Source organism: Veillonella intestinalis (assembly GCF_943192895.1).
Taxonomy (GTDB): Bacteria; Bacillota; Negativicutes; order Veillonellales; family Veillonellaceae; genus Veillonella_A; species Veillonella_A intestinalis.
In genome coordinates this window covers 1-57,671 of record NZ_CALPCB010000011.1, presented here as the reverse complement: position 1 = coordinate 57,671, position 57,671 = coordinate 1, and the positions used below count along the sequence as shown (strand labels likewise).

Genomic DNA, 57,671 nt, shown 5'->3' with positions numbered 1-57,671 from the left:
ATTGCGTACCTTTTTAAAAGAGACTATGCTGCGTGAAAAGCCAGATGTTTTAGTTTGTGTTGACTATCCTGGCTTTAATATGAAATTAGCTAAGGTGGCTCATGATTTAGGCATTCCTGTTATTTATTATATTGCACCAACTATTTGGGCTTGGCATCGTAGCCGCGGTAAAGATATTGCCAAGACAGTGACTAAAGTAGCTTCTATTTTTCCTTTTGAAGCTAAGGCTTATCAAGAGTTTGGAGTAGATGTTGAGTTTGTAGGACATCCTTTAATTGATATAGTTAAACCCACTATGTCCTATGAAGAAGGGGTTGCGTATTTTAATATGCCCGCTCAAACAAAGTGTGTACTTCTTATGCCTGGAAGTCGTAAACAAGAAGTTTTGGGCTTATTAGACCGTATGTTAGCTGGTGCTGAACTAGTAATGGCTAAACATCCAAATTTGGCATTTTATTTACCACGGGCTCATACGATTGACAAAGAAGAATTAGAAAGCATTACTAAAAAATATAAAGTGCCTGTTACGATTACCGAAGATCATACCTATGATTTGATGCAATGCTGTGATGTTTGTTTAGCGGCTTCAGGCACGGCCACGTTAGAAACGGCACTCATGGAGCTGCCTACAATCTTATTGTATCGCTTATCTCCAATAACGTATGGCTTGGGAAAATTATTAGTTAATTTGTCTCATGTAGGTTTACCTAATATTGTAGCAGGCCGTGAAGTCATTCCTGAATTGTTACAAGGGGCGGTAACCCCAGCTAATATTGCTAAGGAATTAGAATCTTTATTAGAGGATACAACTAGACGTGATACGATGATTGCTGATTTGCGTTCAGTTCGTGAAGCTCTAGGTGGGGCTGGGGCGGTACAGCGCGTGGCTAAATTGATTGCTACGGTAGCACAGGCTAACGTGGCTACGGAGGATATGAATGGGAAGTTATAAACGATTATTAGTCTATGTAAGACCCTATATAGGCCGTTTAATATTTGGCTTGATTTGCATGATAATAGCTGCTGCCGCCTATTTAGTCGTACCTTGGTTAATAAAAAATGTAGTAGATGAAGTATTGCAGGCCAAAGATTTAGAAATGCTAAATTTAGTAGTTATTGCGATTTTAGCAGTCTTTTTAATTCGTGGCTTTGCTACTTATGGGCAAACCTATACTATGTCATATATAGGCCAACGGGTCATTATAGATATTCGTGAAGCTCTATTTAAGCACTTACAGCGTTTGGATCAGGCGTATTTTGATCGCCGTAAAACAGGCGTAGTGATGAGTAATTTAACAAATGACGTAGGCGCTTTACAGACTGCGATTGTAGATAATCTAGTATCTTTTATTACTGAAGGAGTTACATTAATCGGATCTTTAGTATCCATGATTTTAATTGACTGGAAATTGACTTTAGTAACCTTGATTATTGTACCGGTAGTCCTTGGTTTAATTAATATTTTTGGGAAGAAGCTTCGTTCTGCAGGGCATGATGTACAAGGTCGTATTGCTGATATTACGTCTTTATTACAAGAAGTTATTTCAGGAATTCGCGTAGTTCGCTCCTTTGCCCGTGAAAATCACGAAGTGGCTCGTTTTGAAAAGGAAAATCAACGGAACTTTTTAGCCGCTATGCGTGCTACTAAATTATCTAGTTTGCTTAGTCCTTTAGTAGAATTTTCAGCAGCCATTGCTGTGACGGTCATTCTTTGGTATGGTGGCTATTCTGTTGTAACCGGTGCTATTTCAGCAGGCTCTTTGATTGCCTTCTTAATTTATGCTATTAATTTATCTAATCCTGTGAAACGATTGAGTCAAGTATATGGCAATATCCAAAAAGCTATGGCAGCTGGGGATCGTGTATTTGATATATTAGATACAGAGCCTGAAGTAAAAGAAAAGCCAAATGCAACTGTATTACCTGAAGTAGCAGGGCATGTAGAATTCGACCAAGTATCCTTTTCTTATGATGGTGAGAAATTAGCCTTACAAAATATGAATTTAGATGTACCAGCTGGCCGTATTGTCGCTATTGTAGGTCCTTCTGGGGCGGGTAAAACGACGATTGCTAATTTATTGCCTCGTTTTTATGATGTTTCTTCAGGCGCGATTCGTATTGATGGTATAGATGTGCGTGATGTTACCTTTGCATCCTTACGTGAGCAAGTTGGTTTAGTGCCGCAAGAAACTATGCTCTTCAATGCAACGATTCGTGACAATATTCTGTATGGTCGTTTAGATGGTACTGAAGCAGAAGTATATGAAGCAGCTAAAGCGGCGAATGCTTTGGAGTTCATTGAAAAATTACCAGATGGGTTTGATACTTTTGTTGGTGAAAGAGGTAGCTCCTTATCGGGGGGGCAACGTCAGCGTATTGCAATTGCAAGGGCGATTCTAAAAGATCCGAAAATTCTCATTTTAGATGAAGCGACGTCAGCGTTAGATACGGAAAGTGAAAAATTAGTACAAGAAGCATTAGAGCGTCTTATGAAAGGACGAACTGCCTTCGTTATTGCTCATCGTTTGAGCACCATCAAAAATGCCGATCAAATTGTAGTATTACGACAAGGGCAAATTGAAGAAGTGGGGACGCATGAGGAATTATTAGCGCAAGACGGGCTATATAAACATTTGTATTCGGTGCAATTTGCAAGTAAAGGACAATAAGGATGTATTGGGTATACAACATATTATTAATTATATATTGGATTGGGCTAATCCCAGTCATCCTATACCGCTTGGCCTTTGAAGAAGGGTTCTATGAGCGTATTCGGCAAAGTGCAGGTTTTATGCCAGATTCTTTGATGCGCAAAATTGAAGGTCGTCGTGCGATTTGGGTCCATGCTGCCTCCGTTGGTGAAATTGTAGCTACGAGTCCGATTGTAAAGGATATTAAGAAAAAATTTCCTGAAGCGGTAGTGGTAGTATCTGTAGTTACAGCAACTGGACATGCTATGGCACATCGTATTATTCCAGAAGCGGAAGGGATTATTTTCTTTCCCTTAGATTTACCATTTTTAACTCAGCGCATTTTAGATATGATTAAGCCTATTACTATTTTGTTGGTAGAAACGGAAATTTGGCCGAATTTCTTGCGTATTGCGGAAAAAGAAAAAATTCCAGTAATGATGGTAAATGGTCGTATTAGTGATCGCAGTATGAAACGGTATATGATGATTCGCTCTTTTACAAAAGAGATGTTAGCCTCCATTCAGTATTTCTGCATGCAGTCTAAGTTAGATGCTGAATATATTCAGGTCTTAGGGGCTGATAAGGATCGAATTACCATTACGGGAAATACTAAGTATGACCAAACGTATGCACAAGTTACGGAAGCGGAAAAGCGAGAATTGCAAGATGAGTTTGGCTTTGGGCGTAATCATCCAATTATCGTAGCTGGTAGTACCCATCGTGGTGAAGAAGAAGCGGTATTGACGGCTTTCAATGAAATTTTAAAAGCCTATCCAGAAGCTCGTTTGTTAATAGCCCCTCGTGAAATTATGCGAGGTAATGATGTGAAAGCGTTGGCTGAGAAAAATGGCTTACGAGCTATTTGCCGCAGTACCATGACAGGCCCTGTGCATGTAAAAACCCCAGTAGTAGTGTTAGATACTATCGGTGAATTAGGCCGTCTGTATAGTTTAGGTGATATTATTTTTGTAGGCGGTTCGTTAGTTAAAACTGGTGGTCATAATATATTGGAGCCAGCAGCCCATGGTAAGCCAATATTAGTAGGTCCTCACATGTTTAATTTTAAAGAAATTTATGCACTATTAAGTTCGCGTCATGCGTGCTTAATGGTAAAAGATACTAGAGAATTAGTAGATACTATGTTGCTCTTATGCCGTGATAAAGAGTTACGGGATACAATGGGGCAGAATTGTTTAGATATTATCCATGAAAATCGTGGCGCTACACAGCGTAATACAGAAGAGTTGCGCAAACTCTTTGAATCACACCAGATTATTCCATAGATGACAGTTAAGTTATGAATGCTATCTATGGTAAAGGAGGTAAAGCTCATGAATGGGGAACGATTGTTTAAACAGATAGTCAGTGGTAAAGCGAAAGGACCGCTTGCTGGCGTAGCACGCGCTGGTTTAGGCGTATTAAGTGCTGCTTATGAGCAAGGTGTAAAACAGCGAAACAAGAAGTTTGATAAGCAAGAAGGTGTAGTTCGTGCTACAGTACCAGTGATTAGCGTTGGCAATATAACGGCTGGTGGTACTGGCAAGACACCGATGGTTCGCTATATTTGCCAATATTTGGAAACAGCGAATTATGCACCGGCAATTTTAAGCCGTGGTTATCGAGCTAAAGATAATGAAGACACTATCATAGTGTCTCGTCGTGGCCGCTTAGAAGTAACGCCCGCTGTTAGTGGTGATGAAGCGTGGCTTCTTGGTAAAGGCTTAGGTCATACGAGCGTAGTTATTGGTCGTAAACGGGTTAAGTCAGCACAGTTAGCGACAGCCACTTTAGGTAGTGATATACTAGTACTTGATGATGGCTTTCAACATCGTCAGCTTAGTCGTGATTTAGACATTGTTCTGATTGATGCAGCCAATCCATTTGGGTATGGTCATGTATTGCCACGCGGGCTATTACGAGAGCCATTGAGTGGTTTGCGTCGGGCGGATGTGATTGTCTTAACTAAGACAGATCAAGTTCCTAAGGATATATTATTTGGTATTAAACAGCAGTTATTAAAATGGGCTCCACAAGCACCTATTATGACAACGGTTCATCAGCCTTTGGGCATTCAAAGCTTAGCTTCTTGGACACGAAATGAAGCACCTCAAGTGACGTCTTTTGGCACTGAACCACTTAACTTCTTGACTGTTAGTGGGATTGGTCAACCTGATTCATTCCGCCATACTGTTACCTCTTTAGGCTATGCGGTGTGTCATAGTTTAGATTTTGGCGATCATCATGAGTATACGACAGACGATATTGTGCGCATGTGGAGTGAAGCTTTTGCTAAAGGGGCTAATGCCATTGTGACAACGGAAAAGGACGCCGTGAAATTAAGTCAATTACAAGCCGTACATGATTTAAAAATTCCTGTATATGTAATTCCTATTGGCATTACTTTTGTCGAAGGGGAAGAAGAATTTAAATCATATATTAGTAAGGTTGGAAAGAAGGTTACACTATGAAAATCGCTTGCGTCATCCCTGCGCGGTATGCATCAACTCGTTTACCTGGCAAACCGTTAGCTGATATTGCTGGTAAACCTATGATTCAGCGTGTATATGAACAGGTTTCTAAAGCAACTGTACCTGATGAAGTTATTGTAGCGACGGATGATCAGCGGGTTGCTGAGGTAGTAACGGAGTTTGGTGGTACGGTTGTTATGACTAAAGCCGATCATTTGACCGGGACTGATCGTTTAGCCGAAGTAGCACAATTGCGACCTGATATTGATGTGATTATTAATGTACAAGGTGATGAACCTTTAATCGAAGCTTCTTTGATTGATGAGTTAAGTGCCTTGTTTACTGAAAATAGTCAGTTGCAAATGGCCACAGTAGGGGCGCCTTTACAAGAAGCGGAATATGATGAACCATCAGCGGTTAAAGTGATATGTAATTTAAAAGGGGAAGCTATGTATTTCTCACGTTCCCTAATTCCATATCCACGTAATGCTTTTGTCAATCCACCGTTGAAACATATTGGTATTTATGCGTATACGCGTGATTTCTTATTAGAATTTGCTCAATTAGCACCAACACCAGCAGAATTAACGGAATCATTAGAGCAGTTACGAGCATTAGAAAATGGGGTAGCTATACGTGTTATTAAAACAGAGGCGCGCTTTGTCGGCGTAGATACACCTGAAGATTTAGCGGCTGTTAATGAGATTTTTAAAAGTCAGGAAACCAGATAATTATTTGAACCATACATGATAATTAATAAAGGAGATACCCATGAAAGAAGTAAAAGTAGGTAATTTAACATTAGGTGGCGGTAACGGTTTATTTTTACTAGCTGGGCCTTGTGTAATTGAAGATCCTGAGCGTACATTAGCTATTGGTCGTCGAGCAAAAGAAATTTGTGAACGCGTTGGTATTCCATATATTTTTAAAGCTTCTTTTGATAAAGCTAATCGCTCTAGCTTTGGCTCTTTTCGTGGTCCAGGACTTAAAGAAGGGCTTAGCATTTTGAGCCATATTAAAAAGGAATTACAAGTACCTATTGTTAGTGACATTCATTCCGTAGAGCAGATTGAACCAGCTGCTGAAGTATTGGATATTTTACAGATTCCTGCATTCTTATGCCGCCAAACTGATTTAGTCTATGGGGCAGCTAAGACTGGTAAATGCATTAATGTAAAAAAAGGTCAATTTTTAGCGCCTAAAGATATGAGTAATGTAGTTAAGAAAGTAGAAGAAGCAGGCAATCAAAATCTAATGCTTACAGAACGGGGCGCTACTTTTGGATATAATAACTTAGTCGTTGATATGCGTTCCTTCCCTATTATGCGTAGCTTTGATTATCCTGTCGTATTTGATGCGACTCATAGTGTACAATTACCAGGTGGCGCTGGTACAAGTTCCTCAGGACAACGTGAATTTGTGCCTAATTTGGCTCGTGCTGCTGTAGCTGCTGGCGTGGATGGTTTATTCATGGAAGTTCATGATAATCCAGAAGAAGCCTTATCAGATGGGCCTAACATGGTTCGTTTAGATGATTTAGAAGCTATGTTGCGTGATTTGGTTGCTATTGATAAGATTGTAAAAGGTTAATTGACGAATAGAGGGGATGGATCATCCATGAATGTTTTAGAACAAGCAGCACAGGTGCTTCATGAAGAAGCGCAGGCTATTGAAAAACTAATTACAACCTTAGACAGTAATTTTACAGAAGCTGTTACTATGATTTTAAATGCCAAAGGTCGTGTTGTATGCACGGGTATGGGAAAATCAGGTCATATTGCTCGTAAAGTAGCGGCAACGCTCGCGTCAACAGGTACACCAGCTTTATTTTTGCATCCCGGTGAAGGTGTGCATGGTGATTTAGGTATGGTCACATCGGAAGATATTGTGTTGGCTTTTTCTAATAGTGGTGAAACCAGTGAAGTCATTAGTTTATTGCCGTCCTTGCGGCGCATTGGGGCGCGCCTTATCAGCGTGGTAGGTAAACACAATTCTACCTTGGCTAAAAATTCAGATGTTGTTTTATTAGTAGAAGTAGAGCGTGAAGCTTGTCCATTAGGCTTGGCGCCAACTACGAGTACAACAGTAGCGTTAGCACTTGGTGATGCCTTAGCTGTTTGCTTATTAGAACGACATAAATTTACTCCTGAAAACTTTGCTATTTTCCATCCCGGTGGGTCTTTGGGGCGTAAATTATTACTTACAGTAGAAAACATTATGCATAGTGGTGAAGATAATCCAGTAGTATACAAGGGCGCTACTGTTCGTGATGCTCTATTTGTTATGACTGAAAAAGGCTTAGGGGCTACGAATGTTGTTGATGAAGATGGTCGTTTATTGGGATTAGTTACTGATGGTGATATTCGTCGTGGTTTAGATGCGGGCAGTAACTTTTTAGAATGGCCTGTAGAAGATATGATGACGGCTATGCCTCGAACGATTACTAAAGATAAATTAGCGGCTGAAGCCTTACATTTAATGGAAAAGAATCAACCTCGTCCAATTACGGTGTTGCCAGTAGTGGACGAAAAGAAATATTGTTTAGGGATTGTCCATATTACTGACTTATTGCGTCGAGGTATTGTATAATGAACATAAAATGTTTAATCCTAGATGTAGATGGTGTTATGACCGAAGGTGGCATTATTTATACGGCCAATGGTGATGAGCTTAAATGTTTTAATTCACAAGATGGTTTAGGGTTAGCCCTAGCTCGTCGAGGTGGGTTAAAGTTAGCTGTTATTACTGGCCACCATTCTGAAATGGTAGACCGTCGCACTAAGGAATTAAAATTTGATTTTGTCCGCATGGGCTGTCATAATAAGACAGAAGCCATTAAAGAATTAGCTCATGAATTAGCGATTAGTACAGAAGAAATGGCCTATATGGGGGATGACCTCAATGACTTAGGTGCTTTGTCTGTAGTGGGTTTGCCTATGGCACCGGCCAATGGTGTGGCAGAAGTAAAGTCCGTGGCAAAGTTTATTGCTAATAAAGGTGGCGGCCATGGGGCTGTTCGTGAAGCTATCGAGTATATTTTTAAAAAAGCAGGTCGTTGGGATCAATTAGTTGATGATTATCGTAATGAAATATATAGTCAAGGTCAGTAGCGAAAGGAGGTACGTACGGTATGTCAAATGAGTGGCAATATAAGTTATTAAAAGGCATAAGCGCTTTAACTTGTAAGCTGTCGTATCGCACGATACTTCGTATAGGGGAGACGTTAGGGCCTTTATATTCGCTAGCTGCTAAAAAGCAGAAAAAGCGGGGAATTTACAATGTTATGAAAGGTCTCAATGTGTCAGAAGAAGAGGCTGCTAAAGTCTTAGACGAATTGTTTAAGAATTTAGGCCGTTCTGCGCTTGAAATCTTATACATGCCTAATTTAACGAAAGAGTTTATTGCTGAGCATGTTGAAATGCACGGTTTGGAATATTTAGATAAAGCGTTAGCCGAACAGCATGGGGTTGTTATTTTGACTGCTCATGTGGGCAACTGGGAATGGATGGGGGCGGCCCTTGCTGCTTGTGGCTATCCATCCACCACTATTGTAAAAAAACAACCAAATGCACAAGTAACCCGTTTACTTAATGAATATCGAGAAATGGTAGGATTAGAAGTATTTGCTCGTGGTGGTTCTGAAATGATTCGTGCCGTAAAAGCTATGAAGCAGAAAAAGTTACTAGGATTCTTAGCTGACCAAGATGGGTATATTCAAGGGCTACCAGTGGAGTTTTTAGGCCAAGAGTCATCGGCTGTTACGGGGCCGGCTACTTTTGCGCAGAAGTTTAAGGCCCCGGTTGTGCCTGTATTTACGCATCGTAAGGCGAGTGGTATTGGTCATGTAGTAGAAATTTTACCACCTTTGTACTATGAAGATACGGGCAATGAAGCTGAAGATTTACATCGTCTAACAGAAGCTACTGTGCGTGTGACAGAAGATTTTATTAGACAGCATCCTACAGAATGGCTTTGGTTCCAACATCGTTGGAATACTAAATTGCATGAAATTGTAGACATTGAGGAAAAATTGAAGGTGAGGGACGCAGTACATGCTAAAGAATAAGAAAACAATCTTAGGTATAGCCATTGTGGCGTTGCTCATCGGTATTTTTACTTGGATTTTCTTAATTAGTAGCGGTGAAACCGAGGCGGATCCTACACAGCCAAAAGGTAATTTAGTTACCTTTGAAGGGTCTACCATTACGGAAGAACAAGCAGGTAAATTAGCTTGGTCTGTGACAGCGGAACAAATCAAAGTAAATCCAAAAACTAAGGAAGTATATTTAACCAATATGAAGGGTACCTTTTATGATGGTGATAAGACATTAGTGGTTACAGCACCACGTGGTTATATGACTGGTGACCATAGCAAGTTTCAATTAGCTGGTGGCGTAAAAGGCACTAATGGTGCAGACGTTGAATTGACAACAGAAGCAATTGCTTTTGATAATAAGACTAAAAAGTTAACTTCAGATACGCCATTTACCTTTAATAATGGAGAAGCGACTGTAACTGGTGATAAATTAGAAGCTGATACAGTACTTAATCAAGTGACTGCTAAAGGTAATGCTAAATTGATTAGAAAGTGATGGGAGGACTCATAAAATGAAATTGTCAAAAGTAATGGCTATTACAGCGTTAGTAGCCGGAATAGCTGTACCAGTATGGGCTGCTACGTCCAATATGACAATTACCGCTGATGTGTTACAATACGATGGTAATAGTGGATTAGCACAAGCTAAAGGGAATGTAGTTATTATTAATGAAGATAAAACTATGACCGGTAAAGAAGGTTGGTATAATACGAAGACACAGGAAGCTCGTTTAACTGGTGGTATTAGTATGATTGGTACTAATACGTCTATGTCAGCGCAGGAATTACATAGCACTAATAATGAACAATTAGAGGCTAAAGGGAATGTGCGTTTACAAAAAGATAACAAACAAGTCTTTGGTGAAGTAGTTACGTATAATACGAAAACCGAATATGGTACTTCCCGTGGCAATGGTAAATTAGTTATGGATGATGCTGTTTTAACAGGGGACTATATTGAAGGTTGGTTAGGTCAAATCCGTGCTACCGCCCAAGGTAATGTTACGTTGCACAGTGCTAAACATAATTTAGATGCTAGCGCTGATAATGCGGTATATACTCAAACACCTGGTCAAGAAGATGGGGTTGCCTATCTTACGGGCAATGCACATGCCGTACAAAATGGCAATGTGCTTAATGCACCAGAGTTAAAATTGGAAATGAAAGATAATTCAGTACAAACTGTAGGTGGCCGTAGTACCTTAGTCATTACGCCACAACAGTAAGGAGTTGCCTTAATGTTTATTGAAACGAAGGATTTAGTAAAAACCTATAAAGGCCGTAACGTAGTTGATGGTGTTAGCGTCCGTGTAGATGAAGGCGAAGTAGTTGGTTTATTAGGCCCTAATGGGGCAGGTAAGACTACGACGTTCTACATGATTGTAGGGATTGAAAAACCAAATAAAGGAAGTATTACTATAGGCAACAAAGATATTTCGCATATGCCTATGTATAAACGAGCTGATCAAGGGATTGGTTATTTACCACAGGAAGCCTCAGTGTTTCGATCTTTATCAGTAGAAGATAATATTCGCGCCATGTTAGAAACAACGGAAAAAAGCAAACAAGAGATTGACGCTACGGTGGAGTCTTTGTTGCAAGAGTTCCATATTGAACATGTGCGTCATCGTCAAGGTATGCAATTATCTGGCGGGGAACGTCGTCGTGTAGAAATTGCTCGCTGTATTGCCTTGGCACCACGTTTTATCTTATTAGATGAACCATTTGCTGGGGTTGACCCTATTGCGGTAGCGGACATTCAATCGATTATTCGTCATTTGAAGGAACGCGGGATTGGCGTATTGATTACGGACCATAATGTGCGTGAAACGCTAGGTATTGTAGATCGAGCATATATTTTGAGTAATGGCAAAATCTTATTAGAAGGGTCTGCCGATGAAGTGGCAAATAGCCCAGTGGCTCGTAAGCATTACTTAGGGGATAGTTTTAATTTATAGGGGTCAGGTGATACGAGAATGCGTATATTAGATAAATATATATTGAAAAGCTTTGTTGGCCCCTTTCTATTTGGTATTTTTGCATTTACCAGTATTTTTGTAGGAACGGGTACCTTATTCCGTATTGCTCAATATATTACGGAATATGGAGCCTCTTTATGGGCGGTAAGCCGTGCCTTTATTTTAGCTTTGCCAAGTATAGTAGTGCTTACATTTCCTATGGCTGTATTGTTGGCCTCACTATTAGCTTTTGGACGTTTAAGTGGCACTAGTGAGATTATCGTTATGCGAGCTGGTGGGCTTAGTTTCTTACGCTTAGCTATGCCCGTTTATATTGCGGCATTTTTCATTTCAATAGGAGCCATTGCTTTTAATGAATATGTAGTGCCAGCAGCAAACCATGCGTATCAGAATATTATTCGCAATGAAATTAAAAAACAAGCAGAACCGCCAGCACAAGAGCATATTGTTCTTAAAACCATGGAAGGTGATGAAATTAGCACCCTCATGTATGCGAAGAAATATGACTCCAAAACGAAGTTAATTACTGGTGTAACAGCTCAGCTTTTTACTAATGGTAATGTAACACAAATTGAACATGCTGAAACAGCGACTTGGAATGGTACTTATTGGGTTATGCATAATGGGGTTATTTATGATTTAGCAGCTGATGGTAATGGAATTGAACGGACTTTGCGTTTTAAAGACCAAATTTTGCCAATTGCTAAAGATCCTGATCAGATTTCACAGGAACAACGAGATCCTGAAGAAATGACGATTAAAGAATTGCGCGCTCAAATTAAAGCGCTTAAAGCGAGCCATGTAAAATCTACTAAATGGGAAATGGAAATGTATCAACGTTTTACAATCCCTATTGCTAGCTTTGTATTTGCTTTAGTTGGTGCCCCATTAGGGCTACAAAAACAGCGATCTAGTTCATCGATTGGCTTTGGTCTTAGTGTTTTAATTATTTTTGTATATTATGGGGTAATGACCTTTACTGGTGCTTTGGGCAAAGGCGGCGCCTTACCACCAGTAGTGGCGGCCATGATTCCTGATACTTTGGGTATCATTGCTGGTTTATGGCTAAACTGGAAAGTATCTAAATAACATAATATAAACTATTTCGACCTTGATGAAAACTGTCAAGGTCGTTTTTGCATAATAAATGAAACTTTTTTCATAGTAATTCACTTTTTCTTTTTTTGAAAATAGAGTACAATAGAAACTGAACACAGTGTATTCAGTACCTTATATAAAGAAATTAAAAGATTTGATAGGATGAAGAAAGGAGTGCGCCTTGTATGTTAGTCGGTTTGAACATAATTTTAATTATCGCTATCATGGGCGGGGCCATTGCTTTCATCGGCGATAAAATTGGCTCAAAAATTGGGAAAAAGAAAATGTCTATTTGGGGATTGCGACCAAAGCATACGTCAATTATTATGACGATTATTACAGGCGTTTTCATTTCAGCTATTACCCTTGGTATCTTGACAGCTGCTTCGGAGAATGTACGAACTGCTTTATTTGGGATGGAGCAATTGCAAGCAGAGATGGATCAGTTAAATAGTGATGTGGCAGCCAAGAACAAAGAATTAGAGGCAGGTAAAAAAGAGTTAAGTGAAAAGACGATTGCCCTAAATACGATGCGCAAAGATGTACAAGCAACGCAGGAAGAACTAGAAGAAGCGCGGGTAGCTCGCAATGCTATGAGTGAAGAATTAATTTCTGTGCAGGAAGCCTATCGTCAAGCTGATGCTCGATTGGCACAGTCAGCTAATGATGTAAAAGCATTGGAAACAACAAAACAAGAATTAGAATCTCATATTGAAGATTTAAAAATAACAACTAAACGTCTTGAAGAAGGGATTACTCATGTGCGCGAAGGCACTGTATTATTTCGTGTAGGCGAAGTATTGAGTGGTGCTTTAATTCGTCCAGGCCTTAATGAAGAAGAAAGTGGCAAAGCGATTACTAATGTTTTAAACGATACGAATGGTTTAATTTTGCGACGGTTAGGGATTGATGAGAATAGAGCTGTTATTTATGTTAGTCGTTCTAATTTAGAAGAGGTAGCTAAGCAAGTGGCAAATGCTTCTGAACCGATGACAATCCGCATAACAGCAGCGGCTAATATTATTTATGGTGAAGCTGCTTTAGCAGAGATTCATGCATATCCATATCGTAAAGTGTATAATAAAGGCGATGTTATACTGTCAACTATCGTACAAGGTGGCGGCGATGCGCAATTTGCTGTATTATCTTTCTTAAAGGATGTAAATAGTCAAGCAAAATCGCAGGGGATTTTACCAGATCCGCTTAGTGGTGATGTGGGTTCTATGCCAGGTGATGAACTATTCGATACGATTCGTGAATTGAACCGTATGTCTGGCTCAGTTCGTATTGAAGCGGTAGTTCGTGAGGATACTTATACGACAGGACCAGTTCAAATTGAATTGCACATTAGTCAAGAGTAAGATAGTAAATATGCATAAAAGGCATAAAAAATATTAAAATTTGTAACTAAGCCTTATTGACTTTATGGTATAATAAGTATATCGAATTTGTTCGCTCATATAAAAATTTGGCATGTACGAGCTTTACTTAATGAGTGAAGTGCTTTCGATGCTTACTTTGCCGGAACAGATATAATGCTGCCGATAGCTTAGCTACCGACAGCATTTTTTGCGGACATTTCTAGGTGTAGAGGAGGCGTACTGAGATGAATAGTAATCTGGTGGGACTTGCCACAAGTGAAGACTTACTATTGGCAGTAGATCCTGGCCGAGAAAAAAGTGGCGTTGCTATAATGACTTGCGGGCATGCTGAGTTAATTGAAAAAGCGATTTATCCAACTGATCAATTAAAGACCCATTTATTTGATCTTAGTGTACAGTATAAAGGGCAAATTAAAGAGTTCGTATGTGGTAATGGCACTAATCATAAGCATGTGTTTAATATACTTGAAGTGCTGGGGGCTGACTTAGATATAATTACTAATTTGGTCGATGAAGCACATACTACTGAATTGGCTAGAAAACGCTACTTTGAAGTTCATCCGCCAAAGGGGTTGAAACGTTTGATACCCAAGGGCATGTTATATCCACCAGTACCAGTTGATGATTTCACAGCTTGGATTATTGGTGAACAATATATTCTTAATAAGCCTAAGAGCTTATAGTTTATAGCAATGAAATAATGGAATTTTGAAAATGGAGAAAGGGGATAGGCAATGGCTGCTTATAAAAAAGCACAAAAACTAACTTGGAAGGATATTTTAATACGTTATATATGGATTGTAATCGGTGCCGCTATATATACCTTTGGTCTCGATGTATTATTAGTACCAAAGAGCATTATTGACGGCGGGGTAGTCGGCTTAGCCTTGATGGCAGCTGAATTAACGGGCATCTCTTTTAGTATTTACTTAGTATTGATTAATCTACCGTTTTTATATGTAGGTTATAAATTAATAGGTCGTAGTTTTACCATAGCTACACTATTTGGGGTTGTATGTATTTCTATTATGTCTTTGTTTATGCATAATGTGACACCGCCCGATATCGATCCCTTCTTAGCCTCTATTTTTGGTGGTGTTATCTTAGGTATCGGGGTAGGGCTTATTATTCGTAATGGTGGCTCCCTAGATGGGGTTGAGATTGTAGCTATCATTTTAGATAAGAAAAGTTCTTTCTCGGTTGGCGAGATTGTAATGATTTGTAATTTGTTTATTTTAGGCGCAGCAGGCTTCGTATATAGCTGGAATAGTGCCATGTATTCCTTGATTGCTTATTTTGTAGCGTATAAAATGATGGATATGACGATTACAGGCCTTGAAGAATCTAAGGGCATTATGATTATTACAGATAGCCCTGATGAAATTCGTGAAGTTCTTATGCATCGCTTAGGCCGTGGGGTTACCGTATTATTTGGTGAAGGGGGCTATTCAAAAGAGCCTAAAAAAGTGCTATACTCAGTAGTGACGCGTCTTGAAATTACCAAGATGAAAGATATTGTCTATGAACAAGATGAAAATGCATTTATTACCATCACTGATGTGCATGATGTATTTGGTGGTCAGTTTGGTAAAAAGACAATTCACTAAGCATCTTTGTAATGGTTCTTTGAAGAAAGGAGTCTAGCTTAGTGTTTGCATAGTTCTTAGGAGCCTTATGCAGATTGCTAGAAAGTTGTATGGCAGAAGAAAAGACAATTGGCAAACAAATTATACATGAAGTAGGAGAATGGTTATATGCCATTATTATTGCGTTAGCCATCGCCATTGTAGTTCATTTATTTGTAGGTCAAATTACACGTGTATCTGGTGAATCCATGGAAAATACATTTCACAATGGTGATTTTTTAGTAGTTTCAAAATGGGATCATGTACGTGGTAATATGCCTAATTATGGTGATGTTGTTATTATTGACAGCCGAGTTAATCGAGAACGTACTTGGCAAGATGATGTAACCGATGTGGTATCTAATTATTTGTCAGTATTTAGTAAATCCGCAGAACGACATGATGCGTGGGTAAAACGTGTTATTGGTTTGCCAGGTGATACTTTAGAATTTAAAAATGGTCATGTATGGCGCAATGGGCAAGAATTAGAGGAGCCTTATACGAAAGAAGTAACTATGAATTACACACAAACTGCACCGGTAGTAATTCCTGATGGCTATGTTTTTGTAATGGGGGATAATCGAAATCACTCTAGTGATAGTCGTTTTATTGGTCCTGTACCAGCAAAGAATGTAATTGGCCATGTTGTGTATGACATTAGTTTTTAATGCTTTATAAGGATTAATAGTAGAATTTGATTTTACTAAATCGATTGAAGCGTATTAGTAGAGTATTAGTTAATAGCAGTTGAGTTTGGTTGAACTAAACTCAACTGTTTTTCTTTGTTTATTTTAAGGTTTGTTTATTTGCCAAAGTTTTAAAAATTTAGTAAAATGAAGTCGCAATCATGGAAACGGAGGCAGTGTATGTTATTGTCAGTAGTCGTGCCCGTATATAATGAAGAGGCAAATATTAAAAAATTTTATAGTTCAGTTAAAGCCGTATTAAATACATTACCGTATGAACAGGAAATTATTTTTGTTGATGATGGCTCTGCTGATGATTCGGCGACAATGCTTAAACACATTGCTGAGGAGGATGAAGCAGTAAAAGTGCTATTATTGGCGCGTAATTTTGGACACCAATTAGCGTTAACTTGTGGCCTTGACTATTCAAAAGGGGATGCGGTCATCACCATGGATGGGGATATGCAACATCCACCAGAGCTAATTCCTGAATTAGTTCGTTTGTGGGAAGAAGGTCATGATGTAGTCCGTACGATTCGTGATTCGACAGAAGATGCGAGCTGGGCAAAGGCATTTACTTCAAAATACTATTATAAATTAATGAATAAAATGGCTAATGTGCCTATTGTTGAGGGGGGCTCAGATTTCCGTTTGATGAATCGCAAAGCCTTAAATACTTTATTGCGATTCAGAGAACATGGCCGATTTTTACGTGGTATTGTTGGTGATATTGGCTATAATCAAGCAGAAATTCATTTTGTAGCACCACCTCGTTTTGCCGGTAAATCTAAATTTAGTGTTCGTAAAATGTTGCACTTTGCTTTAGATGGTATTGCGGCTTTTTCTAAAGTGCCATTACGAGCTGCTTTTTATGTAGGCTTACTTTCAGGCTTATTAAGCTTGATTATGATTTTACATATTTTGTTTGTTCATTTTTTCACAGACTCTGCTGTCAGTGGTTGGGCTACTTTAGGCGTGGCTATTTTTTTCCTCGGCGGGGTGCAATTAATTGGTATCGGCATTATTGGTGAATACGTGGGGCGTGTTTTTGAAGAAGTAAAGCATCGTCCTTTATATTGGGTGCGTGATAGTTTTAATTGTGAAAATAGGGATAAAGCCCTTATAAGCGAGGAGTCGTCCGACATGCAAGGGCATAGGCGGTCATAGGCAGCACCGTAATATACTGTATTTGAGTAGGATATAGCCAGCAAACTAAATTTTATGATATAATAAAGAGTAAACAGTTTGACTTTGCTTAGTCAGAACTGATGAAATAAGGTCTGTACTCAGAGATTAGTTTGAGGATGAAATTATGAAATCAATACAAAGAAAAGTTGCCTTAGCCGCAGCTATGGTATTAGTTGTAAGCACTCATTGGAATGTGAATGCAGCTAGTTATACGTATGGCACTAAAGGTGGCGATATTCCAGCGATTCAGAAGAAATTGATTGCAGCTGGTTATAATGCTCGTCTTAATGGCGAATATGATGCGAACACCAAGTGGGCGGTTCGTTTATATCAACAAGATAATGGGTTACCTGTTAATGGCGTGTTAGACGCAACTACTTATAAAAAGTTAATGGGTAAAGCGTTAAATGAAAAGACTGTTGCTCGTTTAGGGCGTATGTCAGATGAAAAAATTGCTGCTGAAATGGCTGCTGGCCGTAAAAGTACAAGTGCAGTAAAGTCAGAAGATAATTCAAAATCAGAGACAAGTAAAGTAAGTAAAAAAGAAAACTCAAAAGCTGATAAGAAAAAAGATAAAGAAGCTAAAAAAGAGGCTAACAAAAATAAGCAGAGCAAGACCAATACTAGCTCTGGTTTGTTAGATCCCATAGAGTCAGACTTTATTTTTACTAAGACCGCTAATGTGTCTAAGTCTGTGCGAACTATTTTGAAAGAAGCTGAGAGCTATAGTGGCGTGCCATATCTTTTTGGTGGCACTACGCCAAAAGGATTTGATTGTTCTGGCTATGTTCGCTATGTATTTGCTAAATCGGGTATCACCTTACCTCGTAGTGCGGATGAGCAATATACAGTAGGGCAGAAAATTGGTAAACATAATTTACAGCCTGGTGATTTAGTGTTTTTCCAAACCTATGAACAAGGGGTATCTCATTCTGGAATTTATATTGGTGAGGGCAAATTTATCAGTGCGACCTCTAGTCGCGGGGTAACCGTAGCTAATATTAATGGTGGCTATTGGGGCGAACGCTATATTGGAGCGAAGCGTGTAATTTAAGGTGAATTTTAAAGAGGAGGCTGGAGCCTCCTCTTTTAGCCTATATGGCGCAAGGAGTATTACATGGGTGAAATTGTTTTACAAAATGTACAATTTAACTATGAACAAGAGAATACGTTGACGGATATTTCGGTAGCTGTGCCAGAAGGTCAATTTACAATTGTTGTAGGGCCTAATGGGGCTGGAAAAACTACATTTTTGCGTTTGGTAGCAGGTTTACTACAACCTGCCAGTGGTTCTATACGCATTGATGGGCATACTGTTGGTGAAGCACAGCGGTTGGGGCTACTTCATTTAGTGCCACAGATTTATAATAAAAATGCAGCCCAATTTCCTGCTACTTGTGGCGAAATTGTAGAGTTAGGCTTACGCATTCAAGGAATTAAGCGCAAAGAGCGGCAAGCCTTAGCCCATAAAGCATTAGCGCAGGTGGGAATGGCGGAATTTACCCATCGCCGTATTGGTGACTTGAGTGGTGGCCAACAACAGCGAGTAATGATTGCCCAAGCTTTGGCTAGAGGTCCTAAGTATTTATTGCTTGATGAACCTACCAGTGGCATTGATTATCAGGTCAGTGAACATATTATGTCTTTATTACGTAAACTTTGTGATGAAGGGATGACTATTTTAATGGTCACGCATGATATTATAGATGCCTGTGAAGTAGCTGATCAAGTAATTTGTATTAATCGTCATGTATGTTATGAAGGCGATAGCCAGGGCTTTTTAACAAGTCATAAGGGAACCTCCTTGGCTTGGCATGTAGGAGGTTAAGATGGATATTTTTTCTTATGAATTTATGCAACGAGCTTTTATGGCTGGTATGATTGTAGCCCTTATGTGTCCTTTAATTGGGACATTTATTGTTATTAAACGGCAGTCCCTCCTTAGTGAAGGTTTGGGGCATGTGGCGTTTGCTGGTGTAACGGGGGCGTCTTTGTTACAAATATATCCGCCTTTAGGGGCAGCAGCTCTTACTGTTTTAACAGCTATAGGAATTGAATTGGTACGACGTCGTCAAAATCAGTATACCGATATGATTTTAGCTTTATTCTTCTATACTGGTTTAGCATTAGCTGTTATTTTTGCTACCATGACTAAAATGCCAAGCACTGGTTTATTGAATTTTCTTTTTGGCAGTATTTTAACAGTTACAACTACTGATATTATAACTATCGCCATTGTAGCAGTGTTAGTGGCAATTGTTATATATGCCATATATTCACGTTTACTATTTACTGCCTTTGATGAACAAATTGCAGTTACTGCTGGCATTTCAGTAGGGCGAATTAATATGCTCTTTGCCATTTTGACAGCCTTAGTTGTTGTTATGGGGATGACTATTGTAGGGATACTTCTTATTGGGGCCCTTATGATTGTACCGGTGGCGACAGCTCATTTATGGCGTCAAGGTTTTGTAAGGACCTTATTGCTCAGTGAAATGTATTCACTAGGCAGTGTCTTCTTAGGGCTATTGGCAGCTTTTGAATTTGACTTAGCCCCTGGTGGAACTATTGTGTTAGTGGCGATTTTAGGATATGCGCTTACATTTCTCATTTTCATTAAAAAATAGACAAATATAGGGCTAAAGAAGTATAATAAGGAGTAATCGTATTTATTTAGGAGGCTGAACTCATGAAGGGTAATGAGCTGCGTCAGGCTTATTTAAAATTTTTTGAAAGTAAACAACATTTAATGTTAGATAGTTTTTCCTTAATTCCGGAAAACGATCCCTCTTTGCTACTTATTGGCGCTGGTATGGCACCATTGAAACCTTTTTTCACTGGTAAATTAGTGCCACCACGTACACGGGTAACTACTTGTCAGAAATGTATCCGCACAGGGGATATTGAGAACGTAGGTCGTACGGCACGTCATCATACCTTCTTTGAAATGTTAGGTAATTTCTCCTTTGGTGATTACTTCAAAAAAGAAGCCATTCATTGGGCTTGGGAATTTTTAACAGAAGTGATTAAACTAGACAAAAATCGCTTGTATGTTACAGTGTATCCTGATGATCAAGAAGCGTATGATGTTTGGCATAATGAAATCGGTTTGCCAGATGATCATATTAGTCGTTTAGAAGATAATTTCTGGGAAATTGGGGAAGGCCCTTGTGGACCAGATAGTGAAATTTTCTACGATCTTGGCGAATCTCGTGGCTGTGGTGAACCAGATTGTGCACCTGGTTGCGATTGTGATCGCTATCTTGAAATTTGGAACCTTGTATTCACTCAGTTCAATCGTACAGCTGAAGGTGAATATGTTCCTTTAGAAAAGAAAAATATTGATACTGGTGCTGGCTTAGAACGTTTAGCATCGGTATTGCAAAATAAAGAAAGTAATTTTGAAACGGATTTAATTTTCCCTATCATTGAAAAAGCGGCGGACATGGCTAAAGTGACCTATCATACAGATGCTAATACTGATGTATCCTTGAAGGTAATTGGTGACCATGTACGAGCTATTTCGGTGCTCATTAGTGATGGTGTATTGCCTTCTAATGAAGGTCGTGGCTATGTATTACGTCGTATTTTACGCCGTGCTGTGCGTCATGGTCGACTACTTGGCATTGAAGGTCGTTTCTTAACTGATTTAGTTGATGTAGTTATTGATATTTTAGGTTCTGGTGTACCAGGCTTAACTGAAAAACATGACTTCATCAAACGAGTTGTGGCTAATGAAGAAGACCGCTTTAATCAGACTTTAGCACAGGGCCTTGAATTATTGAGTGCATTAATTGATGATTTAAAAGCTAACAATGCTAAAGAAGTACCAGGTACTGAAGTATTTAAGTTATATGATACATATGGCTTCCCTTGGGAATTAACAGAAGAGATTGCTATGGAAGCAGGCCTTATTATCGACATGGTAGGTTTTGAAAAAGCCATGGACGAACAGCGTGCGCGTGCTCGTGCCGCTCGTGAAGATGTAGATGCTAAAGTAGCAACGCCAGACATCACTTTCCTTCGTGACGAAGTTTTGACTGATGATGAAACGGCTACATCCTCTGAAATTCTTATGTTAGGGGAAGGGGCTAATCGCCTTGATAGTGCTTCTGATGGTATGGAAATTACTTTAATTGTACGCACTACGCCATTTCATGCTGAAGGGGGCGGTCAATTAGGTGATTCTGGTTTCATCGTAGGGCCAATGGGTAAAATGGAAGTTCATACAACTCGCAAATTACCAGAAGGTACAACTTACCATGTAGGTACGATTGTAGAAGGTAATTTACAAGTTGGTGATACTGTAAGTTTTGAAGTGGATACGAATCGTCGTTTAGCAATGGCGCGTAACCATACAGCTACTCATTTGTTGCATGCAGCTCTTAAGCAAGTATTAGGTAGTCATGTAAACCAAGCAGGTTCTCTAGTAATGCCAGATCGTTTGCGCTTTGATTTTACTCATTTCTCGCCGGTAACCGCTGAAGAATTGGATCAAATTACTGATTTAGTAAATGGTGAAATTTTAAAAGCTAGCAATTTAACGATTCAAGAAATGTCCATGGATGAAGCTAAGCAGCTTGGCGCTATGGCTCTCTTTGGTGAAAAATATGGTGAACGTGTACGCGTAGTATCTGTTCCAGAATTTAGCGTAGAACTTTGTGGCGGTTCGCATGTTGTGAATACGGCTGTTATCGGTACATTCCGCATTCTTTCAGAAGGTGGCATTGGTTCTGGGGTACGCCGTATTGAAGCTGTAACAGGTGAAGCGGCGTTATTGTTAGCGCAACAAGAACAGGCTCAACTTCGTGAAGTGGCAGCTATTTTAAAAACAAAGCCAGAAGATGTTGTAGCTCGTGCTCAGCAGGTTGTGGCTGAAGTAAAACAATTAGAACATGATTTAGGGGCTGCTCGCAAAGAATTGATGTCTGGCGGCTTAGAAACTGTTTTAAGTAGTGCCTTTGAGGCTGGTCAGTTTAAAGCTGTTGTAGCTGAGGTAAAAGCGGCTGATATGGATGAACTTCGTAGTATTGCCGATATGGTACGCGACAAAGTGGCTTCTGGTATTGTGTTATTAGGTATGAGACACGAAGATAAAGTTAACTTCGTATGTATGGCCACTAAAGATGCTGTTAAAGGTGGTTTCCATGCAGGTAACATCGTAAAAGCTACAGCTCAGGCTGCTGGTGGTAATGGTGGTGGTCGTCCTGACATGGCGCAAGCTGGTGGTAAAGATGCTAGTGCTTTAGGAGCCGCTTTAGAAAAAGGTAAAGAAACTATTCTATCTATGGTAAAATAGAAATGTGGTAAAATAAAAATAACCATGTAATTATTCTGTGTGTAGGCTATAGCGCTTAGGCGCTATGACCTATACCGTTGTAAAGGAGGCTTTTGCATGAGTGTATCTGACGAAACTATGATGTTTCAAAAAGTAAATGATGTTCCTTCCGCTGGTGAAGTATTACGTGATGTATATCACGCTTTGCAAGAAAAGGGATATAATCCAGTGGAACAAATTGTAGGTTTTCTTATCTCTGGCGAGCCTACTTATATTACAAGTTATAACAATGCACGTAGCATGATTCGTCGTTTGGATCGGGACGAATTGATTGAAGAACTTGTTGTAGAGTATGTAAAGGCTAAGAAACTGTAATATGAGAATAATGTCACTTGATGTGGGCAGTCGTACGATTGGTGTGGCTTGTAGTGATGCATTATATGTAACCGCTCAAGGCATTGAAACAATTCGGCGTACCTCATTAGAAAAGGATTTTCAGCGATTGCAAAAATTGATTACTGAGTATGAAGTAGAAGAGCTTGTAGTTGGAATGCCCAAAAATATGAATGGTACGAAAGGTGATCGAGCGATTAAGACTGAAGAATTTGTAGCTAAGCTACAGGAAGTGATTGCTATACCGGTAACGTTTTGGGATGAACGATTATCTACAGTTATGGCAGAACGCTCGCTCATTGAGGCGGATGTAAGTCGTAAAAAACGAAAAACTGTTATTGATAAAATGGCAGCTGTTGTCATATTACAAGGTTATTTAGATAGTCGTAGTCATCAACGCTAATTAGCTAGTCTGTAGTATTACTAGTCATAGTGATGGTTAGCAAGTAGGCGTAGTATAACTACTTATATTAACCGTAAGGAGGTCCTCATGGTAGAACAAGGGTATGAAGGTGAAATGTCAGTTGTTGTCATTGATGATGGCGAAGGCAACGAAATGTATTATGAAGAAGATATGATCATTAATCATGAGGGTAAAGAGTTTGCTGTGCTTATTTCTTTACCACCTGAAGAATGTGAACCAGGCTGTAAATGCCATGAAGAACCAGAAGTTATCATCGCTCGCATTGATGAAGAAGAAGGCGAGGATGTATATGTAGCGCCTACAGATGAAGAATTTGAAAGCGTATTGGCCCTTTATGAAGCAGGTCTTGACGAAGAATAATTAGGTATTACAATTTAGGGAAAGAGGGGCCTAGCCCCTCTTTCGCCTGTTTATAAGCAGTTCTTGTGTATGCTGCTTTGATTATTAACTATAAGGAGTTAGGTTGTCTATGAGCAGACGATTGAAGTGGATAGGTGCATCCTTCATAGGATTGTTGCTTATTCTTTGTATCGCCGCCGCCGTCATATATTTAAAACCCAATAGTATAGTGAGTAAGCCAGAAAATGTAGTTTTTACGGTTGATAAAGATCAAACTGGTGCTGAAATTGGTGATATGTTATACGAGAAAGGGATTATTAGCTCGCCTACAACGTTTCGCTTAGCGTTGCGTTTAACTGGCTCTATGGATAAACTACAGCAAGGGTATTATCAAATTCCACAAAATGTGAGTCTGCGAGATGTTATTAAGTTGTTGCAGAAAGGAAAGTTACAAGCTATTAAAGTAACGATTCCTGAAGGCTATACGATTCAACAAATTGCCGATGAATTAGAAAAAAATGGGTTAGGTTCTAAAACAGCTTTTTTAGAAGAAGCTAAAACGTATGTGCCTTACCAATATATGTATGGCCCTAGTAAAGTAGATTATCGTGTAGAAGGCTTTTTATTCCCTAATACATATGAGATTCCCGTGGATAGTAAGCCACAAGATATCTTAAAACGGATGGCAGGGGAATTAAATAAACAATTGACCCCAGCTATGCGTCAGCAGATTGCAGCGAAAAATATGACTATTTTTGAATTTATTACATTAGCTTCTTTAGTGGAAAAAGAAGCTAAGTTTGATGAAGATAGACCGATTATTGCCGCTGTTTTTATGAAGCGCTTACAAATTGGTATGCCATTGCAGTCTTGTGCTAGTATCCAATATATTTTAGGGTATCCAAAACCTCATTTGTCCATTGAGGACACAGAGTTACCAAGCCCGTATAATACATACACTAACAAGGGCTTGCCTCCAGGGCCAATTGCGAATCCTGGTATGAAATCAATGGAGGCTGTGCTTAATGCACCAAGTACAGATTATTTATTTTTTGTAGCAGATAAGGAAGGGCGTCACCACTTTACGAAGACTTATGAAGAACATTTAGAAGTGGTGTCATCGATTTATGGAGATTAAAGAGATTTTAAATGAACAGCGCATTTATGCAGTCCTCAATAAGGTCCCAATTTTGCGCGAGTCAGAAGTACATTTATTTGAAGAACTCATTAGCTTGTATCGGCCTAATCGCGTGTTAGAAGTGGGAACTGCTATTGGTTATTCTACATTGTTATTAGCTAAACATGCAGCACCAGGAGCGGAGATTGTATCTATTGAGCTCGATGAAAAACGCCATGGCATGGCGCAGTATTATGTGAATCAATCCTCGTATAAAGAGAATATAACCATTCATTTAGGCGATGCTAATGACGTATTAGCTAATTTGGATGGTACATTTGATTTGGTCTTTTTAGATGGGCCTAAAGGGCAATATGGGAAGCAACTGGAATTGATTTTGCCCCATTTGGCACCGCAAGCTGTTGTACTAGCTGATAATGTTCTTTTTAGAGGGTATGTACGTGGTGAGAAAGACGCACCTCACCGATATAAGACAATAGTGAAACGACTGCGTGAGTTTTTAGCCGTCGTGGAAGATAAAACAAAATTTAATACTACCATTTATCCTTTAGGTGATGGTATGAGTGTGAGTATTTGGAAAGGTAATAAGTAATACATGAATAAACAAATTGAAGTGTTGTCTCCAGCAGGCAATATGGATAAGTTAAAAATGGCCATTCGTTATGGTGCTGATGCGGTATATTGTGCCGGTCAATCTTTTGGTTTGCGTGCTAGTAGCTCAAACTTTAACAATGAGCAGTTAAAAGAAGCTGTTGAATTTGTACATAGTCATGGTAAAAAAATCTATGTAACATGCAATATTATCCCTCACAATGAAGATTTAGTTGGTTTAGAAGATTATTTGAAATTCCTAGAGTCTATTGGTGTGGATGCTATTATTGTGGCTGATTTAGGTATTTTCTTGTTAGCAAAACGAGTAGCCCCTAATTTGGAACGTCATGTGAGCACTCAGGCTAATACGACTAATTATTTAACGACTGAATTTTGGAAGGAACAGGGTGCTAGTCGTGTTGTAGTGGCACGCGAAGTAAGTATTGCCGATATTAAAACTATGAAGGAAGCGGCCGACATTGAGATTGAAGCTTTCGTTCATGGCGCTATGTGTATATCCTATTCTGGCCGTTGCTTATTGAGCAATTATTTTACCACTCGTGATGCTAATCGTGGGCAGTGCACACAGGCTTGTCGTTGGAAATATTCCTTGGTAGAAGAAAATCGTCCTGGTGAATACTATCCAATTGAAGAAGATCAACATGGTACCTATATTTTTAACTCCAAAGATCTTTGCTTGTTAAAATATATTCCTGATTTGGTAGAGGCTGGTGTAGATAGTTTAAAAATCGAAGGCCGTATGAAGAGTGTTCACTATGCAGCTACGGTAACAAAAGTGTATCGTGAAGCTGTGGATACCTATTTAGCTGACCCAGAGCATTATGAAGTAAAACCAGAATGGATTGAAGAATTAGAAAAAATTTCGCATCGTCCATACACCGAAGGTTTTTCCGTAGAAAAGCCTGACGAAACTGCGCAGAATTATGGTGCCTCTAGTAATACTCAAACACATGATTTTATTGGTCTTGTAGAAGGGTATAATGAAGCGGAAGGATATGCGTATTTAGAACAACGTAATAATTTTAAAGTAGGCGATGAAGTAGAATTTTGTCAGCCTCATGGCGAATTAGTGTATCATACGATTTCCAAAATGACAGATGAAGAGGGCAATGAAATTACGGTGGCACCACATGCTCAGATGAAAGTTCGTTTATACATTGATACACCATTAGAAGAATATGCTATGATGCGTCGTAAATGTAAGGTAAAAGGTCAGTAATAGTACAAGGTATAGGTTGCTATGAGGGGTGACTAACATTGGACGAATCATATGTATATTTTAAAATTTCACCAACTCAGACGAATTACGTAAATCGTATTTTAGAAGGCTATGAATATTTAGGGGTTATGACCACATTACAGCGTGCTGAAGGACTTTGTATGGTTCGGAGCACACCTGATACGGCCCCTTTAGTACGCCAAGTTTTGGAGAGCTTAGATATAGAATTAACCTTCTTAGAAGCTAATCAAGTTTTATGATTTTTAGCTTTGTTAATTTTTGTCGTCCTATTTTAGGTTTTATTATTGTTACTCTTTGGATTTAAGTTACCTGATTTTGCCTATGGAGGTTAGTCATTGATACTTGATTATTAGAGACATGGTAAGGGCTACAATTTACTGTATTACTATATTTAGTTTTGAGTTTTGTGAAAATTTTGTAAAAAAATAATAAATTGTGCACAATGAGTATTGACACTGTTGAAAATTTGGTGTACAGTGTATACATCAAATGAAACAGGTAGAGCGAAGGACATGATACCTAATCCACTGTGTGACAGAGAGAGATGGCTAGGCTGTGACCATCTTACACAAGTTAGTGTGTTACCCCCTTCAAACCGATTGGTTGAACTGTAGTATGCCAATCCGCGAGTAGGCGTTATCGACAATAAAGTGAGTTGTCTTTGCAGATGACTAACTAGGGTGGAACCACGAGACCTTCGTCCCTTGTCGGGAGGAAGGTCTTTTTTGATGCTTGTTTAGGAAAGCGCCTATTAGACAATAGGTAGTGTAGCTAATTTTAAATAAGTATTGTATATGATGAATAGTTACAGCGTGTCCCGCCGGTGTAACTTAATTTTAAGGAGGAATAACCATGAGTGAAGTAAAAATTATTTTACCTGACAATAGTGAACGTTCTTATGCAGCGGGCACTACTTTAGGGGAGGCTGTTAAACAATTATCCAATAGCTTAGCTAAGAAAGTATTAGCAGCAGAGGTAGACGGTGAATTAACTGATTTACGTGAAGCGGTTAAAGATGGCTCTCATGTTAGCTTTTTAACATTTGAACAACAAGGTGGTAAAGACACTTTGCGCCATAGTGCATCTCATATTATGGCACAGGCTATTAAGCGTCTTTGGCCAGAAGCACAGCTTGCAATTGGACCAGCGATTGAAAATGGCTTCTACTATGACATTGATATGGAACATGTGTTAGTACCAGAAGATTTAGCTAAAATTGAAGCAGAAATGCAGAAAATTGTAAAAGCCAATTTCTCGATTGAAAAAGAAGTGATTTCTCGCGAGGAAGCACTTAAATTATTCAAAGAAAAAAATGAAGCTTATAAAGTTGAATTAATTGAAGACTTACCAGCTGATGCTGAAATTTCTATGTACCGTCAAGGTGAATTCCTTGATCTTTGTGCCGGTCCTCATGTGGCTTCTACTGGTAAAGTAAAGGCTTTCAAACTTCAGAGTTTAGCAGGTGCGTACTGGCGTGGCGATGAAAAAAATAAAATGTTGCAACGTATTTATGGCACTGCTTTTGAAAAGAAAGAAGAATTGGAAGAATACTTACATTTATTAGAAGAAGCAGCTCGTCGTGATCATCGTAAATTAGGTAAAGAATTAGGTCTTTTTGTTATTAAAGAACAAGGCCCTGGATTCCCATTCTTTTTACCAAAAGGTATGGCACTTCGCAATGAATTAGAAAATTTCTGGCGCGAAGTACATCATGATTTTGATTATGAAGAAGTACGTACGCCGATTATCTTAAATCGTCAACTTTGGGAACAATCTGGCCACTGGTTCCATTATCGTGAAAATATGTATACGACTATGATTGATGAAGAAGATTATGCTATTAAACCAATGAACTGCCCAGGTAGTATTTTAGTATATCAGAATGATATGCATTCCTATCGTGACTTCCCAATTCGTATGGCAGAACTTGGTCTTGTTCATCGTCATGAATTATCTGGTGCTTTACATGGCTTATTCCGTGTGCGTAGCTTCACTCAAGATGATGCTCATGTATTTATGTTGCCATCCCAGATTAAAGAAGAGTTAATTAAAGTTATTGAACTCTTTGACCGTATTTACAGTCAATTTGGTTTAACTTACACTGTAGAGTTAAGTACTAAGCCAGATAATGCAATGGGTGATGATGCTATTTGGGAATCTGCTACTAATGCACTTCGTGAAGCAATTGAAGAAAAGCAAATTCCATATCAAATTAATGAAGGGGACGGCGCGTTCTACGGTCCTAAATTAGACTTCCATATTCGTGACTCCATTGGTCGTACTTGGCAGTGTGGTACTATCCAGTTGGATATGAACTTGCCTGAACGTTTCCAAATGGAATATATTGGTGAAGACGGGCAGAAACATCAACCAATCATGATTCACCGTGCTTGCTTTGGCTCGATGGAACGTTTTATTGGCATCTTGATTGAACACTATGCAGGGGCATTCCCAACTTGGTTAGCACCAGTTCAAGTTAAGATTTTACCTATTAGTGAAAAACATGTAGAATATGCTAAGAAATTGCGTGATGCTTTCAAAAAATCTTACATTCGTGTAGAATTGGATGATCGTAGCGAAAAAATTGGCTATAAGATTCGTCAAGCGCAAATGGAAAAAGTACCGTATATGTTAGTTGTAGGGGATAAAGAAGAACAAGACGGTACTGTAGCAGTTCGCAGTCGCTTAGAAGGTGAAAAAGGTGCCGTTAAATGGGAAGACTTCTTGGCTGATATTTTAAAAGAAGCAAAAGAACGTAAATAATAGCTGAGAAATAGCTGACAAGTTACTAAGTAATAGAGATAAAAGGAAATTGCTTACTCTATTATGAGAAGTTTATACAAACTATAACAAAAACCTAAGGTAAGAGTAATGATACTTGCCTTAGGTTTTTTGTATTATCATGTATATTGTATTTTTGTTGTTTTTTATAGAAATAGTTCTATTAGAACTGTTATAATTAATAATTATTAATCAATTAATCCATAATTAGCCTAGAGGAGGGTGTTATTAGATGAATCAAGAACTAGAACCCATAACGAGCTCAGCAAAGAATCAAGAACAAACCCTTGCCAGAGGGCTAAAAAATCGCCATGTACAGCTTATTGCTATTGGTGGCGCTATTGGTACCGGCCTATTTTTAGGATCTGGGCATTCAATTGCATTAACTGGGCCAGCTATTTTATTTGCCTATATTATTACTGGTGGTATTTGTTTTTTGATGATGCGCGCCTTAGGGGAGCTACTTTTATCGAATACGGATTATCATACATTTATTGAATTTGTACAAGACTATATGGGGGAAAAGGCGGCTTTTGTTACGGGCTGGACATATTGGTTTTGTTGGATTTCAGTTGCTATGGCAGATATAACAGCGGTAGGAATTTATGTAAAGTACTGGTTTCCTAGTATAGAGGCTTGGATTCCTAGTCTAGTAACTTTATTTATCTTATTGTTGATGAATTTATTAACAGTCAAATTGTTTGGAGAATTAGAGTTTTGGTTTGCTTGCATTAAAGTAGTTGCTATTATAGCTTTGATTGTACTGGGGATTTATTTTATTTTTACCGGTCAGCCAACGTCTGTAGGCGTGGCTAGTTTTAGTAATTTATGGAGTCATGGTGGTTGGTTTCCTAAAGGCTTTAGTGGCTTTATCCAATCCTTTCAGATGGTGGTATTTGCCTTTGCTGGGATTGAGTTAGTTGGCTTGACGGCGGGGGAGACAGAAAATCCTAAGAAGGTAATTCCGCAGTCCATTAATAGTATTCCCATTCGAATCATTTTGTTTTATGTTGGTGCGTTAGCCGTTATTATGAGCATTTTTCCTTGGGATTCTGTTAATCCAGATCGGAGCCCTTTTGTAGAAGTATTTTTAGCTATAGGTATTGTAGGGGCTGCTTCTATTGTGAATTTTGTAGTGCTTACTTCGGCTGCGTCAGCTTGTAATAGTGGTGTATTTAGCACAAGTCGTTTGCTGTATTCGCTAGCAAAACGAAGTCATGCTCCCGGAATTTTAGAAATATTGACGAATAAACAAGTCCCTGCAAATGCTTTATTTTTATCTGTATTGGTTATTTGCTTAGTGGTGGCTTTACAATATGTAATTGCAGAAGGCGTATTTGTTATTATAACGAGTGTGGCTACTTTTTGTTTCTTATATATTTGGGGAATTATCACCATATGCCATATGAAATTTGTTAAAGCAAGACCTGATTTAGCAGCTAAAAGCAGTTTCAAAATGCCTTTGTTTCCTGTTTTTAATTATATAGTATTGGCATTTTTTGCGTTTGTTATTGTAACGCTTGCTTTTAATCCGGCTACACGTGTTGCCTTATTTGTAACACCTGTATGGTTTATTATGTTATTATTAATCTATCAATTGAAAAAAGAAATTGTATAAAATTGTGTAAATAAAAAAGGCCCTTAAGGGCCTTTTTGTACTTTTAATTATAATGCTTTATCAAAAACAGCTTTAATTAATTGTTTTGTTTCTTCGTAGCTTTCGCCTGGTTTAGCTTCATATTGTTTATCTAAGTCAAACCAAAGGTTTGGATAGTAATCATATGGATGTGTTTTAAATAATTCATGCGCATCCTGATCTTCTACCCAATTAATTTTAATATCACCATAAGCTGGATTTTCAGCTTTTAATTCTTCAATTGCTTTAAATGCATTTTGGCAATAAGGACAACCGTTTAAGTGGAAACCTAAAATTTCTTTCATAGTTATTCATCCTTTACGTATTATTAACACAAAAATAATGAAAGGGTAGTGGTTACAAGTACCACTACCCATAGTATACCATATAATTGCATAACATTCAATTTTTTAGATATAATTTGTATAATTTACAAAAGCCTATTATTTAGTTGTGAGCGGTTACATGATTCCTTGGTAAAACTCTAAAAACTGCTTGGCTACTAAGGATGGTGTATGACCTTTTATAGTAATAAAGCTTTTGTGAAAGCCAGTAGCTAACTCGGGTAAACGAATACGGGTCATTTTACGACCATGAACTTTCTCTTGGGAGTCCATGGGAATAATGGCGACCGTACGACCTAATTGTGCCCATTCAATGGCAGAGCTTTTGGTTGTTGTAACAGAGATGACATTTAAGTTATTGAATAGACGACTGGCACTTTGCATGAGCATTCGCACTGATCCGCCAGATAAACTAAGGGGACAACGAGCGATTTCATCCCAAGTGAGGTTGTCTTTTTCTAGGGTGCTCCAAAAAATATCATTACGGAATACTGCATAGAGAGATTCTGGCTGGGTAAAGAGAATGTCAAAGCGATTAGTATCAACCATTTGGGAGTTGCACAAGCCAATTTCTGCTTGACCGTTTAAAAGTGACTCAGTAACATCACTCATTAAGCCTTCGTAAATTTCATAATGAACGGACGGATATTTATGAGAAAAATCTTGTAAATATTGTTGTATTAAACCTGTTGAGCGAGACGCAGAAGAACTGATTCGCAAAGTCCCTTCAACAGCCGAGTTTAAACGCTTTACATCGGCATAGGTAGATTCTTCAATGGCACATAATTGCTGTGCTTTTTCATAGAAGATGCGACCAGCTTCAGTGAGACGAAAATTAGCCCCTCGCTGACCACGTTTTATATGCAAGAGGGGCGTGCCAAACTCGGCTTCTAAATATTTGAGTTGTTTGCTCAAAGCAGGTTGTGTGATGTGTAAAATATTCGCTGCTTGAGTCATATTACCGGTTTGTACTAAGATGATGAAATTGTAATAATATGATGTGTCCATGAGAATCCTCCCTGCCTATACAAGTAAGATTGTCATGACAATGTAGTGTGGGCGTACTACTTTAAATATATTTTTACATTATTATACCCTTATTGTACTATGTGTAACATCATTTGTCAGCCCCTAAAGGCATAAATGTTTAACAGGTAGTAAGGGAATGCTATGAGTTGGCTGGTGGGCAGAGCCTTAAAGTAAGTAGCCAATGGTCTATGGTAGATGGTTTAGTCTGTATAAGGCAGAGCTACTAATTTTTCTTCTAGTAAAGTCCAATTATGTTGCCCGCTAGTTATATTGGCTAAAGCTGTTTCTAATGGTGCTAAGCGTTCTGGTTCTACATAAATGATGACCGTAACTGTATCAGTAAAATTAGTTTCATAATAATACTTTTCATCTTGTAAATAACGTTCTACAGTGCCAAATAGGCCATAATCAATGGTAATGGATATAAGTTGACGTGGTGCATGCAATGTTTTAGGAGCACTGTGAATGACTTCAGCAGCACTATGAGAATAGGCTCTAATGAGGCCACCCGCACCTAGTTTAATGCCGCCAAAGTAGCGGGTTACTACAATGAGTGTATTGGTAAGACCGGTTTTTTTTAAGACTTCAAGCATAGGTTTACCTGCTGTACCTGAAGGTTCACCGTTATCTGATGAGCGTTGCTGTTCTTGTCTTGGGCCTAGGGCATAAGCAGTACAATTATGGGTAGCATCCCAGAATTCTTTGGTAATGCGGGCGATAGCAGCTTGTGCGTCTGCTTCTGTTGTACAAGGTATGGCAGTAGCAATAAAGCGTGATTTTTCTACAATATATTCTATGCGATGTTCTTGGCTAACTGTAATATATGACTCCATGTATACCCCCTGTTAAAATATATAAAAAGAAACTTATATAGCTTGTAAGTAAGTTCTGATGCACTAACTTTAAAGTATTGCTATATAGCTAATTATCTGAGTATTAGCTATAAAGACTTGTTATATTTTATGATACGGAATTTTGAAGAATTAGACAATACCCCTATGTTGACGTTCTTATTGAGAAGGTTTACTATTATAGTAGTTGCTGAAATACTCCCTGGGGGTATATTGAGGTGATGTATGTATTCTTATATTTAATTGTTTTATAGTTGAATGCATTGCTTACTGGCATAATCTGTTAGTAATTGTTTAATTATATATTTTTTTATTTTTAATAAGTGAGGACTTGATATGTTAAATGATATGGAGATAGATAAGTTGAGTCGTCGTTTACGGCGGATTAAAGGTCAAGTGGAAGGGATTGAAAAGATGATTGATGATCATCGGTACTGTGTAGAAGTTTTACAACAAATAGGTGCCGTACGAGCCGCTTTATATCAAGTAGGATTAATAATGCTAGAAAGTCATTCCCGCTCTTGTGTCGTTGATGCTATTAAAAAGGGCAATGAAGATGATGCTATTACGGAATTAATGGGCGTATATAAATCCTTGCACAAATAATGTATGAAAGATAGGCCTATGGATATGCATCATATACAGAAAGATAGTGGTGCGCAAAGATTATCGTATAGGTAGTTATAGATGTAAAGAAAGAATTAGAAGGATGTGATTGGTTTTGAGTAGTCGAAGTAATGAATTTGATATTACAGGCATGCATTGTGCGGCCTGCGTTGCTCGTGTGGAAAAAGTAGTGAGTCGTTTAGATGGTGTAGCGGATGTGAAGGTCAATTTATTGACGCGTAAAGGAAGTGTAACCTATACGGAAGATAGTTCTGTAACCCCTGATGATGTAGTTAAAGCCATTACTGATATTGGGTTCGGCGCGTCTTTGGCGGCTGCTGGGGCTCATACCTTAGAAAAAGTTAATTATAAACCTCAATTATATCGTATGATTATAGCGGCCTTTATGGCCGTGCCGATGATGGCTAGTATGGTAGGTCATCACCTGTTTGGTTGGCCTATGTTGCCCCACTGGGTAGAGCTAATTTTAGCTACTATTGCTCAATTTGGTCCTGGTTTAGTTTTCTATCAAGGAGCTTGGGGGGCTATTAAAGGCGGCTCTTTGACTATGGATGTATTAGTCGCTCTGGGCACAACAGTAGCGTATGTATTTAGTATATACAATATGTATATTGGCAGTCATGACATGTATTTTGAAACGTCTGCTTGGCTTATAACCTTTATCTTATTAGGAAAAGTATTAGAAGAGGTGGCTAAGGGGCGTACGTCAGAAGCCCTTGAAAAGTTGATGAATTTGCAGCCTAGTATAGCACATGTACAGCGAGATAATCAGTGGATAGATATTCCGACAGCTGAGGTTCAAGTGGGTGATGTGCTACAAGTGCGAGCTGGTGAAAAAATTCCGGTAGATGGTGTTGTACTAGAAGGGCAATCTGCAGTTAATGAAGCCATGTTGACCGGTGAAAGTTTACCTGTTGAGAAAAGTACAGGGAGCAATGTTATTGGTGCAACAGTGAATGAAACGGGCGTTTTCACAATGAGAGCTGAAAAAATTGGTTCAGATACTATGTTGTCGCAAATTATTAAAGTTGTAGAAGCGGCACAGACTTCTAAGGCGTCCATTCAGCGCGTGGCAGATGTTGTAGCTGCTTATTTCGTTCCTACCGTTATTGGTTTAGCTATTTTAACCGCCTTAGTATGGTATTTTGGTTTTAATGCTACTTGGGGTGTAGCACTTATGCATGGCACAGCTGTATTGGTTATTGCCTGTCCTTGTGCATTAGGTTTAGCAACGCCAACCTCGATTATGGTAGGGTCAGGCTTAGGGGCTGAGCATGGTATTTTAATTAAAAGTGCTGAATTTTTAGAACGAGCAGGTAAATTAAATGCTATCGTATTAGATAAAACGGGGACTTTGACTAAAGGGACTTTAATGGTTAGCAAAACTATGCATTTTACTGGAACGGAAAAAGAGAACATTGGTATCATGACTGCTGTAGAAAATTGCACAACTCATCCAATTGCAAAAGCAATGGCTACTTTTGGCGCTAATGAGTTAGGTGGTGGTGTTTTACCTACGGTAGCTAGTTTTAAAGAAGTACCAGGTCATGGTCTTGAAGCAGTTGTAAATGGACAACAGGTTCAGTTAGGGCACAGTCGTTGGATGAAACAGTTAGGCTATATGGTTGATCATATAGACGAGGCTGTATTGCAAGAGGAAGAACGAGGTGCTTCGGTATCTTTATTGGCCGTAGATGGCACTATTAGAGCTTTGTGGGCCGTAGAAGATGAACTTCGACCAGAAGTTCCAGCAGTTATTAAAACATTGCAAGAACGTGGTATTGAAGTATGGATGCTAACTGGTGATAATCGTCGTACCGCTCAATATATGGCGGAACGGGCTGGTATTTCTCATGTTATGGCGGAAGTATTGCCTCAAGATAAAGCTGGTAAAATTGACGAACTTCGTAAAGCAGGCTATGTAGTAGGCATGGTTGGTGATGGAATTAATGATGCCCCTGCTTTGACATTAGCTGATATAGGTTTTGCCATTGGTAATGGCACGGATATTGCGGTAGAAGCGGCTGATATTGTTTTAGTGCGCAATGATTTACATACGTTAGCACAAGCAGTAACTTTAAGTCGCAAAACAATGGGCAATATTCGTCAAAATTTATTCTGGGCTCTTATTTTTAACTGTATTGGGATTCCATTGGCTGCCGTAGGACTTTTAACTCCTATTGTAGCTGGTACTGCTATGGCCTTTAGTTCAGTGGCGGTGGTAAGTAACTCTTTGCGTTTAAAACGAACTAGTTTAAACTAAGTAATTATTTATAAATAATTACTTAGAAACTGGTGATTTTAGTAATCAAGTAGTGTCAGTTTTTACACGTTTTGTTATCATTAAAACCATTGGTTATATTATTCTAGTTTTGTTATTGCTAAAAGTAATAACTGATATAAATAACTGAAATTTCACAAAATAAATATCTCGGTATATACTACTTAAAGAGAACGAAACTAAGAATCTGAAGCGAGCGGATTTTTAGTAAGATGTTCTAGTCCTCTTTATTAATGAGCGCTGCTAACTAAGTTACATTAATAAAGCTGAACTTCAATATTCACTACCGAGAAAGAAAAGCACCACGGCGAAGCGAGCGTCGTGGTGTTTTTCTGTGTAAATAGACGTGGATTACATTCTTTTTAAACTGTTAAGGGAAAAGCCTTGACACGTAGGAGTAACTTTGGTAGAATTACGTGTAAAGTTTTTTAGCTTGACACCGTGAAGGAGTGAGTCACATGGAAGAACGAGTATTAATTAGCTTGCTATTAGACTTCTATGGCGCTCTATTGACGGAGCGTCAGCAGCAATGTTTAGCCTTACATCATGAAGCAGATATGTCATTAGGTGAGATTGCTGAGCAATTAGGCGTTTCAAGACAAGCTATTTATGATAATATTGAACGAGCTAGACAATTATTAGAAATGTATGAAAGCAAATTACATTTAGTAGCTCAATATGAGAAGCGAGAAACCGTAGTAGCTGCTATGCGTAAAGAGTTAGACCACTTACAAAGTCGTGCGAAGGATGCTGAGTTTCAAACTTCCACGAATACATTATATCAGTTAGTTGCACAGATGGAGGGATAAGATGGCTTTTGATAATTTAACACAAAAATTGGAAGAAGTCTTTAAGTCCTTAAAAGGCAAGGGAACGATTAGTGAAGACGATTTGAAACAAGCCTTACGTCAAGTGCGTTTAGCCTTAATTGAAGCGGATGTAAATTTAGGTGTTGTTAAGGACTTTGTTAATCGCATTAAAGAGAAAGCCATTGGCGAAGAAGTATATGGCTCACTGAATCCAGTACAGACTGTTATTAAAATCGTTAAAGATGAGTTAACAGAGTTATTGGGTGGGGTGCAAAGTGGCATTACTATTTCCTCTAAGCCACCAACGGTGATTATGCTCGTTGGTTTGCAAGGGGCTGGTAAAACAACAACAGCTGGCAAATTAGCAGTGTATCTTCGTAAAAAGGGCAAGCATCCAATGTTAGTGGCCGCCGACGTATATCGTCCAGCTGCGATTAAACAGTTGCAAGTCGTAGGCAAGCAAATTGATATTCCTGTCTTTGCCAACGAAACACCAGGTGCTAATCCGGTAGATATTGCGCGCGATGCTATCAACGCTAGTACCTCTATGCTAAAAGATGTAGTTATTATAGATACGGCAGGTCGTTTAGCGATTGATGAAACGTTGATGACTGAGCTGGTTAATATTAAGCAATCTGTTCGACCTCATGAGATTCTTCTTGTGGTGGATGCTATGATTGGTCAAGATGCGGTACAAACAGCTCAAACCTTCAATGAACGGTTAGGCATTGATGGCGTAGTCATGACGAAGTTAGATGGCGATGCTAAAGGCGGTGCAGCCTTATCCATTAAATCGGTAACTGGACGTCCTATTAAATTTATGGGGACCAGTGAAAAGATGGATGGTCTTGAAGAATTCCGTCCAGAAGGTATGGCATCACGTATCCTCGACTTAGGCGACTTAGGCGCTTTGATTGATCGTACTAAGGAATTGGTGAATGAAGAAGAAGCTAAGGAATTAGCTATGAAAATGCAACGCAATGAGTTCACCTTAGATGATTTCTTAAAACAGATGAATCAAGTCCGTAAGATGGGGAAATTCCAAGATTTAATTGGTTTAATACCTGGTATGGGTAAGATAAAAGACCAATTAAAAGATATTGATTTAGATAGTAAAGAAATTCGCCGTATTGAAGCGATTATCCAATCGATGACGCCAAAAGAAAAAGCGAATCCTAAAATATTGAACGGGTCCCGCCGCAAGCGTATTGCTATGGGTTCTGGTACTCGTGTGCAAGATGTAAACCGCCTCATTAAGCAGTTTGAAGAAGCACAAAAAATGATGAAAAAAATGGGATCTATGCGTAAAGGTAAAAAAGGTATGCTACCAAAACTACCAAACTTACCATTTATGGGTTGATCATAGAAGAGATTCTAATAAGGAGGTGAAGTATATATGTTGAAAATTCGTTTAACTCGTTTGGGTGCTAAAAAAGCTCCGTTCTATCGTATCGTTGTAGCTGACTCCCGCGCTCCTCGTGAGAGTCGTCCAGTAGATACTATTGGTCAGTACGACGCAACTAAGTCCCCAGCTATTATCAATATTGATGAAGAAAAAGCATTGACTTGGTTGGGTAATGGTGCACAACCAACTGACACTGTTCGCTCCCTTTTCAAACAGCACGGTGTTATGCAGAAATTTGCTGACGCTAAGAAGTAATTCATAGAGAGGCATACTGTGATGAAAGAATTAATTACATTAATTGCGAAGTCATTGGTTAAGCAGCCTGAAGCCGTTTCTGTTACCGTGACCGTAAAAGGTGATGTGGAAGTCTATGAAGTTCACGTTGCACCGGAAGACATGGGTAAGGTTATTGGAAAGCAGGGCAGAATTGCTAAAGCAATCCGAGCTGTCGCAAAAGCAGCAGCTATTAAAGAAAACAAAAAAATATCCGTTGATATTGTCTAAAGGGTGAGAAAACATGGAAGCAATGACGGTACGCGTCCCAGTGACGATTAAGTCGAAAGTTACAGAAGGGCTCAAAGCTAAGCTTGTTGCCGATCTTCAGCAGCGTTTAGAGCTAGTTGAGCAAGACTTACAGCAAATTGAGTTTCAAGCAAAACGCTTATTAAGTGAACAAGCTAAACTTGATGCACAAGGCCTTATTCAATTACGCCAGCAGATTGAAGAAGAAAAGCAGAAACGTTTAAACTTTAAGGCGGAAGTAGCAGCCAAATTAAAGGATGCGGAAAAGCTTGAACTTGGTTCTGAGATTGCTCAGGGCACTATGGAACAGACTATTACAGTTAAAATCGGGGATAATCTCGATTCCTTAATGGGTTCTGAAATCTTGCTTGAAGATGGCAAGATTATCGCATTTCGCCAATAATGGATCGGAATGAGTTAATTACCATAGGTATTATTGTTGCCCCGCACGGTGTGCGGGGTGATCTTCGTATAATGCCGCAAACCGATTTTCCTGATCGGTTTTTGACGATGGATGTGTGCTACATTGATGGTAAGGAATACCACATTACATCTGCTCGTTTTCATAAGCAATTTATTTTAGCTACCTTTAATGAAGTGCCTGATCGCAATGCAGCAGAATTGATGGCTCGTAAAGAAATTCAAGTGCGTCGTGATGAATTAGTAGAACTTCCTGAAGGGCGCTATTATATTTTTGATATTATTGGTCTTACCGTGGAAGATACGAAAGGTAATATACTTGGCACTGTGTCTGAAGTATTACAGCCTGGTGCTAATGATGTATATGTAGTCAAACAAGAAGGGCAACCTGATTTATTGCTACCTGTATTAGATCATGTGATTTTAGACATTAATATTGAAGCTGGAAAAATTATTGCTGATCCACCAGAATGGATTTAAGAAGTAGCTAAGACTTAGGTATGTAAAACGTCTAGATAAAGTATTTCTTAGAATGAGAATTGCTAGGTAGTGGCGTTAGAAAGGATAATGTAAGACTATGAAAATTGACATTATTTCTTTATTTCCTGAGTTCTTTGCTGCTTTTTTTAATCACTCTATCATTAAGCGTGCTATGGCAGCTAATCGTTTAACTATGGCGGTTACGAATCCTCGTGATTTTGCACATAATAAGCATGGGCAAGTGGATGATACACCTTATGGCGGTGGGGCTGGTATGCTTATGATGGCGCCACCCATTTTCGAAGCTGTGGAACATGTGTTACATAATACCGCACTAACAGTAGAAGATAGTTCTCAGGAGGGAATTGTTGATAATGTGGATACCATTGATACGGTTGATATGGCTGATACTAGTCTTGTGGCTAATAGACTGTCACAAGAACCTGTTTCAGAGCTTCGCAAACGGGTGATTTTTTTAGGACCTACAGGTACTACTTTTAATCAAGCAAAAGCGCGTGAGCTTGCTACATATGATCAATTAGTATTGATTTGTGGTCATTATGAAGGCGTTGACTATCGTGTAGAAGAACATTTGGTGGATGAGACAATTTCGATTGGAGATTTTGTTTTAACCGGTGGTGAATTACCAGCGATGATTGTAGCTGATGCAGTAGCGCGTATGATACCAGGCGTGTTAGGGGCTGCGTCAGGCGCTATAGAAGACTCCTTTTATCGGCCTATTTTAGAAGGACCACAATATACTAAGCCACCAGTGTATCGTGACTGGGCTGTGCCTGAGGTATTGCGCAGTGGGCATCATCAAAACATTGCCAATTGGCGTTTACAACAAGCTTTATTACGCACCTTACAGTTGCGTCCTGATTTATTGGAGCGAGAGCTAACTGGTGAAGAGGAACGAGCAATAAAAGAATTGAAAAAACAAGGTTTATGGAATCCATAAGAAAAGGATATCATAGACCTTGTTTTTTTCTAGACTATTTGTTGTATAATGAAAGCAATGAAAGATTTACCAAGTCATTATATTTATAAAAAGGGTGATTATTATGAAACCACGCATTGCTATTACAGCCGATACATATATGGAGGCTACGCCGCGTACTAATTTACAGCGAGCCCCTTTTGTTTCAAGAGAATTAGTTGAAGTTATTGCTAAACTAGGTTGTATTCCTGTTATTTTGCCAGATGTGACAAATGCCATTGGGGAAGATTACTTAGCTTTGTATGATGGTTTAATTGTGCATGGTGGGCCTGATGTAGATCCTCATCTATTTGGTGAGGAGCCCATTCGACAAATTGGTACTATTAATTATAAGCGGGATTTGTTTGAACGAGAGTTAATTTTAGCAGCTGCAAAGGTCAAAAAGCCTATTCTTGGTATTTGTAAAGGGGCTCAAATGATTAACGTTGCCTTGGGCGGCACATTGTTTCAAGATATAGATACGCAATGTGAGGGGGCGTATATTAAACATTCGCAAGATGCCCCAGGTGGTTATCCTACCCATACTGTCAATGTAACGAAAGATAGTTTTTTGCATTCTGTATTGGGGCTTACTACTTTGGTGAATTCTCGTCATCATCAAGCTATCCGTAATGTACCGGCTGGTTTTGCGGTTACGGCGACTAGTCCTGACGGCATTGTTGAAGGGATTGAAAATCGAGATGCTTCCATTGTAGGAGTACAGTGGCATCCTGAAAATATGTGGCAAGAGCATGAGGAGATGTATGCCTTATTTGAAGCTTTTGTAGCAAAAGTAAAAGATAGAATGTAAAGGTTGATATATTTAACTCTGTTATATTTATATTTAAATTAAAAAGCTGTAACCTATGGGCAATAAAATGTCTCATGAGGTTACAGCTTTTTTGTGTAAAGTAATTTATTGTTGATTATCGTTGAATGGTTAGTGTTGGGGATTTATGGTTGAGGTGCCGGTGCAGTAGTTGGCACAGCTCCTTCATTGGAAGTCTGATTTGGTGGCGTTGGAGCCATTGGGGCCGCTGTTGCTGGTGGTGCAGTTGCTTCTGGAGGCGCTGGTGGTACTGCTCTAGATTCGGTAGTCGGTGTATTTTTTTGCCACTCTTTAGGTTGACGATTTTTCATATCCTCTTTGTGCATATCTTTATGCGTATCGCGATGTTCATCTTTGTGCATAGTAGGTCTTACTTCTGTTTGATACCAGTGGTTTAAGTTTGATAAATCATTTACTACTAAGGAAGTTAAACCAATACCAAAGCAGAAAATGGTGAGTAAGACTGTAATTAAAATTCGTTTCATCCGAGAACCTCCTTAACTTTTTTTGCCTTATATTGTTTGAAGCACTCTTGACCAATGAATAGACAAGTAAGGCCAGCGCCAACCCCTGTTAAGAAGAAGGCTCCAATTGTTACTAAAGATACAGCTGGTAATGGAGCTACATCAGCTAATGGTTGCCATTGAATACTTAATAGATAGGTTAAGATTAAGGTGATAAACCAGCATAGCGCAGCTAGGGCGTATGATAAGGTGCCACTGGTAATAAAAACAGCCTTAGAAGCTTCCTGCCAATAATGGGGCAGTTGAGGCTTCATGGTTGTGTGAAACTCTTCTTGGGCTTTATCTAACATATCTTTTATATCTTCTTTTAAATCCCCCTTTAAGAGCCCTTTCTTTTCTGTAATAATCCCTTCAGATAGGTAGGCTTCATAAATTTGCTTTGGCTCACCAAGCGCTTGAATAATAGCTTCATCAGTTAGATTTTGTTCATAGCCACTTCTAAAATGTTCTTCATAGTCACTAATGATTTCTTGCATATCTTCTGCCTTGGCGTGACGAAAGTAATAGCGTAATAAGTCTAAATATTGCTCTTTAGTCATGATGATTCACTCCTTCTAAAAATCGATTGACTGCACTGGAGAAGTTTTGCCATTCCAGTAGCATTTCACGATAATTTGCTTTACCAGTGGAGGTAATTCGATAATATTTGCGTGGGGGACCACTGATGGACTCCTCCCAATAAGTTTCTACTAATGTATCTTTTTGTAAGCGTTTCAAAAGAGGATAGATAGATCCTTCTGACATTTCTACATAGTCTGAAATAGTATCAACGATTTCATAACCATAATGGTTTTTTTGAGTTAATAAACCTAATACTAATAGTTCTATAACTCCTTTCTTAAGTTGTGTTTTCATGGCAACTCCTTTATATCACTATTGTGTATTGACAACTACATAATAACACAAGGTATAAAATAATACAAGGTACTAAATATTAAAATGTTGATGAAGAAAAAAGCATATAGTGTTTTATGTACTCGGTGTAAGCATATCAATAGGGTGCAAAACATAGGCTATTTTAATCGTATTTCTGTTTGGTCTATAGCGTAAGAAATGCTATAATAAAATGATAGTATTAGATAGAGTAAAGGAGTTTTACCGTGCGTATTATAGGCATAGATCCAGGGACTGCTATTTGTGGTTATGGCATCATTGATGTAGAAGGAAGTCGATTGAAAACAGTGGCTTATGGTGCCATTACAACAACTCCACAAGACACCGATGCAATGCGCCTTGAAATATTGTTTAACGATTTAAGTGATGTACTAGAAGAATATGAGCCAGATAAGTTCGGCATAGAAAAATTATTCTTTAATCGCAACGTAACAACAGCTATTACGGTTGCACAAGCTCGAGGTGTTATTTTATTGGCTGCTAATCAGCGGCGCATACCTATTTATGAGTATACCCCTTTGCAAGTCAAACAGGCTGTGGTTGGTTATGGTAAGGCGACCAAAGAACAGGTCATTTATATGACTATGAATATGCTTGGTATTCGAGAGAAAATCAAACCTGATGATACAGCGGATGCTTTGGCAATTGCTATCTGTACCGCACATAGCTCACATAGTGAAGATTTACGGCGCCGCATTCAAATATAAGAATAGCGTATTCAAATATAAGGATAGCGCTTCAAATATGATAAGAGTGGGGCCTAATAATAAATAAGATTATAATATAGACCCCATATAATAAATTAAGATTGTAATATAAATTTGTTAATTAGTAGGAGGCATATCCATGATTGGATTTGTGCGAGGTATAGTGAGCCATATTTTTGCGGGCTCCTGTTTTATTGATGTTCATGGCGTAGGCTATCGCTTATATATATCTGGCAGCACGCGAGATACTTTAGTAGAAGGAGCCGAAGTTTTATTATATACGCATATGAGTGTTCGTGAAGATGCCATTCAATTATATGGATTTGCGACACAAGATGAATATGAGTTATTTATGCTATTGATTTCGGTTTCTGGTATTGGTCCTAAAGTAGGTCTTGGAATTTTGTCAGGTCTCTCTGTAGATGGAATTAAAGTAGCTATTATGAATGGTGAGTTGACAACGCTTACCAAATTGCCTGGTATTGGTAAAAAATCAGCGGAGCGTTTAGTGTTAGAGTTAAAAGATAAAATTGGTAAGTTTACTACGGCTCCTAGTAGTACGGCTACAGCTACAATTTCACCGACTGTTACGCGTCTCGGGGTAGCTGGTGAAGTTGCTGAAGCATTGCTCTCGTTGGGTTATAAAGAGTCCGAATTTACGGAAATCTTAACGCAACTGGATGATGGACAACAAGATGTATCCACCTTGTTGCGGCAAGTTTTATCTGAATTGGGAAAAGGTAGGTAACCATGAAAGAAGAAATACGAGTAGCTGATAGTGAAATGCGTATTGTTGGCAAAGAGGAGCAAATTGGCGACTCTTGGCAATTTAGTTTACGCCCACGATATTTACAAGAGTATATTGGCCAAACCGATGCAAAAAATAATTTAAAAGTATATATTCAAGCTGCCAAAGAGCGTAATGAAGCGTTAGACCATGTTTTACTTTACGGACCACCGGGTCTTGGTAAAACAACCTTGGCTGGTATTATTGCTAATGAAATGGGTGTTAACTTTCGCATTACTTCTGGTCCAGCTATCGAACGAGCTGGTGACTTAGCAGCATTACTTACTAATCTACAGGCTCATGATGTGTTGTTTATTGATGAGATTCATCGCTTATCGCGAACAGTAGAAGAAGTATTGTATTCAGCCATGGAAGATTATTCGCTTGATATCATCGTGGGGAAGGGGCCTAGTGCTCGTTCCGTGCGTATTGATTTACCACCTTTTACTTTGGTAGGAGCGACAACGAAAGCAGGCGCTTTATCAGGGCCTTTGCGTGATCGTTTTGGCATTATTAGTCATTTAGAATACTATAAACAAGACGAGTTAGAGTTCATTGTTAAGCGCGCTGCTGATGTGCTTAATACATCTATTACAGAAACTGGGGCTGCAGAAATAGCACGACGTTCACGGGGAACTCCACGAATTGCTAATCGTTTGTTAAAGCGTGTTCGTGATGTTGCGCAGGTGTTAGGAAATGGCGTCATTACCGATGTAATTGCTGATGATGCTTTAGAACGGTTAGACATTGATCAAATTGGTTTAGATCGTATTGATAGACGTGTATTAACGGCTATTATTGATAAATTTCAAGGTGGTCCTGTAGGGATTGACACAATTGCTGCCTCCATTAGTGAAGAACGGGATACAATTGAAGATGTATATGAACCGTATTTAATGCAATTAGGTTTTTTAGTGCGTACGAATCGGGGGCGAATGGCTACCCAATTAGCATATGATCATTTAGGAATTACGAATCCTAATGCTAATCGTGATAAGGGGGCTTTATGATAGGCAAGATTTGGCAAAAAGCGCTAGTAGCTACAGTTTTAACGTCGGCTCTTACTTGTAGTTTTGTAGCTGAGGCGGCTATGATTATAGTGACTAAAGAAGGTGGCAGTAGTTCCACGACTACAACGACTATAAAAACACCGACTAAGACCACCGAATCAACGACAACGGTAGTGACAAAGCCAAATAAGGATAAAAAGACGGCTACAACGACTAAGACTACAACTGTTACGACGACTAAAACGTCAACTACCACTGATTCAACTAAAGGACAGGGTGAGACTAAGCATACTGTTAAAGTTTCAAAAGTGCCTGCCTTTTCAGAAGGTGTGGAAGCCAGTGTGCCACCAGTTCGAGTGCTGTTAGGCAGCCGTACCACCTCTTGGGTTGCGGCAGGCAGTGGTAAAATGGCTGTATATACTTTAAATAAAACAGCTTTGCCAAAAGCCACGACTGGTGATGCTGTTGTGGTGGCTGTAAAAAACAATAAGATTACTGTAAATGGTAAAGCTGTAGAGGGTGGCATATATATTAAATCCTGGCAGGGAAATACGCCAGGCACTATGTTAGTCGATAGTAAGCCGTATCGAGGGGCTATTAAGGTAGTGCCAACTTCTTCGGGGGCTATGATGCTCATTAATGAAGTAGGCTTAGAGGATTATCTATATGGTGTTGTTCCTGCTGAAGTAGTGCCAAGCTGGCCGCAAGAGGCACTGAAAGCACAAGCTGTAGCAGCGCGGACCTATGCGTTATATAATATGAAGCAAAGTGTTAATAAAGCCTATGATGTGCAGCCTAATACAAATCATCAAGTATATAATGGGCAAGCAGCTGAGTTTGCCAGCACGACTAAAGCCGTAGATGACACGAAAGGCATGGTTATGAAATATAAGGGACAGCTTATTGAAGCCTTGTTCCATGCCGATGGTGGCGGTTATACAGAAAATAGTGAAAATGTATGGGGCAGTGTAGTTCCTTACTTACGGGGCGTTAAAGATTATGCACAAAATGGTGATAGCTCGGCGTGGACAGTTAAACTCACTCGGTCTGCTATGGAAGCTAAATTAAAAGCGGCGGGCAAAGATGTAGGGACGTTAAAAGAAATTAAGCTTAGCACTTTGCGTAAGCGCCCGATTAAACAGGCTGATCGGGGCGTATCGGGACGAGTACTGACAGCTACTTTTGTAGGCTCTAAAAAATCTCTTACTTTGAGTGGCGATACCATTATGAAAATATTTGGTCTTAAATCCACTTTGTTTGATTTTTATGTAAATGTTAAAACGCCTACCTCAGCGGATAGTTTTAAAAATCCAAAAGCATATCATACATTTAAAAAAGCAACTGATACGGTATCAATTCGTGGCTACGGCTGGGGACATGGGTTAGGCATGTCACAATGGGGAGCTGCGGCTATGGCTGCTAAAGATGGCGGCAAAGGAAAGGATTACTATAAGCAGATATTGACACATTATTATACAGGTGTGTCTGTTGAAAAAGAATATTAGAATAAAATATTAAAGGATTAGAAAGAAGGAACGTTTACCATGAAGGTAACAGATTTTGATTATGAATTACCAGAAGAGCTAATTGCTCAACATCCTGTAGAGCCACGTGATACGTCTCGACTTATGACGTTGAATAAAGTGACTGGGGAAATTGGGCATACACCACATTTTTATGATATTGTTGACGAATTATCTGATAATGATGTATTGGTGTTTAATGATACTAAGGTAATTCCAGCTCGTTTGTATGGGCATCGCAAAGGGAGTGGCGGCAAAGTAGAAGTGCTCTTATTGACTCCTTGTGGTGACAATAAATGGGAGTGTTTGGTAAAACCAGGTAAGAAATGTCCTATTGGCCAAGAGTTGGTTTTTGATGACCGATTAACAGGGACTGTAGTGGACAAAACAAGTTTTGGTGGCCGAATTATTCAATTTGAAACACAAGGTGTATTCGACGACATTATTCAAGATATTGGTGAAATGCCATTGCCACCATATATTCATGAAAAGTTAGAGGATAAAGACCGTTACCAGACGGTGTATGCTCGAGAAAAAGGATCAGCCGCAGCCCCTACAGCGGGTTTACATTTTACGCCTGAATTATTAGAACGAATTAAAGCTAAAGGAGTGACCTTGGCTTTTGTAACCCTGCATGTTGGCTTAGGTACATTCCGTCCTGTATCAGTCGAAACGATTGAAAATCATGAAATGCATAGTGAATATTATGTAGTCACTGCTGAAACGGCTCAACTTATTAATGAAGCGCGTCAAGCGGGTAAGCGAATTATTGCTGTTGGAACTACATCTGTGCGAACATTAGAGTCTGCTACGAAAGATGGGGTTTTACAAGCGGGTCATGATTGGACACAAATCTTTATTTATCCTGGATACGAATATAAGATGGTAGATGCGCTTATAACGAACTTCCATTTACCACAGTCTACCTTGTTGATGCTTATTAGTGCGTTAGCTGGCCGAGAACATTGTTTAGTGGCCTATGAAGAAGCTGTTAAGGAACGATATCGCTTCTTTAGCTTTGGCGATGCTATGTTTATACGCTAATCGAAGTGTTACTTTAACTTCGGAGATACCTTTATAGGCCTTGACACTTTAAGTTGTTAGTATCCAGATTTTACAATACATTTAGCTAGGTATTTAAGGGACTGTGATTGTGAAAAAATCTAGGTATGAGTAATAAATTGTGTTATAATAGTTACTTGATAGGTTACAGTTAGCTATAATTAGATAGGAGGATACGCTTGGTTATTACCTATGAATTGCAAAAAGAATGTCCCCATACAGGTGCACGAGCGGGACTTCTACATACACCTCATGGTACATTTAAGACTCCTATGTTTATGCCCGTAGGAACACAGGCTACGGTGAAAACAATGTCACCTGAGGAATTAAAAGAGATGGGTGCTCAAATTATTTTGAGTAATACGTATCATTTGTTTTTACGTCCTGGCCCAGAACTAGTTGAAGAAGCTGGCGGGTTACATCGTTTCATGAATTGGGATGGTGGTATCTTAACCGATAGTGGTGGCTTTCAAGTATTTAGTTTAGGTGATTTGCGTAAAATTACAGAAGAGGGTGTGGCTTTTCGCTCTCATATTGATGGCTCGAAGAAGTTTCTTTCTCCTGAAATCGCCACGAAAGTACAAGAGCAATTAGGTGCTGACATTGCCATGGCTTTTGATGAATGCATTCCGTATCCTGCTGATTATGCTTATGCTGACCGATCAACTGCACGGACGACTCGTTGGGCTGAGCGTTGTCGTGAAGCTCATACATCAGCGACTCAAGGTATGTTTGGCATTGTCCAAGGTGGTATGTATAAAGATTTACGTACTCGTAGTGCTAAAGAATTAGTAGCAATGGACTTTGATGGTTATAGTATTGGTGGTTTATCTGTTGGTGAACCTCATGATATAATGTATGATATTTTAGAGCATACTACACCGTTATTACCTACTAATAAGGCCCGTTATTTAATGGGGGTAGGTACTGCTGACTGTTTAGTCGAAGGCGTGGCTCGTGGCGTGGATATGTTTGATTGCGTATTTCCTACGCGTGTGGCACGTAATGGTATGGCCATGACACATAATGGTCGTGTAACTATTAAAAATGCTACATATGCCCATGACTGGGGGCCTATCGAAGAAGGTTGTCAGTGTTATGCTTGTCGCAATTACTCAAGAGCGTATATTCGTCATTTATATAAGGCGGAAGAAATTTTAGCATTCCGTTTAGTTTCGTATCATAATTTATATTTCTTGTTGAATTTCATGCGTCAAATGCGTGCTGCTATTTTAGAAGATCGCTTCCCAGCATTTAGAGATGAATTCTGGGCTGGTTATAAAAAGTAAGAGCTTACGACGTTGAAAGATATAGATAGATGTGTTTTGGAGGTGACTCAAAGTGGCAGATTTAGAACAATTGTTTCAAGCTGGCTGGCCGATTTTGTTAATGGTGGTAATTTTTTATTTCCTTTTGTATCGTCCACAGAAAAAACAGCAAAAAGCTCGTAATGAACTTTTAAATAGCTTGAAAAAAGGTCAAAAAATCGTAACGATTGGTGGCATTTATGGCACTATCAATTCTTTGTCTGATGAAGTAATTATGCTTCAAATTGCTGAAAAAGTTGAAATTAAAGTGGCTCGTTCTAGCGTAGCACATGTGCTAGGCAAAGATGACAAATAATATGGATAAGCAAACGATGCGCCTTGCTTTTAAAGCAAGGCGCCAAGCCATGTCTGAGGGTGAATGCAACGAGCGAGGCCAAGCCCTTTGCGAACGTATTATGGCCAGTGAGGCCTATAAAAAGGCTCATACAATCATGGCGTATTTAGCGATGCCCAAAGAAGCTAATTTAGATAGGTTAATTGAAAAGGCCTTAGCAGCAGGTAAGAAAGTATATGTACCTGTTTGTGTTAGTAAAACAGAGATGATAGCAGCAGAACTAAAAAGTTTAGAGGCTATTACACTAGGTGTTTTACGAATTCGGATTCCAGCAGAACCATATGAATGTATAGCACCTACAGACTTAGACTTGATTTTAGTACCTGGCGTAGCTTTTGATGTAGCTGGTGGCCGCATGGGCATGGGAGCTGGTTATTATGATCGCTTTTTAGCTGATGTATCGGCTGAACGTTGTGTGGGTGTTGCTTGGGACACACAAGTTGTGTCGGAATCAATTCCCATGGATGTTCATGACAAACGGTTAGGTGCGTTGATTACAGACAAACAGAGTTTACAATTTAAGTAATTTATATTGTAAAAGGGTTACTTAAATTAACAATCTTTTAGATGTGTAAAATTAAGGAGGGGGCATATTTTGAACGGTAAGGCGCTGGCAAAATTTCTTGCGGCCATTGCCATTATTGTGGCTGCGTTTATTTATTTCATTGGGCCATTAGCTCAATCAATTAAACAAGGTCTTGATTTACAAGGTGGTACGCATATTGTTCTTGAAGCAGAAGATGCAGGGGAGAACAAAGTAACAGATGATGCGGTAGATAGAGCTCGTCAGATTCTCGAACGCCGTATTAATGAAATGGGCTTAGCTGAACCTTTAATTCAGCGTGAAGGTAAAAAACGTATTATTATTGAATTACCAGGGGTTAAAGATCCTGACCAAGCGATTAAAACTATTGGTAAAACAGCGGTTATGGAATTTAAAGATGAAAATGGTGTTGTTCATCTAACTGGTAATGATTTAAAAGATGCTAAAGAACAAATTGGCCAGAATAAACAGTTTATGGTTGGTATTGAATTTACTGACGAAGGGGCCAAGAAGTTTGGTGATTTGACAACTGCTAATGTAGGCCGTCATATTGGTATTTATTTAGATGGCGAACAGTTGACTAATCCTGTAGTTAATGAACCAATTACGGGAGGTAAAGCAGTTATTACTGGTAGTCAGACTTTAGATGATGCTAAGAACTTAGCTATTTTGCTTCGTTCAGGGGCATTGCCAGTGAAAGTAAATGTATTGGAAGTTCGTACTGTGGGTCCAACATTAGGTCAGGACTCTAAAGATAAATCGGTTACAGCCTTTGCTGTAGGGATTGGCTTAATTGTAGCTTTTATGCTTGTACTATATCGTGTGTCTGGTTTTGTGGCGACGATGGCACTGTTAATCTATGTATTAGCGTTACTTGCAGTGTTGCATTTCTTAGAGGCTACTTTAACATTGCCAGGTATTGCCGGTATTATTCTTTCTATGGGGGTTGCGGTAGATGCGAATATCCTTATCTTTGAACGTTTTAAAGAAGAGGTACAAGTGGGGAAAACCTTGCGTATGTCTATGGAATCTGGTTTCCGCCGCGCCTTTGCAACTATCGTAGATGCTAACGTATCCGTTATGATTACGGCAGCCATCCTATTTGTGCTTGGATCTGGTTCTGTGCGTGGCTTCGCGGTTACTTTGGGCCTAGGTGTATTAATTAGTATGATTACCGCTGTTTTTGTAAGCCGATACTTATTACGGATGCTCATTGAATGTAATTTAACGAACCATCCATTCTGGTATGGTGCCAATGTATCGCCTACAGCTACTATGGAATTATATAAGAAAGGAGGCAAAAAATAATGCGTTTTGATGTTATTAAACATCACCGTTGGTGGTTTATTTTGTCTTCAATCTTAGTGATTGCTAGTTTAGCATCTATCTTTGTAAAAGGTTTTAACTGGGGCATTGATTATACTGGTGGTACGATTGTAGAAGTTCGGTTTGAACAACCAGTACAAGTGTCTCAAGTGCGTGAAGATTTGAAACAATTCGGTTTAGAAAATGCCATTATTCAGTTGTCTGGAGAAAGCTCTGCCACTGAAGGGGATGATGTTATCATTCGTACACGTAACCTTGATGCTAATGAAAGTGCGGCTATTGTTAATAGCTTAAATAAAAATGTAGGTCCTAATGAAGTTAAACGTGTGGAATCGGTAGGGGCTGTTATTGGCTCTGAAGTTACTGAACATGCGTTGATTAACTTGGCCATTTCGTTCTTGGTATTAGCGGCTTATATTTCTTATCGTTTTGAATATCGTATAGCCTTTTCTTCGTTGGCAGCTATCTTTCATGATTTGATTATGGTATTAGGTGTATTTTCCTTCTTCCAGTTAGAAATTGACGCCTCATTCTTGGCTGCGATACTTACTGTAATCGGTTATTCTATGAATGAATCTGTTGTTATTTTTGACCGTATTCGTGAAAACACGCATACTCACAAACGGTCTGATACTTTTGCTGACTTAGCAAATGCAAGTATTGCTCAAAGTATTCATCGTAGTTGTTACACTTTATCAACTGTATTATTTGCATGTTGCTCCTTGTACTTCTTCGGTGGCGATACAACGAAGAACTTTGCCCTTTGTATGATTGTAGGTTTCGTTAGCGGTGCTTATTCTTCTATTTGTGTAGCTACTTCGATTTGGGCTATTTGGAAAAGTCGTAATAAAAAAGATATTCGTAATGCAGTTAAAGCTTAGTATCGTTAGTTAATTCTTTATTACGCAAGTCTGTTGTTAATAGACTAAATTGAGTTTTGACATTTGAAAACACAGTGGCCTTTTGGCTACTGTGTTTTACGTTTTCAGAAAGGAGAGAGATATGGAAGAACAGAATATGGCATTGGCTCACTCTGAAAAAGCGAATAAAATTTGGAGCGCTGAGTTTTTGGGCTGTGGACTTAGTAGCTGTTTATTTTATATGAGTCAGTATGTACTAATTGCAGGCTTGCCATTAATTATTACAGCAGTTTATGGGGGAACTGCGTTTCAAGCGGGCTTAGCTATGACATATTTTCAAATTGGTACTATTTTGTGTAGACCATTTGCCGGTGAAATTATAGATGGCTTTGATAAGCGAAAGGTATTGTTTTTAACAACAGGCATATTTTTGCTTATTATGATTGCTTTTAATTTTACTACTTCTATGGATTTAATTTTTCTATTGCGTTTGTTACACGGTATGATTTTTGCCATAGGTACGACGGCGGTAGCTGCGGTTGCTGTATTAGTCTTACCTAAACATCGCAAGGGAGAAGGGATTGGCTATTTTTCCGTCTTTGTCAATGTAGCCATGGTTATTGGTCCTTTCTTAGGTTTAACTATATTAGACTTATGGGGAACGGATGCATTTTTTATATTTTTGAGCATATCTGCTTTTTTAGGCTTTTATGCAGCTAATCGTAAGCGGTTGAATGAAGAGTTAGCTTTACCACGGCTAGCTAAAAAAAGACCGTGGAATTTTGATCGTTTCTTTGAAAGAAATACTTTGCCTTGGGCTATCATTGGTGTATTTATTAGCTTTAGTTACTCTGGTGTTTTAGTATTTGTACCTATTATGATGACTGAAATGGGACAAGGCACAATGGCTAGTATATTCTTTGTGCTATTTGCTGTTACTATTGTTGTTACGCGCCCTTGGGTAGGCAGAGCTTTTGACCAATTAGGAGCGAATAAGCTTATTTATCCTGGATTTATCCTATATTTTATTGGGATTATTATATTAAGTTTGGCAACGTCTCCTTGGTGGATTATTGCTTCGGCACCTATTATTGGTTTAGGCTATGGTGCAATTAGTCCTGCATTTCAAACACTAGGAGTGCAAGCGGCAGCTTCTGAACGGGCAGGGGCCGCTAATGCAACGTATTTCTTATCTCTTGATATTGGTGTAGGTTTGGGATCTGCTATTTTAAGTTTGGTCATTGGTTGGGTTGGTTTTGCCATGATGTACCAAATTAATGCCTGTATCGCTATTGCAGGACTCTTTATTTATCACTTTTATGTGAAACGTTTTTATAAACAAGATATGTAAAGGCTTATAAGTTAACACGCTAAGATAAAATTCTTGGCGTGTTTTTTTGTATACAGTATATATTAAAAACAAATGTATACTGTCAATTGACATAATATAGACGGATTGATAGTATGGTAGTAATACTAATAGATAGGTTAAATCCTAAAAGGGAGGTGGCTCTAGTTTGTGTGGATAATCTAGTAGTTATTACAAATAGTAGCAATGCTAATAGAATTCAACGCTAATGGCATTCATATATGGGTAAGAAAGGGGTGCTTGTATGGCTAATCAGCAATCAAATCAACCGAATATAAATGATGTACAACCGGTTGGTGGATTTTTAGGATGGCTAGAACGGATGGGGAATAAAATTCCCGATATTACAATGCTATTTATTGGCGCTTTTGTTATTACTTGTGTAACATCAGCGTTTTTCTCAACTATGCACTTTGGCTATATTCATCCAACTACTGGAAAAGAAATTATGGTCACTAATATGTTATCCGCAGAGTCGTTGGTAACATTGATGACAAAAATGGTTGGTAATTTTGCAGGGTTCCCACCATTGAGTATGGTTATTGTAGCTACTTTAGGGATTGGGATTGCTCAAGGATCTGGTTATATTAATACTGGTTTAAAGAAGATTTTGGTAATTACGCCTAAATTTTTATTAACGCCAATAGTTATTATTGTTGGTATGCTTAGTCATTTGGCTCCAGATAGTGGTTATATGATTATTATTCCTATTGCCGCTTATTTATTTTATGCATCAGGGAAGCATCCGTTAGCAGGGGTAGCGGCTTCATTTGCAGGGATTGCAGGTGCCTTTGCAGCTAACTATACACCATCTGCAATTGATCCAGTTATTCAAGGTTTCACACAAATGGCAGCGCAATTAATAGACCCGTCTTATGAAGTGAATGTACTTTGTAACTACTTCTTTTCTGTAGTTGCTACAGTACCGGTTATTTTTGTTTGTTGGTGGGTTACAGAGAAAATTACAGAGCCATGGTGTCGCAAAGCTTGTCCTTTGGATGCTGATTTAGATGTATCCGAAGATGCAATGAAACCAATAACAGCCAAAGAAAATAGAGCATTTTATATTGCATCAGTTGTCCTCTTATTAATGCTAGTTGGCTTAGTGTTAGCCTTAATGCCAGCTGATTCTTTGCTTCGTGATCCAGATGGCAATATTGCAAGTTTTAAAGCGCCTATTATGCAATCGATTGTAGCAGTTATTTTTCTTTTAAGTGCCATTCCAGGCATTGTGTATGGGATTATTAGTGGTAATTTCAAGAGTTCCAAAGACTTTACTAAATCTATGGAAGAAATAACTCATACTTTAGTACAATTAATTGTATTCTACTTCTTTGCGGCTCAATTTATGTATGCGTTTGGCGCTTCCAATTTGGGTGCTTTAATTGCGATTGCTGGGGCTGAATTCCTAAAATCATTGGCATTACCACCACAAGTGACGGTTTTTGGCATTATCGTGTTTGTAGGTTTGCTCAATTTATTAATTACTTCAGCTTCTGCTAAATGGTCTATTTTGGCACCGATTTTTGTGCCTATGCTTATGTCAGTTGGTATTGCGCCTGAATTAACGCAAGCTGCATTTAGAATTAGTGACTCTGCAGTTAACGTATGCACACCTATGTTTGCATTCTATCCGTTAATCATTATTTATTGTCAAAAATATTACAAAAAAACCGGTGTAGGCACATTAAGTAGTTTGATGTTGCCACATACGATTGCCTTATTAATTGCTCTAACAATAGTATTATATATTTTCTGGTGGTTAAACATTCCACTTGGTTTCCAAGCTGATTATGTATATCCACGTCAAATGTTTTAAGGAGGTTTCCTAATGTTGGTGAAACGAGAGGAATTAGTAGAACGTTTTTTGAAATATGTGCAGGTGCCTTCACAGAGTAAATCAAATGGAGGTGTACAGGTACCAAGTACAGACAGTCAATGGGATATGATTCATCTTTTGCGTGAAGAATGTGATGCCCTTGGTTTAGTTGATTTACATATCAGTGATAAAGCTGTTTTAACGGGGCGTTTACCAGCTCATTTGCCGGATAACTTTACTGGCACTGTGCCAGCTGTTGGTTTTTGTGCTCATGTAGACACTGTAGATGTGAGTTTATCACCAGAAGTACATCCACATATTGTTCACAATTATGATGGGGGCGACATTATACTAAATGAGTTAGCTTCTATTACGATGAAACGAGCTGAACATCCAGAATTAGCAGCTTATGAGGGACAGGATATTATCGTTTCAGATGGAACAAGTGTGTTAGGCGCTGATAATAAATCGGCAATTGCTAATATTATGACAGCTTTACATACCTTGGTAGATGATACATCACGTTATCATGGTGACATTTATGTAGCCTTTGTGCCAGATGAAGAAGTAGGCTTATTTGGCTCAAAAAATATGGATTATACAAAATTCCCTGTAGATTTTGCATATACGATTGACTCTTGTGAACTAGGTGAAGTAGTTTATGAAACGTTCAATGCTGGCAGTGGTACGGTAACGATTCAAGGGGTTAGTGCACATCCTATGAGTGCTAAAGGGGTATTGGTGAATCCTACATTAGTGGCGGTAGACTTTATTAATATGTTTAATCGCGAAGAAACTCCAGAATGCACAGAAGGTAAAGAAGGGTATATTTGGTGCCAAGGGGTGCAATCTAATCAGTCAACGGCGATAGTTTCACTGAATATTAGAGATCATGACAAAGTGAAATATGAAGCAAAGAAAGAATTGATTAAAGAAAATGTAGCGAAACTTCAAGCGCAATATCCGAGAGCCATGGTTACGTGTGAATTAAGTGATACCTATGGTAATATTGCTGATGCTATAACAGACGATAATAAAAAAGCGATTGATTATGTCTATGAGGCTATGGAACGGCTAGGAATTACATCGAAAACAATTGCTATGCGTGGTGGCACAGATGGATCTTTTATTTCAACAAAAGGCATCTTAACACCAAATTATTTTACAGGTGCTCATAATTTCCATTCTAAATATGAGTTTTTGCCAGTGGAGTCATTTTATAAGTCCTATGAAATGACATTGACCTTAATTCAATTAGTATATGAAAAAGCTAATTAGAATAGCTAGTAATTCTTTTTGAAATTTGGTAATTTTTTTAGAATTCTATTTTGGCAATTATCTTAGAATTCTATTGGTTTTATTAGGGTTTTAATAATTATCTCAAAAATTAAATCAAAATCACTTTTAAAGTTTAGATTTTAAGTAATAATTTAGTATAGATGTGATGTTATTAATAACATCACATCTTTTTTGTGAAAAATTGAAAAAAGGGCTTGACGTTTATGGACTACTTTGGTAAGATAGTCAAGTCGTCACTTGAGGGTACTAATTATGAGGTAGCCAGAGGGTGAAGGCAAAGACACTTTCACTGCAATAGGATGCAATTAAATTCTGAGGTATTGAAATGTGTTGTCAGTTGTAACTGATTTATTTCAAATTCGTCAAAAACTTGTAAAAAGTTGTTGACAGAATGTAGTGATGATGTTACAATGTAAAAACCGTCAGCGATGATGGCGAAGAAAATGCAAACAAAATATGCAGAGATTGCAAGTTTTGTTTGATAGCAGATCTTTGAAAACTGAACAATGTAAGGTAATCATTTCTAACGAAATGAACATAGCCAGAGTGCGGGTTTCAACAATGTTGAAACCAACCAAAAAATTCTAAGTTAGATAACTTCGGTTAAGCTAACAACAACGAAAACGAGCTAGCAAATAGCTCCAAGATATCTT

Annotated in this window: 60 protein-coding genes (1 of these 60 running past the window's edge); 54 read left to right on the top strand and 6 right to left on the bottom strand. The window is 38.7% G+C overall.

Annotated elements, in window-relative coordinates:
- The 31 genes from lpxB to NFR27_RS09335 form a co-directional block, all read left to right on the top strand.
- Positions 1-952, top strand: the 3' portion of a protein-coding gene (lpxB, locus tag NFR27_RS09485) for a lipid-A-disaccharide synthase (RefSeq protein ID WP_251455175.1). Its footprint begins 212 nt before the window's first position; only the last 952 of its 1,164 coding nucleotides appear in the window; its start codon lies beyond the left edge, outside the window; the stop codon is at positions 950-952.
- Complete coding sequence (gene msbA / locus NFR27_RS09480) at positions 939-2,669, top strand: lipid A export permease/ATP-binding protein MsbA (protein ID WP_251455173.1); 1,731 nt, start codon at positions 939-941, stop codon at positions 2,667-2,669. Before lpxB ends, msbA begins: the two co-directional genes overlap by 14 nt.
- Positions 2,670-2,671: 2 nt before the next feature.
- Complete coding sequence (locus tag NFR27_RS09475) at positions 2,672-3,976, top strand: 3-deoxy-D-manno-octulosonic acid transferase (RefSeq protein ID WP_251443438.1); 1,305 nt, start codon at positions 2,672-2,674, stop codon at positions 3,974-3,976.
- A 48-nt stretch (positions 3,977-4,024) separates the two neighbouring features.
- A complete protein-coding gene (lpxK, locus tag NFR27_RS09470) occupies positions 4,025-5,161 on the top strand; it encodes a tetraacyldisaccharide 4'-kinase (protein WP_251455170.1) in 1,137 nt (378 codons plus the stop codon).
- Complete coding sequence (gene kdsB / locus NFR27_RS09465; protein ID WP_251455167.1) at positions 5,158-5,892, top strand: 3-deoxy-manno-octulosonate cytidylyltransferase; 735 nt, start codon at positions 5,158-5,160, stop codon at positions 5,890-5,892. The genes lpxK and kdsB overlap by 4 nt, the downstream gene beginning before the upstream one ends.
- A 40-nt stretch (positions 5,893-5,932) precedes the next feature.
- Positions 5,933-6,751, top strand: a complete 819-nt coding sequence (gene kdsA, locus NFR27_RS09460) for a 3-deoxy-8-phosphooctulonate synthase (RefSeq protein WP_251455165.1) — start codon at positions 5,933-5,935, stop codon at positions 6,749-6,751.
- Positions 6,752-6,778: 27 nt separating this feature from the next.
- A complete protein-coding gene (locus NFR27_RS09455; protein WP_251443426.1) occupies positions 6,779-7,750 on the top strand; it encodes a KpsF/GutQ family sugar-phosphate isomerase in 972 nt (323 codons plus the stop codon).
- Complete coding sequence (locus NFR27_RS09450) at positions 7,750-8,271, top strand: KdsC family phosphatase (protein WP_251455162.1); 522 nt, start codon at positions 7,750-7,752, stop codon at positions 8,269-8,271. The genes NFR27_RS09455 and NFR27_RS09450 overlap by 1 nt, the downstream gene beginning before the upstream one ends.
- 20 nt (positions 8,272-8,291) lie before the next feature.
- Positions 8,292-9,227 carry a lysophospholipid acyltransferase family protein gene (locus tag NFR27_RS09445; RefSeq protein WP_251455159.1) on the top strand — a complete coding sequence of 312 codons (936 nt, stop codon included), beginning with the start codon at positions 8,292-8,294 and terminating at the stop codon, positions 9,225-9,227.
- Positions 9,214-9,753 (top strand): LPS export ABC transporter periplasmic protein LptC, encoded by a 540-nt coding sequence (lptC, locus tag NFR27_RS09440; RefSeq protein WP_251455157.1) that lies wholly within the window; start codon positions 9,214-9,216, stop codon positions 9,751-9,753. Before NFR27_RS09445 ends, lptC begins: the two co-directional genes overlap by 14 nt.
- A gap of 16 nt (positions 9,754-9,769) precedes the next feature.
- Positions 9,770-10,483, top strand: coding sequence for an LptA/OstA family protein (locus tag NFR27_RS09435; protein WP_251455155.1), 714 nt, complete (start codon positions 9,770-9,772; stop codon positions 10,481-10,483).
- A gap of 12 nt (positions 10,484-10,495) precedes the next feature.
- Positions 10,496-11,215, top strand: a complete 720-nt coding sequence (gene lptB / locus NFR27_RS09430; protein ID WP_251455152.1) for an LPS export ABC transporter ATP-binding protein — start codon at positions 10,496-10,498, stop codon at positions 11,213-11,215.
- Between the two features lie 18 nt (positions 11,216-11,233).
- Positions 11,234-12,325, top strand: coding sequence for an LptF/LptG family permease (locus NFR27_RS09425; protein WP_251455149.1), 1,092 nt, complete (start codon positions 11,234-11,236; stop codon positions 12,323-12,325).
- A gap of 194 nt (positions 12,326-12,519) precedes the next feature.
- Positions 12,520-13,695, top strand: coding sequence for a DUF3084 domain-containing protein (locus NFR27_RS09420; protein ID WP_251443405.1), 1,176 nt, complete (start codon positions 12,520-12,522; stop codon positions 13,693-13,695).
- A 245-nt stretch (positions 13,696-13,940) separates the two neighbouring features.
- The gene (locus NFR27_RS09415; protein WP_251455146.1) at positions 13,941-14,399 is read left to right on the top strand and encodes a hypothetical protein; all 459 of its coding nucleotides are present in this window, start codon (positions 13,941-13,943) and stop codon (positions 14,397-14,399) included.
- Positions 14,400-14,450: 51 nt separating this feature from the next.
- A complete protein-coding gene (locus tag NFR27_RS09410; protein WP_251443399.1) occupies positions 14,451-15,323 on the top strand; it encodes a YitT family protein in 873 nt (290 codons plus the stop codon).
- Positions 15,324-15,412: 89 nt separating this feature from the next.
- Positions 15,413-16,009, top strand: a complete 597-nt coding sequence (gene lepB / locus NFR27_RS09405; RefSeq protein ID WP_251443396.1) for a signal peptidase I — start codon at positions 15,413-15,415, stop codon at positions 16,007-16,009.
- A gap of 198 nt (positions 16,010-16,207) precedes the next feature.
- Complete coding sequence (locus NFR27_RS09400; protein WP_251443987.1) at positions 16,208-17,194, top strand: glycosyltransferase family 2 protein; 987 nt, start codon at positions 16,208-16,210, stop codon at positions 17,192-17,194.
- Between the two features lie 145 nt (positions 17,195-17,339).
- On the top strand, positions 17,340-18,269 hold the full coding sequence (locus NFR27_RS09395) for a C40 family peptidase (protein WP_251455143.1): 930 nt from the start codon (positions 17,340-17,342) through the stop codon (positions 18,267-18,269).
- A 63-nt stretch (positions 18,270-18,332) separates the two neighbouring features.
- Complete coding sequence (locus NFR27_RS09390; protein WP_251455139.1) at positions 18,333-19,043, top strand: metal ABC transporter ATP-binding protein; 711 nt, start codon at positions 18,333-18,335, stop codon at positions 19,041-19,043.
- 1 nt (position 19,044) lies between these two features.
- Positions 19,045-19,842, top strand: a complete 798-nt coding sequence (locus NFR27_RS09385; protein WP_251443387.1) for a metal ABC transporter permease — start codon at positions 19,045-19,047, stop codon at positions 19,840-19,842.
- Between the two features lie 62 nt (positions 19,843-19,904).
- On the top strand, positions 19,905-22,514 hold the full coding sequence (alaS, locus tag NFR27_RS09380; protein ID WP_251455136.1) for an alanine--tRNA ligase: 2,610 nt from the start codon (positions 19,905-19,907) through the stop codon (positions 22,512-22,514).
- Between the two features lie 96 nt (positions 22,515-22,610).
- Positions 22,611-22,868: an IreB family regulatory phosphoprotein gene (locus tag NFR27_RS09375; protein ID WP_115310002.1), complete on the top strand. Its 258-nt coding sequence runs from the start codon at positions 22,611-22,613 to the stop codon at positions 22,866-22,868.
- 1 nt (position 22,869) lies between these two features.
- Positions 22,870-23,289, top strand: a complete 420-nt coding sequence (gene ruvX / locus NFR27_RS09370) for a Holliday junction resolvase RuvX (RefSeq protein ID WP_251455133.1) — start codon at positions 22,870-22,872, stop codon at positions 23,287-23,289.
- 87 nt (positions 23,290-23,376) lie between these two features.
- On the top strand, positions 23,377-23,670 hold the full coding sequence (locus NFR27_RS09365) for a DUF1292 domain-containing protein (protein WP_251455130.1): 294 nt from the start codon (positions 23,377-23,379) through the stop codon (positions 23,668-23,670).
- Between the two features lie 109 nt (positions 23,671-23,779).
- Entirely contained in the window at positions 23,780-24,787 is a 1,008-nt protein-coding gene (gene mltG / locus NFR27_RS09360) for an endolytic transglycosylase MltG (RefSeq protein ID WP_251455127.1), read from the top strand.
- A complete protein-coding gene (locus tag NFR27_RS09355; RefSeq protein WP_251455125.1) occupies positions 24,777-25,379 on the top strand; it encodes an O-methyltransferase in 603 nt (200 codons plus the stop codon). Before mltG ends, NFR27_RS09355 begins: the two co-directional genes overlap by 11 nt.
- A 3-nt stretch (positions 25,380-25,382) precedes the next feature.
- Positions 25,383-26,618 (top strand): peptidase U32 family protein, encoded by a 1,236-nt coding sequence (locus NFR27_RS09350; protein WP_251455123.1) that lies wholly within the window; start codon positions 25,383-25,385, stop codon positions 26,616-26,618.
- 38 nt (positions 26,619-26,656) lie between these two features.
- Positions 26,657-26,878, top strand: coding sequence for a DUF4911 domain-containing protein (locus NFR27_RS09345; RefSeq protein WP_251455121.1), 222 nt, complete (start codon positions 26,657-26,659; stop codon positions 26,876-26,878).
- Positions 26,879-27,491: 613 nt separating this feature from the next.
- Complete coding sequence (gene thrS / locus NFR27_RS09340; RefSeq protein ID WP_251455119.1) at positions 27,492-29,402, top strand: threonine--tRNA ligase; 1,911 nt, start codon at positions 27,492-27,494, stop codon at positions 29,400-29,402.
- A 250-nt stretch (positions 29,403-29,652) separates the two neighbouring features.
- Positions 29,653-31,038, top strand: coding sequence for an amino acid permease (locus NFR27_RS09335; RefSeq protein ID WP_251455106.1), 1,386 nt, complete (start codon positions 29,653-29,655; stop codon positions 31,036-31,038).
- A gap of 47 nt (positions 31,039-31,085) precedes the next feature.
- On the opposite strand, the gene NFR27_RS09330 is transcribed toward NFR27_RS09335, so the two are convergent.
- The 3 genes from NFR27_RS09330 to NFR27_RS09320 form a co-directional block, all read right to left on the bottom strand.
- On the bottom strand, positions 31,086-31,361 hold the full coding sequence (locus NFR27_RS09330; protein ID WP_251443359.1) for a glutaredoxin: 276 nt from the start codon (positions 31,359-31,361) through the stop codon (positions 31,086-31,088).
- 156 nt (positions 31,362-31,517) lie between these two features.
- Complete coding sequence (locus tag NFR27_RS09325) at positions 31,518-32,408, bottom strand: LysR family transcriptional regulator (protein ID WP_251455094.1); 891 nt, start codon at positions 32,406-32,408, stop codon at positions 31,518-31,520.
- A 221-nt stretch (positions 32,409-32,629) separates the two neighbouring features.
- Positions 32,630-33,262, bottom strand: a complete 633-nt coding sequence (locus tag NFR27_RS09320; RefSeq protein WP_251455092.1) for a YigZ family protein — start codon at positions 33,260-33,262, stop codon at positions 32,630-32,632.
- Between the two features lie 354 nt (positions 33,263-33,616).
- Here NFR27_RS09320 and NFR27_RS09315 point away from each other — a divergent pair, with 354 nt between their 5' ends.
- The 10 genes from NFR27_RS09315 to NFR27_RS09270 all read left to right on the top strand — a co-directional run bounded on the left by NFR27_RS09315 (position 33,617) and on the right by NFR27_RS09270 (position 41,614).
- On the top strand, positions 33,617-33,886 hold the full coding sequence (locus tag NFR27_RS09315; protein WP_251443350.1) for a metal-sensitive transcriptional regulator: 270 nt from the start codon (positions 33,617-33,619) through the stop codon (positions 33,884-33,886).
- Between the two features lie 115 nt (positions 33,887-34,001).
- Entirely contained in the window at positions 34,002-36,170 is a 2,169-nt protein-coding gene (locus NFR27_RS09310) for a heavy metal translocating P-type ATPase (RefSeq protein ID WP_251455090.1), read from the top strand.
- 476 nt (positions 36,171-36,646) lie between these two features.
- Complete coding sequence (locus tag NFR27_RS09305; protein ID WP_251443337.1) at positions 36,647-36,997, top strand: putative DNA-binding protein; 351 nt, start codon at positions 36,647-36,649, stop codon at positions 36,995-36,997.
- A gap of 1 nt (position 36,998) precedes the next feature.
- A complete protein-coding gene (ffh, locus tag NFR27_RS09300) occupies positions 36,999-38,357 on the top strand; it encodes a signal recognition particle protein (RefSeq protein WP_251455088.1) in 1,359 nt (452 codons plus the stop codon).
- Between the two features lie 36 nt (positions 38,358-38,393).
- A complete protein-coding gene (gene rpsP / locus NFR27_RS09295) occupies positions 38,394-38,657 on the top strand; it encodes a 30S ribosomal protein S16 (RefSeq protein WP_251443333.1) in 264 nt (87 codons plus the stop codon).
- A gap of 21 nt (positions 38,658-38,678) precedes the next feature.
- Positions 38,679-38,906, top strand: coding sequence for a KH domain-containing protein (locus NFR27_RS09290; RefSeq protein ID WP_006556455.1), 228 nt, complete (start codon positions 38,679-38,681; stop codon positions 38,904-38,906).
- A 13-nt stretch (positions 38,907-38,919) separates the two neighbouring features.
- Positions 38,920-39,327, top strand: coding sequence for a YlqD family protein (locus tag NFR27_RS09285; protein WP_251455085.1), 408 nt, complete (start codon positions 38,920-38,922; stop codon positions 39,325-39,327).
- Positions 39,327-39,824 (top strand): ribosome maturation factor RimM, encoded by a 498-nt coding sequence (rimM, locus tag NFR27_RS09280; RefSeq protein WP_251455082.1) that lies wholly within the window; start codon positions 39,327-39,329, stop codon positions 39,822-39,824. The genes NFR27_RS09285 and rimM overlap by 1 nt, the downstream gene beginning before the upstream one ends.
- A gap of 97 nt (positions 39,825-39,921) precedes the next feature.
- The gene (trmD, locus tag NFR27_RS09275) at positions 39,922-40,785 is read left to right on the top strand and encodes a tRNA (guanosine(37)-N1)-methyltransferase TrmD (protein WP_251455070.1); all 864 of its coding nucleotides are present in this window, start codon (positions 39,922-39,924) and stop codon (positions 40,783-40,785) included.
- A gap of 103 nt (positions 40,786-40,888) precedes the next feature.
- Positions 40,889-41,614, top strand: a complete 726-nt coding sequence (locus NFR27_RS09270; protein WP_251443323.1) for a gamma-glutamyl-gamma-aminobutyrate hydrolase family protein — start codon at positions 40,889-40,891, stop codon at positions 41,612-41,614.
- Positions 41,615-41,757: 143 nt separating this feature from the next.
- Here the strand turns inward: NFR27_RS09270 and NFR27_RS09265 are convergent, their stop codons facing one another.
- From NFR27_RS09265 to NFR27_RS09255, 3 genes are read right to left on the bottom strand one after another with little or no spacing between them, the layout of a single operon-like run.
- A complete protein-coding gene (locus NFR27_RS09265) occupies positions 41,758-42,117 on the bottom strand; it encodes a hypothetical protein (protein ID WP_251455067.1) in 360 nt (119 codons plus the stop codon).
- Positions 42,114-42,695, bottom strand: coding sequence for a DUF1700 domain-containing protein (locus NFR27_RS09260; protein WP_251455064.1), 582 nt, complete (start codon positions 42,693-42,695; stop codon positions 42,114-42,116). The genes NFR27_RS09265 and NFR27_RS09260 overlap by 4 nt, the downstream gene beginning before the upstream one ends.
- Entirely contained in the window at positions 42,688-43,011 is a 324-nt protein-coding gene (locus NFR27_RS09255) for a PadR family transcriptional regulator (protein ID WP_251455061.1), read from the bottom strand. Before NFR27_RS09255 ends, NFR27_RS09260 begins: the two co-directional genes overlap by 8 nt.
- Positions 43,012-43,256: 245 nt before the next feature.
- Between NFR27_RS09255 and ruvC the strand changes: the two genes are divergently transcribed.
- From ruvC to pepT, 13 genes are all read left to right on the top strand, one after another.
- Positions 43,257-43,757 (top strand): crossover junction endodeoxyribonuclease RuvC, encoded by a 501-nt coding sequence (gene ruvC, locus NFR27_RS09250; RefSeq protein ID WP_251443310.1) that lies wholly within the window; start codon positions 43,257-43,259, stop codon positions 43,755-43,757.
- Between the two features lie 139 nt (positions 43,758-43,896).
- Positions 43,897-44,505: a Holliday junction branch migration protein RuvA gene (ruvA, locus tag NFR27_RS09245; RefSeq protein WP_251455058.1), complete on the top strand. Its 609-nt coding sequence runs from the start codon at positions 43,897-43,899 to the stop codon at positions 44,503-44,505.
- A 2-nt stretch (positions 44,506-44,507) separates the two neighbouring features.
- Positions 44,508-45,554, top strand: coding sequence for a Holliday junction branch migration DNA helicase RuvB (gene ruvB, locus NFR27_RS09240; protein WP_371875196.1), 1,047 nt, complete (start codon positions 44,508-44,510; stop codon positions 45,552-45,554).
- A complete protein-coding gene (locus NFR27_RS09235) occupies positions 45,551-47,059 on the top strand; it encodes a SpoIID/LytB domain-containing protein (protein ID WP_251455055.1) in 1,509 nt (502 codons plus the stop codon). Before ruvB ends, NFR27_RS09235 begins: the two co-directional genes overlap by 4 nt.
- A gap of 39 nt (positions 47,060-47,098) precedes the next feature.
- Positions 47,099-48,121, top strand: coding sequence for a tRNA preQ1(34) S-adenosylmethionine ribosyltransferase-isomerase QueA (queA, locus tag NFR27_RS09230; RefSeq protein ID WP_251455052.1), 1,023 nt, complete (start codon positions 47,099-47,101; stop codon positions 48,119-48,121).
- Between the two features lie 197 nt (positions 48,122-48,318).
- Positions 48,319-49,428: a tRNA guanosine(34) transglycosylase Tgt gene (gene tgt, locus NFR27_RS09225; RefSeq protein ID WP_251443299.1), complete on the top strand. Its 1,110-nt coding sequence runs from the start codon at positions 48,319-48,321 to the stop codon at positions 49,426-49,428.
- A 52-nt stretch (positions 49,429-49,480) separates the two neighbouring features.
- A complete protein-coding gene (gene yajC / locus NFR27_RS09220; protein ID WP_251455049.1) occupies positions 49,481-49,762 on the top strand; it encodes a preprotein translocase subunit YajC in 282 nt (93 codons plus the stop codon).
- A 1-nt stretch (position 49,763) separates the two neighbouring features.
- Entirely contained in the window at positions 49,764-50,327 is a 564-nt protein-coding gene (locus NFR27_RS09215) for a 5-formyltetrahydrofolate cyclo-ligase (RefSeq protein ID WP_251455040.1), read from the top strand.
- Between the two features lie 69 nt (positions 50,328-50,396).
- Positions 50,397-51,653 (top strand): protein translocase subunit SecD, encoded by a 1,257-nt coding sequence (gene secD, locus NFR27_RS09210; protein WP_251443296.1) that lies wholly within the window; start codon positions 50,397-50,399, stop codon positions 51,651-51,653.
- Positions 51,653-52,552, top strand: coding sequence for a protein translocase subunit SecF (gene secF / locus NFR27_RS09205; RefSeq protein ID WP_251455030.1), 900 nt, complete (start codon positions 51,653-51,655; stop codon positions 52,550-52,552). Before secD ends, secF begins: the two co-directional genes overlap by 1 nt.
- A gap of 121 nt (positions 52,553-52,673) precedes the next feature.
- The gene (locus NFR27_RS09200) at positions 52,674-53,882 is read left to right on the top strand and encodes an MFS transporter (RefSeq protein WP_251455027.1); all 1,209 of its coding nucleotides are present in this window, start codon (positions 52,674-52,676) and stop codon (positions 53,880-53,882) included.
- A 262-nt stretch (positions 53,883-54,144) separates the two neighbouring features.
- Entirely contained in the window at positions 54,145-55,719 is a 1,575-nt protein-coding gene (locus tag NFR27_RS09195) for an AbgT family transporter (RefSeq protein ID WP_251443293.1), read from the top strand.
- A 12-nt stretch (positions 55,720-55,731) separates the two neighbouring features.
- Positions 55,732-56,997: a peptidase T gene (gene pepT, locus NFR27_RS09190; RefSeq protein ID WP_251455024.1), complete on the top strand. Its 1,266-nt coding sequence runs from the start codon at positions 55,732-55,734 to the stop codon at positions 56,995-56,997.
- The last annotated feature ends 674 nt before the right edge of the window (positions 56,998-57,671 follow it).

Excerpts from the sequence above, each read along its gene's own strand:
- kdsB (WP_251455167.1), top strand. The coding sequence starts at position 5,158 with ATGAAAATCGCTTGCGTCATCCCTGCGCGGTATGCATCAACTCGTTTA.
- lpxK (WP_251455170.1), top strand. The coding sequence starts at position 4,025 with ATGAATGGGGAACGATTGTTTAAACAGATAGTCAGTGGTAAAGCGAAA.
- ruvB (WP_371875196.1), top strand. The coding sequence starts at position 44,508 with ATGAAAGAAGAAATACGAGTAGCTGATAGTGAAATGCGTATTGTTGGC.
- NFR27_RS09435 (WP_251455155.1), top strand. The coding sequence starts at position 9,770 with ATGAAATTGTCAAAAGTAATGGCTATTACAGCGTTAGTAGCCGGAATA.
- NFR27_RS09285 (WP_251455085.1), top strand. The coding sequence starts at position 38,920 with ATGGAAGCAATGACGGTACGCGTCCCAGTGACGATTAAGTCGAAAGTT.
- NFR27_RS09330 (WP_251443359.1), bottom strand. The coding sequence starts at position 31,361 with ATGAAAGAAATTTTAGGTTTCCACTTAAACGGTTGTCCTTATTGCCAA.
- NFR27_RS09365 (WP_251455130.1), top strand. The coding sequence starts at position 23,377 with ATGGTAGAACAAGGGTATGAAGGTGAAATGTCAGTTGTTGTCATTGAT.
- queA (WP_251455052.1), top strand. The coding sequence starts at position 47,099 with ATGAAGGTAACAGATTTTGATTATGAATTACCAGAAGAGCTAATTGCT.
- pepT (WP_251455024.1), top strand. The coding sequence starts at position 55,732 with ATGTTGGTGAAACGAGAGGAATTAGTAGAACGTTTTTTGAAATATGTG.
- secF (WP_251455030.1), top strand. The coding sequence starts at position 51,653 with ATGCGTTTTGATGTTATTAAACATCACCGTTGGTGGTTTATTTTGTCT.
- NFR27_RS09335 (WP_251455106.1), top strand. The coding sequence starts at position 29,653 with ATGAATCAAGAACTAGAACCCATAACGAGCTCAGCAAAGAATCAAGAA.
- NFR27_RS09325 (WP_251455094.1), bottom strand. The coding sequence starts at position 32,408 with ATGGACACATCATATTATTACAATTTCATCATCTTAGTACAAACCGGT.
- NFR27_RS09355 (WP_251455125.1), top strand. The coding sequence starts at position 24,777 with ATGGAGATTAAAGAGATTTTAAATGAACAGCGCATTTATGCAGTCCTC.
- trmD (WP_251455070.1), top strand. The coding sequence starts at position 39,922 with ATGAAAATTGACATTATTTCTTTATTTCCTGAGTTCTTTGCTGCTTTT.
- NFR27_RS09235 (WP_251455055.1), top strand. The coding sequence starts at position 45,551 with ATGATAGGCAAGATTTGGCAAAAAGCGCTAGTAGCTACAGTTTTAACG.
- rimM (WP_251455082.1), top strand. The coding sequence starts at position 39,327 with ATGGATCGGAATGAGTTAATTACCATAGGTATTATTGTTGCCCCGCAC.
- NFR27_RS09375 (WP_115310002.1), top strand. The coding sequence starts at position 22,611 with ATGAGTGTATCTGACGAAACTATGATGTTTCAAAAAGTAAATGATGTT.
- NFR27_RS09390 (WP_251455139.1), top strand. The coding sequence starts at position 18,333 with ATGGGTGAAATTGTTTTACAAAATGTACAATTTAACTATGAACAAGAG.
- NFR27_RS09450 (WP_251455162.1), top strand. The coding sequence starts at position 7,750 with ATGAACATAAAATGTTTAATCCTAGATGTAGATGGTGTTATGACCGAA.
- lepB (WP_251443396.1), top strand. The coding sequence starts at position 15,413 with ATGGCAGAAGAAAAGACAATTGGCAAACAAATTATACATGAAGTAGGA.
- ffh (WP_251455088.1), top strand. The coding sequence starts at position 36,999 with ATGGCTTTTGATAATTTAACACAAAAATTGGAAGAAGTCTTTAAGTCC.
- NFR27_RS09475 (WP_251443438.1), top strand. The coding sequence starts at position 2,672 with ATGTATTGGGTATACAACATATTATTAATTATATATTGGATTGGGCTA.
- ruvA (WP_251455058.1), top strand. The coding sequence starts at position 43,897 with ATGATTGGATTTGTGCGAGGTATAGTGAGCCATATTTTTGCGGGCTCC.
- mltG (WP_251455127.1), top strand. The coding sequence starts at position 23,780 with ATGAGCAGACGATTGAAGTGGATAGGTGCATCCTTCATAGGATTGTTG.
- NFR27_RS09305 (WP_251443337.1), top strand. The coding sequence starts at position 36,647 with ATGGAAGAACGAGTATTAATTAGCTTGCTATTAGACTTCTATGGCGCT.
- ruvX (WP_251455133.1), top strand. The coding sequence starts at position 22,870 with ATGAGAATAATGTCACTTGATGTGGGCAGTCGTACGATTGGTGTGGCT.
- alaS (WP_251455136.1), top strand. The coding sequence starts at position 19,905 with ATGAAGGGTAATGAGCTGCGTCAGGCTTATTTAAAATTTTTTGAAAGT.
- NFR27_RS09385 (WP_251443387.1), top strand. The coding sequence starts at position 19,045 with ATGGATATTTTTTCTTATGAATTTATGCAACGAGCTTTTATGGCTGGT.
- thrS (WP_251455119.1), top strand. The coding sequence starts at position 27,492 with ATGAGTGAAGTAAAAATTATTTTACCTGACAATAGTGAACGTTCTTAT.
- NFR27_RS09200 (WP_251455027.1), top strand. The coding sequence starts at position 52,674 with ATGGAAGAACAGAATATGGCATTGGCTCACTCTGAAAAAGCGAATAAA.
- NFR27_RS09410 (WP_251443399.1), top strand. The coding sequence starts at position 14,451 with ATGGCTGCTTATAAAAAAGCACAAAAACTAACTTGGAAGGATATTTTA.
- NFR27_RS09270 (WP_251443323.1), top strand. The coding sequence starts at position 40,889 with ATGAAACCACGCATTGCTATTACAGCCGATACATATATGGAGGCTACG.
- NFR27_RS09255 (WP_251455061.1), bottom strand. The coding sequence starts at position 43,011 with ATGAAAACACAACTTAAGAAAGGAGTTATAGAACTATTAGTATTAGGT.
- NFR27_RS09415 (WP_251455146.1), top strand. The coding sequence starts at position 13,941 with ATGAATAGTAATCTGGTGGGACTTGCCACAAGTGAAGACTTACTATTG.
- NFR27_RS09425 (WP_251455149.1), top strand. The coding sequence starts at position 11,234 with ATGCGTATATTAGATAAATATATATTGAAAAGCTTTGTTGGCCCCTTT.
- NFR27_RS09395 (WP_251455143.1), top strand. The coding sequence starts at position 17,340 with ATGAAATCAATACAAAGAAAAGTTGCCTTAGCCGCAGCTATGGTATTA.
- NFR27_RS09420 (WP_251443405.1), top strand. The coding sequence starts at position 12,520 with ATGTTAGTCGGTTTGAACATAATTTTAATTATCGCTATCATGGGCGGG.
- NFR27_RS09350 (WP_251455123.1), top strand. The coding sequence starts at position 25,383 with ATGAATAAACAAATTGAAGTGTTGTCTCCAGCAGGCAATATGGATAAG.
- rpsP (WP_251443333.1), top strand. The coding sequence starts at position 38,394 with ATGTTGAAAATTCGTTTAACTCGTTTGGGTGCTAAAAAAGCTCCGTTC.
- NFR27_RS09445 (WP_251455159.1), top strand. The coding sequence starts at position 8,292 with ATGTCAAATGAGTGGCAATATAAGTTATTAAAAGGCATAAGCGCTTTA.
- lptB (WP_251455152.1), top strand. The coding sequence starts at position 10,496 with ATGTTTATTGAAACGAAGGATTTAGTAAAAACCTATAAAGGCCGTAAC.
- NFR27_RS09265 (WP_251455067.1), bottom strand. The coding sequence starts at position 42,117 with ATGAAACGAATTTTAATTACAGTCTTACTCACCATTTTCTGCTTTGGT.
- lptC (WP_251455157.1), top strand. The coding sequence starts at position 9,214 with ATGCTAAAGAATAAGAAAACAATCTTAGGTATAGCCATTGTGGCGTTG.
- NFR27_RS09400 (WP_251443987.1), top strand. The coding sequence starts at position 16,208 with ATGTTATTGTCAGTAGTCGTGCCCGTATATAATGAAGAGGCAAATATT.
- NFR27_RS09215 (WP_251455040.1), top strand. The coding sequence starts at position 49,764 with ATGGATAAGCAAACGATGCGCCTTGCTTTTAAAGCAAGGCGCCAAGCC.
- NFR27_RS09290 (WP_006556455.1), top strand. The coding sequence starts at position 38,679 with ATGAAAGAATTAATTACATTAATTGCGAAGTCATTGGTTAAGCAGCCT.
- NFR27_RS09195 (WP_251443293.1), top strand. The coding sequence starts at position 54,145 with ATGGCTAATCAGCAATCAAATCAACCGAATATAAATGATGTACAACCG.
- NFR27_RS09260 (WP_251455064.1), bottom strand. The coding sequence starts at position 42,695 with ATGACTAAAGAGCAATATTTAGACTTATTACGCTATTACTTTCGTCAC.
- NFR27_RS09315 (WP_251443350.1), top strand. The coding sequence starts at position 33,617 with ATGTTAAATGATATGGAGATAGATAAGTTGAGTCGTCGTTTACGGCGG.
- NFR27_RS09455 (WP_251443426.1), top strand. The coding sequence starts at position 6,779 with ATGAATGTTTTAGAACAAGCAGCACAGGTGCTTCATGAAGAAGCGCAG.
- kdsA (WP_251455165.1), top strand. The coding sequence starts at position 5,933 with ATGAAAGAAGTAAAAGTAGGTAATTTAACATTAGGTGGCGGTAACGGT.
- msbA (WP_251455173.1), top strand. The coding sequence starts at position 939 with ATGGGAAGTTATAAACGATTATTAGTCTATGTAAGACCCTATATAGGC.
- NFR27_RS09320 (WP_251455092.1), bottom strand. The coding sequence starts at position 33,262 with ATGGAGTCATATATTACAGTTAGCCAAGAACATCGCATAGAATATATT.